The sequence below is a fragment of the Mesorhizobium sp. WSM4312 genome, assembly GCF_002294875.1.
GTDB lineage: Bacteria > Pseudomonadota > Alphaproteobacteria > Rhizobiales > Rhizobiaceae > Mesorhizobium.
Genome location: NZ_NSFU01000025.1, coordinates 1 through 57,346 on the forward strand (window position 1 = coordinate 1; position 57,346 = coordinate 57,346).

General features: G+C 62.6%; 51 protein-coding genes, 2 tRNA genes and 3 pseudogenes (1 of these 56 cut by a window edge). 27 read left to right on the top strand and 29 right to left on the bottom strand.

Annotation, left to right across the window (positions count from 1 at the left end; translation table 11 throughout):
* Window positions 1-15: 15 nt before the first annotated feature.
* The 3 genes from CK228_RS30320 to CK228_RS30330 all read left to right on the top strand — a co-directional run bounded on the left by CK228_RS30320 (window position 16) and on the right by CK228_RS30330 (window position 2,429).
* On the top strand, window positions 16-909 hold the full coding sequence (locus CK228_RS30320) for a D-alanyl-D-alanine carboxypeptidase family protein (protein ID WP_095773180.1): 894 nt from the start codon (window positions 16-18) through the stop codon (window positions 907-909).
* A gap of 263 nt (window positions 910-1,172) precedes the next feature.
* Complete coding sequence (locus CK228_RS30325) at window positions 1,173-2,090, top strand: DUF1003 domain-containing protein (protein ID WP_095790212.1); 918 nt, start codon at window positions 1,173-1,175, stop codon at window positions 2,088-2,090.
* Between the two features lie 262 nt (window positions 2,091-2,352).
* Window positions 2,353-2,429, top strand: a tRNA-Arg gene (locus CK228_RS30330).
* 767 nt (window positions 2,430-3,196) lie between these two features.
* On the opposite strand, the gene CK228_RS30335 is transcribed toward CK228_RS30330, so the two are convergent.
* The 4 genes and pseudogenes from CK228_RS30335 to CK228_RS30355 form a co-directional block, all read right to left on the bottom strand.
* On the bottom strand, window positions 3,197-4,336 hold the full coding sequence (locus CK228_RS30335; RefSeq protein WP_095790213.1) for an epoxide hydrolase family protein: 1,140 nt from the start codon (window positions 4,334-4,336) through the stop codon (window positions 3,197-3,199).
* Window positions 4,337-4,615: 279 nt separating this feature from the next.
* The gene (locus CK228_RS30340) at window positions 4,616-6,046 is read right to left on the bottom strand and encodes a pyridoxal-dependent decarboxylase (RefSeq protein ID WP_095790214.1); all 1,431 of its coding nucleotides are present in this window, start codon (window positions 6,044-6,046) and stop codon (window positions 4,616-4,618) included.
* Between the two features lie 137 nt (window positions 6,047-6,183).
* Window positions 6,184-6,393: pseudogene (locus CK228_RS30345) on the bottom strand (NrsF family protein); the annotation flags it as partial.
* A gap of 362 nt (window positions 6,394-6,755) precedes the next feature.
* The gene (locus tag CK228_RS30355) at window positions 6,756-7,712 is read right to left on the bottom strand and encodes an NmrA/HSCARG family protein (RefSeq protein WP_095790249.1); all 957 of its coding nucleotides are present in this window, start codon (window positions 7,710-7,712) and stop codon (window positions 6,756-6,758) included.
* Window positions 7,713-7,830: 118 nt separating this feature from the next.
* On the opposite strand from CK228_RS30355, the gene CK228_RS30360 reads away from it, so the two are divergent.
* A complete protein-coding gene (locus tag CK228_RS30360) occupies window positions 7,831-8,721 on the top strand; it encodes a LysR family transcriptional regulator (RefSeq protein WP_095773425.1) in 891 nt (296 codons plus the stop codon).
* A gap of 43 nt (window positions 8,722-8,764) precedes the next feature.
* Here the strand turns inward: CK228_RS30360 and CK228_RS30365 are convergent, their stop codons facing one another.
* On the bottom strand, window positions 8,765-9,022 hold the full coding sequence (locus CK228_RS30365) for a hypothetical protein (protein WP_095773424.1): 258 nt from the start codon (window positions 9,020-9,022) through the stop codon (window positions 8,765-8,767).
* Window positions 9,023-9,648: 626 nt separating this feature from the next.
* Between CK228_RS30365 and CK228_RS30375 the strand changes: the two are divergent.
* Window positions 9,649-10,146: pseudogene (locus CK228_RS30375) on the top strand (SOS response-associated peptidase family protein); the annotation flags it as partial.
* Between the two features lie 154 nt (window positions 10,147-10,300).
* Here the strand turns inward: CK228_RS30375 and CK228_RS30380 are convergent.
* From CK228_RS30380 to CK228_RS30420, 9 genes are all read right to left on the bottom strand, one after another.
* Entirely contained in the window at window positions 10,301-10,573 is a 273-nt protein-coding gene (locus tag CK228_RS30380) for a helix-turn-helix transcriptional regulator (RefSeq protein ID WP_095773171.1), read from the bottom strand.
* 95 nt (window positions 10,574-10,668) lie between these two features.
* Window positions 10,669-10,959, bottom strand: a complete 291-nt coding sequence (locus tag CK228_RS35515) for a DUF983 domain-containing protein (protein ID WP_179296092.1) — start codon at window positions 10,957-10,959, stop codon at window positions 10,669-10,671.
* Window positions 10,960-11,574: 615 nt separating this feature from the next.
* Window positions 11,575-12,114 (bottom strand): NADH-quinone oxidoreductase subunit B family protein, encoded by a 540-nt coding sequence (locus CK228_RS30390; RefSeq protein WP_095773169.1) that lies wholly within the window; start codon window positions 12,112-12,114, stop codon window positions 11,575-11,577.
* A 19-nt stretch (window positions 12,115-12,133) separates the two neighbouring features.
* Window positions 12,134-13,651, bottom strand: coding sequence for an NADH-quinone oxidoreductase subunit C (locus CK228_RS30395; protein WP_095790216.1), 1,518 nt, complete (start codon window positions 13,649-13,651; stop codon window positions 12,134-12,136).
* 19 nt (window positions 13,652-13,670) lie between these two features.
* Window positions 13,671-15,122, bottom strand: a complete 1,452-nt coding sequence (locus tag CK228_RS30400; protein WP_095790217.1) for a hydrogenase 4 subunit F — start codon at window positions 15,120-15,122, stop codon at window positions 13,671-13,673.
* Complete coding sequence (locus tag CK228_RS30405) at window positions 15,119-15,781, bottom strand: hydrogenase-4 component E (protein WP_095773166.1); 663 nt, start codon at window positions 15,779-15,781, stop codon at window positions 15,119-15,121. Before CK228_RS30405 ends, CK228_RS30400 begins: the two co-directional genes overlap by 4 nt.
* Window positions 15,781-16,737: an NADH-quinone oxidoreductase subunit H gene (locus CK228_RS30410; protein WP_095790218.1), complete on the bottom strand. Its 957-nt coding sequence runs from the start codon at window positions 16,735-16,737 to the stop codon at window positions 15,781-15,783. The genes CK228_RS30405 and CK228_RS30410 overlap by 1 nt, the downstream gene beginning before the upstream one ends.
* The gene (gene hyfB / locus CK228_RS30415) at window positions 16,728-18,746 is read right to left on the bottom strand and encodes a hydrogenase 4 subunit B (RefSeq protein WP_095790250.1); all 2,019 of its coding nucleotides are present in this window, start codon (window positions 18,744-18,746) and stop codon (window positions 16,728-16,730) included. The genes CK228_RS30410 and hyfB overlap by 10 nt, the downstream gene beginning before the upstream one ends.
* Window positions 18,746-19,060 carry a helix-turn-helix transcriptional regulator gene (locus CK228_RS30420; RefSeq protein WP_095773164.1) on the bottom strand — a complete coding sequence of 105 codons (315 nt, stop codon included), beginning with the start codon at window positions 19,058-19,060 and terminating at the stop codon, window positions 18,746-18,748. Before CK228_RS30420 ends, hyfB begins: the two co-directional genes overlap by 1 nt.
* A gap of 289 nt (window positions 19,061-19,349) precedes the next feature.
* Here CK228_RS30420 and CK228_RS30425 point away from each other — a divergent pair, with 289 nt between their 5' ends.
* Complete coding sequence (locus CK228_RS30425; protein WP_095790219.1) at window positions 19,350-20,096, top strand: fused MFS/spermidine synthase; 747 nt, start codon at window positions 19,350-19,352, stop codon at window positions 20,094-20,096.
* A 236-nt stretch (window positions 20,097-20,332) separates the two neighbouring features.
* On the opposite strand, the pseudogene CK228_RS30430 reads toward CK228_RS30425, so the two are convergent.
* Both CK228_RS30430 and CK228_RS30435 read right to left on the bottom strand, forming a co-directional pair.
* Window positions 20,333-21,094 (bottom strand): annotated as a pseudogene (locus CK228_RS30430) (YoaK family protein); the annotation flags it as partial.
* Between the two features lie 103 nt (window positions 21,095-21,197).
* On the bottom strand, window positions 21,198-21,473 hold the full coding sequence (locus tag CK228_RS30435) for a helix-turn-helix transcriptional regulator (RefSeq protein ID WP_095790220.1): 276 nt from the start codon (window positions 21,471-21,473) through the stop codon (window positions 21,198-21,200).
* A gap of 308 nt (window positions 21,474-21,781) precedes the next feature.
* Between CK228_RS30435 and CK228_RS30445 the strand changes: the two genes are divergently transcribed.
* The gene (locus tag CK228_RS30445; RefSeq protein WP_095790222.1) at window positions 21,782-21,994 is read left to right on the top strand and encodes an alkylphosphonate utilization protein; all 213 of its coding nucleotides are present in this window, start codon (window positions 21,782-21,784) and stop codon (window positions 21,992-21,994) included.
* A gap of 256 nt (window positions 21,995-22,250) precedes the next feature.
* A tRNA-Arg gene (locus CK228_RS35520) sits at window positions 22,251-22,327 on the top strand.
* Window positions 22,328-22,343: 16 nt separating this feature from the next.
* Here the strand turns inward: CK228_RS35520 and CK228_RS30450 are convergent.
* Entirely contained in the window at window positions 22,344-23,444 is a 1,101-nt protein-coding gene (locus CK228_RS30450; protein WP_179296093.1) for a LacI family DNA-binding transcriptional regulator, read from the bottom strand.
* 603 nt (window positions 23,445-24,047) lie between these two features.
* Here CK228_RS30450 and CK228_RS30455 point away from each other — a divergent pair.
* The 6 genes from CK228_RS30455 to CK228_RS30480 all read left to right on the top strand — a co-directional run bounded on the left by CK228_RS30455 (window position 24,048) and on the right by CK228_RS30480 (window position 30,060).
* The gene (locus CK228_RS30455) at window positions 24,048-25,010 is read left to right on the top strand and encodes a sugar-binding protein (protein WP_095773159.1); all 963 of its coding nucleotides are present in this window, start codon (window positions 24,048-24,050) and stop codon (window positions 25,008-25,010) included.
* 115 nt (window positions 25,011-25,125) lie between these two features.
* Window positions 25,126-26,664 carry a sugar ABC transporter ATP-binding protein gene (locus tag CK228_RS30460; RefSeq protein ID WP_095790251.1) on the top strand — a complete coding sequence of 513 codons (1,539 nt, stop codon included), beginning with the start codon at window positions 25,126-25,128 and terminating at the stop codon, window positions 26,662-26,664.
* A 60-nt stretch (window positions 26,665-26,724) separates the two neighbouring features.
* A complete protein-coding gene (locus CK228_RS30465) occupies window positions 26,725-27,720 on the top strand; it encodes an ABC transporter permease (RefSeq protein WP_095773158.1) in 996 nt (331 codons plus the stop codon).
* A gap of 84 nt (window positions 27,721-27,804) precedes the next feature.
* Entirely contained in the window at window positions 27,805-28,584 is a 780-nt protein-coding gene (locus tag CK228_RS30470; protein ID WP_095773157.1) for an SDR family NAD(P)-dependent oxidoreductase, read from the top strand.
* Window positions 28,585-28,592: 8 nt separating this feature from the next.
* On the top strand, window positions 28,593-29,171 hold the full coding sequence (locus CK228_RS30475) for an SDR family oxidoreductase (RefSeq protein WP_095790223.1): 579 nt from the start codon (window positions 28,593-28,595) through the stop codon (window positions 29,169-29,171).
* Window positions 29,155-30,060: an aldose 1-epimerase gene (locus CK228_RS30480; protein ID WP_095790224.1), complete on the top strand. Its 906-nt coding sequence runs from the start codon at window positions 29,155-29,157 to the stop codon at window positions 30,058-30,060. Before CK228_RS30475 ends, CK228_RS30480 begins: the two co-directional genes overlap by 17 nt.
* A gap of 29 nt (window positions 30,061-30,089) precedes the next feature.
* Here CK228_RS30480 and CK228_RS30485 read toward each other — a convergent pair whose 3' ends face one another.
* Both CK228_RS30485 and CK228_RS36115 read right to left on the bottom strand, forming a co-directional pair.
* Window positions 30,090-31,064 carry a rhamnan synthesis F family protein gene (locus tag CK228_RS30485; RefSeq protein WP_280951051.1) on the bottom strand — a complete coding sequence of 325 codons (975 nt, stop codon included), beginning with the start codon at window positions 31,062-31,064 and terminating at the stop codon, window positions 30,090-30,092.
* Between the two features lie 18 nt (window positions 31,065-31,082).
* Window positions 31,083-31,367 (bottom strand): hypothetical protein, encoded by a 285-nt coding sequence (locus CK228_RS36115; RefSeq protein WP_245438142.1) that lies wholly within the window; start codon window positions 31,365-31,367, stop codon window positions 31,083-31,085.
* 97 nt (window positions 31,368-31,464) lie between these two features.
* Between CK228_RS36115 and CK228_RS30490 the strand changes: the two genes are divergently transcribed.
* Window positions 31,465-33,123, top strand: coding sequence for a methyltransferase domain-containing protein (locus CK228_RS30490; RefSeq protein WP_245438143.1), 1,659 nt, complete (start codon window positions 31,465-31,467; stop codon window positions 33,121-33,123).
* Here the strand turns inward: CK228_RS30490 and CK228_RS30495 are convergent.
* The 5 genes from CK228_RS30495 to CK228_RS30515 form a co-directional block, all read right to left on the bottom strand.
* Entirely contained in the window at window positions 33,109-34,098 is a 990-nt protein-coding gene (locus CK228_RS30495) for a methyltransferase domain-containing protein (RefSeq protein ID WP_245438144.1), read from the bottom strand. The genes CK228_RS30490 and CK228_RS30495 overlap by 15 nt on opposite strands.
* Before the next feature lie 126 nt (window positions 34,099-34,224).
* Entirely contained in the window at window positions 34,225-34,986 is a 762-nt protein-coding gene (locus tag CK228_RS30500; protein ID WP_095790225.1) for an SDR family NAD(P)-dependent oxidoreductase, read from the bottom strand.
* On the bottom strand, window positions 34,983-36,545 hold the full coding sequence (locus CK228_RS30505) for a sugar ABC transporter ATP-binding protein (RefSeq protein ID WP_095790226.1): 1,563 nt from the start codon (window positions 36,543-36,545) through the stop codon (window positions 34,983-34,985). Before CK228_RS30505 ends, CK228_RS30500 begins: the two co-directional genes overlap by 4 nt.
* Before the next feature lie 55 nt (window positions 36,546-36,600).
* Window positions 36,601-37,575, bottom strand: a complete 975-nt coding sequence (locus CK228_RS30510) for a substrate-binding domain-containing protein (RefSeq protein ID WP_095790227.1) — start codon at window positions 37,573-37,575, stop codon at window positions 36,601-36,603.
* Between the two features lie 54 nt (window positions 37,576-37,629).
* A complete protein-coding gene (locus CK228_RS30515) occupies window positions 37,630-38,640 on the bottom strand; it encodes an ABC transporter permease (RefSeq protein ID WP_095790228.1) in 1,011 nt (336 codons plus the stop codon).
* Between the two features lie 245 nt (window positions 38,641-38,885).
* Between CK228_RS30515 and CK228_RS30520 the strand changes: the two genes are divergently transcribed.
* Entirely contained in the window at window positions 38,886-39,917 is a 1,032-nt protein-coding gene (locus tag CK228_RS30520) for a LacI family DNA-binding transcriptional regulator (protein WP_179296094.1), read from the top strand.
* 4 nt (window positions 39,918-39,921) lie between these two features.
* Here CK228_RS30520 and CK228_RS30525 read toward each other — a convergent pair whose 3' ends face one another.
* Genes CK228_RS30525 through CK228_RS30540 form a run of 4 tightly spaced genes read right to left on the bottom strand, consistent with a single transcriptional unit; the run spans window position 39,922 to window position 43,746 of the window.
* Window positions 39,922-41,103: a mandelate racemase/muconate lactonizing enzyme family protein gene (locus tag CK228_RS30525; RefSeq protein WP_095790229.1), complete on the bottom strand. Its 1,182-nt coding sequence runs from the start codon at window positions 41,101-41,103 to the stop codon at window positions 39,922-39,924.
* A 9-nt stretch (window positions 41,104-41,112) separates the two neighbouring features.
* Window positions 41,113-42,102: a transketolase C-terminal domain-containing protein gene (locus CK228_RS30530; protein WP_095790230.1), complete on the bottom strand. Its 990-nt coding sequence runs from the start codon at window positions 42,100-42,102 to the stop codon at window positions 41,113-41,115.
* Window positions 42,099-42,947 (bottom strand): transketolase, encoded by an 849-nt coding sequence (locus tag CK228_RS30535; RefSeq protein ID WP_095790231.1) that lies wholly within the window; start codon window positions 42,945-42,947, stop codon window positions 42,099-42,101. Before CK228_RS30535 ends, CK228_RS30530 begins: the two co-directional genes overlap by 4 nt.
* A gap of 4 nt (window positions 42,948-42,951) precedes the next feature.
* On the bottom strand, window positions 42,952-43,746 hold the full coding sequence (locus CK228_RS30540) for an SDR family oxidoreductase (RefSeq protein ID WP_095773145.1): 795 nt from the start codon (window positions 43,744-43,746) through the stop codon (window positions 42,952-42,954).
* A 116-nt stretch (window positions 43,747-43,862) separates the two neighbouring features.
* Between CK228_RS30540 and CK228_RS30545 the strand changes: the two genes are divergently transcribed.
* The 11 genes from CK228_RS30545 (at window position 43,863) to CK228_RS30595 (ending at window position 57,123) form a co-directional block, all read left to right on the top strand.
* Window positions 43,863-45,083, top strand: coding sequence for a mandelate racemase/muconate lactonizing enzyme family protein (locus CK228_RS30545; protein ID WP_179296095.1), 1,221 nt, complete (start codon window positions 43,863-43,865; stop codon window positions 45,081-45,083).
* Window positions 45,084-45,221: 138 nt separating this feature from the next.
* Entirely contained in the window at window positions 45,222-47,606 is a 2,385-nt protein-coding gene (locus CK228_RS30550) for a thiamine pyrophosphate-dependent enzyme (RefSeq protein ID WP_245438147.1), read from the top strand.
* Window positions 47,607-47,640: 34 nt separating this feature from the next.
* A complete protein-coding gene (locus CK228_RS30555) occupies window positions 47,641-48,651 on the top strand; it encodes a C-terminal binding protein (protein WP_095790233.1) in 1,011 nt (336 codons plus the stop codon).
* Entirely contained in the window at window positions 48,648-49,373 is a 726-nt protein-coding gene (locus CK228_RS30560) for an E3 binding domain-containing protein (RefSeq protein ID WP_095773142.1), read from the top strand. The genes CK228_RS30555 and CK228_RS30560 overlap by 4 nt, the downstream gene beginning before the upstream one ends.
* A gap of 82 nt (window positions 49,374-49,455) precedes the next feature.
* The gene (locus CK228_RS30565) at window positions 49,456-50,220 is read left to right on the top strand and encodes a GntR family transcriptional regulator (RefSeq protein WP_095790234.1); all 765 of its coding nucleotides are present in this window, start codon (window positions 49,456-49,458) and stop codon (window positions 50,218-50,220) included.
* 262 nt (window positions 50,221-50,482) lie between these two features.
* Window positions 50,483-51,547, top strand: a complete 1,065-nt coding sequence (locus CK228_RS30570) for a substrate-binding domain-containing protein (protein WP_245318131.1) — start codon at window positions 50,483-50,485, stop codon at window positions 51,545-51,547.
* A 57-nt stretch (window positions 51,548-51,604) separates the two neighbouring features.
* On the top strand, window positions 51,605-52,672 hold the full coding sequence (locus CK228_RS30575) for a sugar ABC transporter substrate-binding protein (protein WP_095790235.1): 1,068 nt from the start codon (window positions 51,605-51,607) through the stop codon (window positions 52,670-52,672).
* 67 nt (window positions 52,673-52,739) lie between these two features.
* Window positions 52,740-54,242, top strand: a complete 1,503-nt coding sequence (locus tag CK228_RS30580) for a sugar ABC transporter ATP-binding protein (protein WP_245438145.1) — start codon at window positions 52,740-52,742, stop codon at window positions 54,240-54,242.
* 3 nt (window positions 54,243-54,245) lie between these two features.
* Entirely contained in the window at window positions 54,246-55,274 is a 1,029-nt protein-coding gene (locus tag CK228_RS30585; RefSeq protein ID WP_095790237.1) for an ABC transporter permease, read from the top strand.
* Window positions 55,271-56,239, top strand: coding sequence for an ABC transporter permease (locus tag CK228_RS30590; RefSeq protein ID WP_095773137.1), 969 nt, complete (start codon window positions 55,271-55,273; stop codon window positions 56,237-56,239). The genes CK228_RS30585 and CK228_RS30590 overlap by 4 nt, the downstream gene beginning before the upstream one ends.
* Before the next feature lie 2 nt (window positions 56,240-56,241).
* Complete coding sequence (locus tag CK228_RS30595) at window positions 56,242-57,123, top strand: SMP-30/gluconolactonase/LRE family protein (protein WP_095790238.1); 882 nt, start codon at window positions 56,242-56,244, stop codon at window positions 57,121-57,123.
* 65 nt (window positions 57,124-57,188) lie between these two features.
* Here CK228_RS30595 and CK228_RS30600 read toward each other — a convergent pair whose 3' ends face one another.
* Window positions 57,189-57,346, bottom strand: partial view of a hypothetical protein gene (locus CK228_RS30600; RefSeq protein ID WP_095773135.1) — the 3' portion only. The gene runs 58 nt beyond the window's last position; only the last 158 of its 216 coding nucleotides appear in the window; the start codon falls outside the window, past its right edge; it ends in the stop codon at window positions 57,189-57,191.

Genomic DNA, 57,346 nt, shown 5'->3' on the forward strand with positions numbered 1-57,346 from the left:
TTGTCCAACCCGCCCTTGTCCAAATTGCGTCCCTTCCCGCTTCTCCAGAGAGTTTTCATCGCCCTTGGCCTGTTGCTGATGGTCGCCGGCTGCTCGACCACGACCCCGCCGGACCAGGTGCTGGCCGTGCCTGCACCGCCGCAGAAATATGCCGCCATCGTCGTCGACGTCAGGACCGGCAAGCAGATGTTCGAGGTCAACTCGACGGCGCAGCGCTATCCGGCCTCGCTGACCAAGATGATGACGCTCTACCTCCTGTTCGAGGCGATGGAGTCCGGCCGCGTGACCAAGCAAACGCAGATCCCCGTCTCCGACCACGCCGCCTCGCAGCCGCCGACCAAGATGCGCTTCCGGCGCGGCGAAACGATCGACGTCGATTCCGCCATCCGCGCCATCGTCGTCAAATCCGCCAATGACGTAGCGGTGGCGGTCGGCGAATATCTCGGCGGGACGGAGGACCAGTTCGCCGCCATGATGACATCAAAGGCGCGCGCGCTCGGCATGACCAGCACCACCTTCCGCAACGCGTCCGGCCTGCCCGACGACGGCCAGATGACGACAGCCCGCGACATGGCGGTGCTCGGCATGGCGCTGCGCCAGCGCTTCCCCCAGCATTTCCACTATTTCTCCGAAAGCGATTTCATGTTCCGCGGCAGGCTGGTGCGCGGCCACAACGACATGCTCGGCCGCGTGCGCGGCGTCGACGGCATCAAGACCGGTTACATCAGGGCCTCCGGCTTCAACATCGTCACCTCCTACAATGCCGATGGCCGCCAGCTGATCGTGGTGGTGATGGGCGCCGACTCAGCCCGCCAGCGCAACGACCATGTCGAGGCGCTGATCCAGCGCAGCCTGTCGCCGACCACGGCCGACAGCAAGACCAGGCTGATGTTCGCCGAACAGCAATAACAAGAGCGCAGCCTCCCCCTCACTTCGTCATCCTCGGGTCTTCGCGACGCCGCTGCCGCCCCTCGCTCCGCCCGCGGATGACGACGTTGGAGGAGACCTCGCCCAACCCCCAACAGTCAAAAAACCCGCAGCCGGCTATTGTTATCCGATTGTCACGCAATCGTCTGGAAGCCATGGCATAGGCAGCGCAATCCGACAGTGGATATGCCCCGTCGCCTCGGCGTATCCTCAGATACAGCAGCGCCACAGCAGGAGCCCGCACCATGAGCACCGTTCCCAAGGCACCCGAGCAGCAGGCGGCGGACACCGAGAACGACAGCGGCGGCGAATATTTCGAGGCGCCGATCACGCCGGAAGACCTGCACGAGGGCTCGGAAGAGCATTTCGACACGCCCGAAGTGCCGGATTCCGAACCGACCGGCCTGGGTGCGTCGCGCATAAAGGCGAAAAAGAAGCCGTCGGCGATCTCGGGCCGCAAATTCCACAAGCGCGACCTGGTGCGCATCGACACGCTGCGCCCGAGCCTGGCCGACCGCATCCGCTCCGACCATCCGGACCTGCCCAGGGGCGCCCGCATCAGCCGCGAGGAGCTTGGCCGCTACCGCATGCGCTACATGGAGGAGCTGCTGCAGCAGGAGCACGGCGAATTTTCCGAACTCGACCGCCAGGTGGTGGAATCGATCGCCCGGCAGGACACGATTTCCGAAAACTCGGAAGAAGAGTTCGAGGAGCACCGCACCTTCCCCGACCGCGTTTCCGACAACATGGCCGCCTTCGGCGGCAGCTGGTGGTTCCTGATCTCGTTTGCCGCCGTGCTCTTGGTCTGGATCGGCGTCAATCTGTTCGAGGGCATCGGCGGCGCCTTCGACCCCTATCCCTTCATCCTGCTCAACCTCTTGCTCTCCTGCATCGCCGCCATCCAGGCGCCGGTCATCATGATGAGCCAGAAGCGCCAGGAGGTGAAAGACCGCCTGCGCTCCTTCAATGAATACCGCGTCAACCTCAAGGCCGAGCTCGAAGTGCGCCATCTGCACGAAAAACTCGACTACCTCATCTCCCGCCAATGGACGCGCCTGGCCGAGATGCAGCAGATGCAGCTCGACGCGATGAACGAGCTTGCCGGTACGAAGAAGGTGAAGCGGGCGGTGCGCGGCAGGCGGGTGGTGAAGGCGGGGGAGTGAGGCGTGATCCGCGAAGCGGACGAAAAGCCAATTGCTTGGCTTTTCGAATCCCGAACGGTGAAGACCCGGTCCGCCGTTGGGCGGATCAAAAGGTCCAGTGAACCTTTTGAAGGGGCTGAACGCCCCATAAGGGCACGGAGCCTGCGAAGGGCCGGCCGCGCGCGCACAATCGCCAATTGCCCGTTGAAGCCCGCGCCGGCTTCCGCTAAGAAGCCGTGACTTGCCGGTTCACCGGCTGGTTCGTTTTCCGGCCCGCCGGGAAGCACCCGTAGCTCAGCTGGATAGAGCGCTGCCCTCCGAAGGCAGAGGTCACAGGTTCGAATCCTGTCGGGTGCGCCAGTTTCAACATAAATATCAAATAGTTACCCGATCATGATTTTCGCAAGTGCCCTCGCGTTTTTTGCGCGGAAGAACTACGGAAGCACAAGAGATCGGACCAATTTCGACGCACCCTCCTGTGGAAAAAATGCCATGGAACTCTGCTCGACGATGACGCGGTGACCGAAGGCTGCCCATTTCGGGGGGATAGGATCTATCGGCTCATGAGATTGGCTTGCTTGATTATGGCAGCGCGAGAGTGCTGCCGCCTTTCCCCACATTCGGAGACCCCGCGATATTTTCCGTGACGAATCTGGGTCAGTGCTGCAAAGACCGGTGGGAACGGAAAGTCTGACCCGAAGCCGACGTACGTTTTCCAGACGCGAACGACGGCTTCGCGCCTCATCTCGGTCGCGAAGGCCGGCGTTGCGATTTCCCGAAAGCGGACATGGCGGCGATTGCGTTATAGGTCGCGATTGCGCCAAAAAGCGGTATTCAAGAGAGTTTGCTTTCTACAGGACGAATGCGAGTAAGAACTCGACCAAGAGCCCTTTGCAGCGCCACAGTTCCACCATAACCTGTCGCATGCGCCACGCCTGCCGTCGCGGCGTATAGATGGCGTTACGGGTTAGTTAACGCAGGTCTTGGCGCTGTAGATTGGTAGCAGGCCAAGACGGTCGATCGCCCTTCACAGCTGGCCTGCGCCGATGCGGTCTTGACGACGCAGGGCATTGAAGCCCTGCGCCGACAGCGCCCGCCCCCCGCTTCGGAAACGGAGATCTCCACCTTTAGGAGCGCGCTGCCGACACCGTCGCGATAAAGGCGCGCAGGTCGGCCAGCATCAGTTCCGGCTCTTCCAGCGCGGCGAAATGCCCGCCCCGCGGCATGTCGGTCCAATGCACGATATTGTAGGTCTTCTCCGCGAACGAGCGCGGCGGCGGCAAGAACACCGGATCGGGAAAGGCCGCAACGCCGGTCGGCACCTGGATGCGGGTGCCGGCCGGAAGCATCCGCGACTCCTCAAGCCGGCTGCTGTAGTAGATCCAGGTTGCAGTCACGAACGATGCGGGCGCGATGTAGAGCATGATGTTAGTGAGGAGTTCCTCCTCGGAAAACTTGCTCCAGATGTCGGGGTCGCCATCGGCGGTTGTCGGAAGATCGGCCCACTTGCCGAACTTTTCGAGTATCCAGCCCGCCGCTCCGACCGGGCTGTCGGCCATCGCGACGCCGAGCGTTTGCGGACGGGTTGCTTGCTCGTGAAAGTAGGCGCTCTCCCGATCGGCAATCGCGGCCCGCTTGGCGGCGAAGGACTTCTCCTCGTCGGTCGTCGGAGCGGCATCCTCCGCATGCACGGTCATCATGTTGATATGGATGCCGAGCAGAGCGTCCGGTCGATCATGCGCTGCCCAGACCGCGAGGGCGTGGCCCCAATCGCCCCCTTGAATGAAATACCGCGCGTCGCCGAACAGTTGGATCATCAGCCCATGCACGAGCGCAGCAGCCCGCCGCGGGCCGATCGGGCCCGTGATCGGGTTGGAGAACGCGAAGCCAGGAAGCGAGGGGACGACAACATCGTGCCCGTCCGCGGCGAGCGGCTCCAAGAGCCGCTCGAATTCGAGATACGAGCCCGGCCAGCCGTGGAGAAGCAGGATGGGCGGCTTGGAGCCGTCGCCCTTCACATGAACGAAGTGGAGGTGCTCGCCTTCCACGTCGGCCGTGAAGTTGGGGAGTGCGTTGAGCCGCCGTTCGACCGCACGCCAGTCGTAGCTGTCCCGCCAATAAGCGGCGAGCCGCTTGAGGTCATCAACCCTGACCCCCGCCGACCAGCCTCCCGCATCCGGCAGCTGGCTCCAGTCATAAGCCTCGACCTTGGCTCTGATCGTGGCGAGCCGTTCGTCAGGGATGTTGATCGTGTAGGGTGAAATCATGATGTTCTCCGCTTAAGCTGGGATGCGGTTCGATGGAAAGGGCGTCCACCGATCTGCTTCGAGAATTGGTATCCAGGCATGGCAAACGACAATCACGAGCCCAGCAACAATTCCGCAGCGGCCTGATTGCCACACAATTCCTCATGCTCTCCACTTCAGGGAGACAGACGGAGGAGACGGACGCACCTCCGCAGCTTCGCGATCATATGGTAATTTCAATCAGCCCATCGAACGTCGCTCGTCCGGTAGACAACGGCCATGGCGAGCCTCGTCGGCCCTTCACGAAAATTCCGGAACGAGCGCGGCTGCCGCTTTTTGCATCGCGCCCCAGACCGCCTCGGTATCGTGTGCATCCGTCGATATCGTGCCGACCGATACACGAACCATCCAATGCCCGGCCGCGGTGGCGGGGGTGACATAGGCTTGGCCCGACGCATTCACCGCATTCGCCCATGCGCGCGTGAAATCATCGAGACGATGGGACGGCACAGACTTCGGACGATACACAAGACATACGGTTTGCAGAACGACGGGTGCGACGACCTCCCAATCCGGTGTTGCTTCGACTTTCGAGCGGAGATCTTGGGCCAGGCCGATGTCTCGCCGCAACCTGGCTTGTAGCCCGGAGACCCCCTGCTCCCGTATGGCGAACCACAGTTTCAACGCCCTGAATCTTCGCCCGAGGGGAATACCGGTGTTGCGCAGATTGCGCACCTTCTCGTCGGCCTGGGATTGGAGGAAGCTTGGATCAGCAGACATAACCCGAAGCAGGTGAGGCTCATCACGCACGAAATAGAGCGAGCAGTCAAAAGGCACGCCGAGCCATTTGTGCGCGTTGATGACTACGCTGTCTGCCTCTTCGATGCCTTCCCACATCCATCGCAGCTCCGGCAGGATCATCGCATTTCCGGCCATGGCAGCGTCGATGTGGAGCCACAGACCGTGTCTGCGCGCTATGTCGGCGATCTTGGATACCGGATCAATGGACACGGTAGCGGTCCCGCCCACGGCCGCGACGATCGCACAAGGGGTGAATCCGGAGCGGATATCCGCATCGATGGCATCCTGGAGCGCCGCTGGATGCATTGCAAAATTGACGTCGACATCGACCATGCGGACATTCTCACGACCGAAGCCTGCCAGCAGCGCCGCTTTTTCCACCGACGAGTGAGCGCTTGTCGATGTGTAGATCGTCAATGGCTTAAGTTCCGCTTGCAGGCCTTGGCGAGCAAGCGAAAACCCCGTTGTTTTCTCCCGGGCACACAGCAGGGCGACCAAGGTGCTTGTCGATGCCGTGTCGTTGATAACGCCGAACCAGGCGGAAGACAGGCCAACCATTTGCCGGAACCAGTCTAACGTGACCTCCTCAATCTCCGTTACAGCGGGCGATGACTGCCAGGACAGACCCAGCACCCCCAGTCCGCCGCTCACCAGGTCGCCCAGGATACCTGAGCCAAGCGAGTTTGAGGGAAAGTAGCCGAAAAAGCGCGGGTGCTGCCAATGCGAGATATTCGGAAGAACGACCGAATCGAGATCGGCGATGATCTGATCGAAACCCTCAGCTTCCACCGGCGGGACGGCCGGAAGCATCGCTTTCACGTCGCCCGGCCGTGTCGCAGGTTGGACCGGGTAGTCGGATATCTTCGCATGATAGTCCGCGAGCCAGTCGATGATTTCGTGACCTCGTTGTCGGAATTCCTCGGGCGTCATTTAGACCTCTATGGTTGTTTACTTCGGAGTTGGCTAGATGTTCCAAGCTATGGGAGAACGTGTCTCGGATGGCAATCAGTGAAACGAGGCCGCGCCGGATAGGGGGCAGAACACTGTGATGCCACCAATTCAAAGATCTACCACCGCAGTAGTTTATGGCCGGCCAGAGCGCCAATTCCTGTAACAACGGATATGGCGATCGGATACCAGAGGAGGACGAAGAGCGGGCTGTCGTCGTTGCAATTTGCGGCATAGAACGTCGCCGCTATCCCGGCTGACGCTAGGCCCGCTGCGGCCCCCGCAATTCCCGGCCGAGCCGGCGCTCCATGCCGAAGGGCCACAAGAAACGCTTGCTGATGACGGCGTTCACAGTGGCTTCGACGAAGGCCGAAGGTATACGACTGCCCGAAGCCCGGTAGGTCCGGGCAGATTACGGTGAGCGACGGAGCCAGCCGATCTGCCACCTGCCCCCATGGCATGTGTGTCCGCGGATAACCGTGGAGGAGAAGGACGGGCGGCCCCTCCCCTCCCTTCCCTTCCTCAGCCGGATCTGACCGCGTGATGTTTGGATGGTTGTGAGCTCGAAGCCTGTGAACATCGAGTACGTTTTTCGGGATTTTCAGATGGATCTGTGTTCGAAATCCCTCTTGCCGATAATGGTTCCGGCGCTCGACGTGCGAGTAAACGAGCGGCGAGCGACCGAGGTTCACTAGCTGAGACCGAACGCCCTTTTTTCGCCGTCCCAACCGGTCTTGATCAGGAACTGCTCCCAGGTGAGACTGGAGGGATTGATCCGCCTGCTCCACGAGAGATCCCGGTCTTTCCGGAAATATCCGTATTCGACCGCGTATTCCGCCATGCCGATGTTTTCTCGAACGAGCTCGGGATTTTCCCCGAACTCCGGAAAATGACGAACCAGCTCATCAGGGGTGTAGGCTGATGCATACACAGCCTTCCGGCCCGTGACGCGCTTGAAGGTCTCGATCATCTCGGCCGGTGATAGAACGTCCCCGATGATCGGTAGCGTTTGCCCGGCATAGATGTCGGGATGGTCGAAGATTTCCAGAACGGCTGGCCCTGTCGCCGTCAGCGGATCGACGAAGGGTGCTCGGAAATGCTCCGGCAGATAGATCGGAAAGACGAGCGTGTCGCCCTCCTTACGCGGCGTATAATATTCGAGAAGGTTCGTGTAGAAGAACGCGAGCTCGACGAATGAGCTGCGAACAGGAAGACCCTGGATATAAGTCCCGACGCGCGCCTTGTCCGTGAAATGCGGCGCGAACTTCGAACCTCCGGTGATCTCATCGACGTTTTCCAGGGTGCTGAAGACGATGTGCTCGACACCTGCCTCGACCGCGGCATCTGCGAGATCCCTACCGATATCGAACTCGTAGGTTTCCGGCGGGGCGACGACTGGAGTCATCAGGAAGGCGCCCTGCGCTCCCCGAAACGCTTTCACAAAATCGCTCCTGTGGTTGATCGCAAGCGGCACGGCGATGAGCTCAGCGCCCTGCTCGGCCAGCTTGAGGGCCGCAGGCGAGTCTGGACGACTTGTCAGCGCACGAACGTGATACCGTCCACTCCCCAACAACGACTCCGTCACGCTCCGGCCCTGCTTGCTCAGGCTGCCTGCGACGACAATGGTAGGCTTTTGATCGATCGACATGTGTATCTCCATCACTTTCCTGGAGCAGCGCAGCACGGCACTCCCTGGAGATTAAATCGCACCCTGTAGACCATATGTGAAATCGATTGATTTATGCGCTAGTATCCATGCCATGGATATGAAGCGTATCGACCTCAACCTACTCGTCAGTCTCGAAGCTCTGCTTGTCGAGCGCAACGTCACAAGGGCCGCAGCCCGGCTACATATGAGCCAGCCGGCGCTCAGCGCCCAACTGAACCGCCTTCGCGACCTGTTCAAGGATCCCCTGCTCGTGCCGGCGCATCGTGGCATGGTGCCGACCGCCAAGGCCCTGGAGCTGATCAGACCGCTCAGAGCTTCCCTGGATCAGCTCCGCGGAACCCTCCAGGGCCATGACAGCTTTTCCCCCGCGACAGCCGAGCTAACCATCTCGATCGCCTGCACCGACTACGTCGAGGCTGTGGTGGTGGCGCCTCTGATCGTGGCGCTGCGCGACAAGGCGCCCAAAATACGGGTTGCGGTGCACCGCTTGGCCCCGGCAAAGTTAACGCAGCAACTGGCGGATGGCGATGTCGACCTGGCCATCGCCACGCCAGACACCGGGAAAGCTTACCTGAGGACCTGGCACCTGTTTGAGGAGAGCTATATCCTTATCGGCCGTCCCGGCCACCCACGTATCAATGAAGGGGCGACCGCAGCGGGGTTTGCCGCGCTTGAACAGGTGATAGTCTCGCCTTCTGGAGGCGGATTTACGACCCCCGTCGACGCCACCCTGGAGGCCCTCGGTCACTCCCGCGCCATTGTCGCGTCCGCTGCCTCATTCCTTGTTGTTCCGAGCATTGTCGCCAGCAGCGAGCTCGTTGCACTGGTGCCGCGCCGCCTGATGCGCGACCGTTTAGCTGAAGTCGCGTGGATAGACGTCCCTTGGCTTTCGGAGCGGTTTCAAGTGGAGCTCATTTGGCACGAGCGCACTCACGCGCATCAGGGACAGCAATGGATCCGCGAGCAGATCCATCTCGCCTCCCGCTGACCCACGCCATTTCGAGCGAAAGACAGATGTCTCGGGTATTCGTTCAACGGCACTCCCTGACTGGAAACATGTCTTCACCGTAGTGATGGAGCCGGGTGTGATGGCGGCGGCACAACCATCGGACCGTCAACGGCTCCTCGTATTGATCGTGATGGGCGTCGACGGCTTCGACACCGCAAACTTCACAAGTTTGCCTATCAATCTCGCCTGCCTTTAGGGCTCGCTGAACCGCGAGATGGGCTTCGTATTTGCCGGGATTGGCCCGTCGCCAGTTGGCCTGGCGGGTGTCCGTCTTCAGCATGTTTCGCTCCGCTTGATAGGCTGTGATCGTTAGATAGCACGCTTTCAGCACGTGCGGCCAAGAGCGGGTTTATTATTCGATTCTACGGCGCCGCGCATAGTCGGAGTGCGCCAGGTCCATTCGTGCCGAGTTCCTTACGAAGGGGTGCCGATGTCGTTTAGCGGTCGGGTTCCAGCCCGGAACACCCTCTACGCAGACTGACGGCAATGCCAAACGGCGGAGCACCTCTAACGGGCACGCAGCGTTCTACAGGCAAGCCAAACGGCAGCTAATCGTCAAATCCGAACAGAAGCGGACGGTCTGGAAACGGCCCCAAACACGCTATTCGATCGTCGCCTCAGCGGGGGGGCGCTCGATGACACGGGAGGTTTTTTGCAGCACCAGCGGTTTTGAGAAGCCGGTGCGAGTGGCGCTCGGTCGGTCGTGGAACACCGTCTAAACCGTGGACCGGGTAGCTCAGGCAGCGGATCAAACAGACCCGCGCCGCTCGGAAGGCCTTTGTTGCGGCTGCAAAGGAGGCGGATATTCTGGTTGAGCGAGACCCGTGGGGTTGATCACCCGCCGCTTTCCATGGCGCCTTCGCTTGCCCTAATATCAACAGAGGTCGCCCAAGTCTGGAGCCGTCCATGTGCAACGATTACGAGCAGCATATTATTTTATTTGGGCTGAGTATTGCCGGATGATGGCGTCGCTGGCGCTCAAAGTCCCCCACCCACCAAACCGAACTCGATTTGCCTCAGGTGGACGACGTCCGCATTAATGACCCGGCACCAATAATGCGCGCCGCTGATGACACGATCGAGCTTGCATCGATGACGTTCGGATTCGCGCCGGCCGGACCAAAAGGCGGGCCTGTGTTCAACTTCCGCTCCGAAGGGCGGCAATTCGGGAACAGCAAACGCTGCCTCGTTCCTGCGTCCGCGTTCTTCGAATTCACAGGGACGAAGTATCCGAAGGCGAAACATCGCTTCACGCTCAACGGCTGTCCATTCATGGCCGTCGCTGGGCTTTGGCGCGAAGCTGTCGGCAACAAGCCGGCCACCTTTACCATGCTGACGACCGATCCCGGGCCGGACGTCGCGCCGTACCACAATCGACAGGTCGTGGTGCTTCAGCCTGAGAATTGAGTATCTAAAACCGACCAGCTACCAGTTGGCTCCTGATGTTCTGTATATCGTCGCTTCATCGGTCCAATGGATGATACGTGTTCATCTTTCCTGCTTCACGGTTGAAACCCGCCGATTGATCGGTACCGGCTTTCCGACGCCGTCGAGGCAATCAATGTGTCCGGCCTGCCAGGCCGACAGGATGCGCCAGGCGCACGCCTCGGCCTCCGCCGCCACTGCGCTCATGATCGCCAATCAGCTCGATCCCTGCTGCTCTGAGGGCGATTACGACGTTCTTCTGCATGTCGAACGCGCCTGGTAGATCGCTCTCGCCGGCCTCCATTCGTTGGATGGCTGACAGCGAGATGCCGGCACGCTCAGCCAGGCTTTTCTGGTCAATTCCAAGCAATGCCCGGGCTGCGCGAATCTGCGAAGCGCTAATCACATTTTGGTCTCCAGACTACGGCTGCTTCGTATTGAAACAGTCATCGACCAACGCGACGGCGTATGGAAAAACGGCGTTTGTGATCAGTAGAGTGTTCATCCCGGCTCGTCGTTTTTAAGCCGCGAAAACCAGAACGCGCTGATCAAAGCGCCTTTTACGCAAGGTAACAAAAGCAGTATCAGCGCCACAATAATAAGAGAGATCAATACCATTGTGACGGCGAAGTATGACAGAAGAAGCCCTTGGAACAAGAAATACAGGGGGGCTGCAAAGACGCCCGCAATGAGGATAGTGAACCAAGGCGCCGCGTCATCAGATTCTATGTCACCAAAGCGTTCTCCACAAACTGCGCAACGCTCCACCTGCTTCAGGTAGGTGCGATACAATTTCCCCTGACCACAATTAGGGCATCGGCCCACCAAGCCTCGTGAAAGGGCGGCTGGCAGGGTCGGTCGTGCAAATCTACCGCTTCCTTTGTCCATTAATGATAATGTATAATACATGACACTCAATGTTTCAACACCTATATATCCACTGTCTGACATGATGCTGCATGGGTCCAGCGTCAGCTTGCGGCTGCTGCGCCATCAGATGGACACGGTCTGACCATGCACGCCTGTTGCGGACTGTCATTTCAGATGATCGGCCAACTCATAAGGCCCACTTGGACGCCTGAGCGTTCGCACTGAAGCCTGCCGCCGCTATCTCGTCGACGATTCACGGCGGAGGGCATGGGTTCCGTGAGGAACAGCGGAAGCTATCTGCCGGCGGGTGATGGTTCCTGGCCGCTTGGCTGACCCGGTCCAGCGCGCTCAACACTTCCGGATCTCGGCCTGCTCCCTTGCAATTTGCGGCAGCCCTTCGACCAAGTCGCCCTGCTTCTGCTTCACGCTACGATCGTTCAAGGCTCCGTTTTCACATCGAAACCTGGGCAGTCGGGATGCCTTTTAGGTCTGGGGGCTTTTGCTACCTAGTGGCGGAAAACCCCTCCACATCGATAGTCAATTTCGGGCAACACCGGCCTTTGAATTCACTCCCTCAAGCAAGGCGAGCAGGCCTTTCAGAATTTCGATGGGCGGTGGCGGGCAGCCTGGAATGTGCAGATCGACAGGCAACGCCTCCGACACGCCGCGCACCACGGCGTAACTGCCGGCGAAACAGCCGCCATTCTGGGCGCAATCGCCGAGCGCGACCACCCATTTGGGGTTGGGAGTTGCGTCGTAGGTCCGCTTCAATGCCTCACGCATGTTTCTGGTCACCGGCCCAGTGACAAGCAGGACATCGGCATGGCGCGGCGATGCGACGAACCGGATCCCAAAACGCTCGATATCGTAGAAAGCGTTGTTGAGCGCGTGCATCTCGAGTTCGCAACCGTTGCAGGAACCGGCATCGACTGCCCGGATCGACAGACTTCGCCCCAATCTTCTATGAGCAACCCCATTGAGGGCGCGTGCGAGCTCGTCAACCGCCGCGTCGCTCACTCGCGGCGGACGCTCGGTCAGCGGCGGGCGTATCAGGCTTTCGAAGAGGAGCTTGCGCATGATGGCTTGCCTTGGACCCTTAGAGGTCGTGTCCTGAATACGAGCAGTTGAACGATTTGTTGCATAGTGGGAAGTCGGCGACGATGTTGCCTTCGATGGCCGCTTCCAGCAGCGGCCATTGAAACCATGACGGATCACGCAGGTGACAGCGCTCGACCAGGCCGCTTTTACCAATGCGCAGCCAGGCCAGAATGTCGCCCCGGAAACCCTCGACGAGCGCCATGCCTTCATGCGGGCCGCCTGTCTGTGCCAAGTCGACGCGGATCGGTCCACCCGGCAGCTGTCGCAGGATTTGCTCGACCAGGGACAAGCTCTGCTCGACCTCGTGAATGCGAATCCAGACACGGGCGTTCACGTCGCCTTCCTGGAGGAGAGGCACATTGAAGTTGAGCGCGTCATAGGGAGGATAGGCCAGACTGCGTCGCGCATCAAAGTCCCGACCGGAGGCCCGGCCGACATACCCTCCGGCACGATATTGTCGAGCGAGTTCCACCTTCAGCCGCCCAGTTGCGACTGTCCGATCCTGTAGCGACGCGGTGTTGTCGTAGAGTTCCACAAGCGCCGGAAACCGCTGCCTGATCTCTGCGATCAGAGACCAGATCGCTGTCGTCCCCTCGTCGTTCAGGTAGGTCGCCACTCCTCCAGGCACGACGCGGTCGCGCATCAAACGATGGCCGAAGGCAGCATCGCTTGCCCGCAATACGCGCTCGCGCAGGACGCCGCAGTGGGCATGCATGAGTGCGAAGGCGGCGTCGTTGCAGATGGCGCCGATGTCGCCCAGATGGTTGGCCAGACGCTCCAACTCGGCCATGAGCGCTCGCAGCCAGACCGCGCGCGCAGGAACCTCGATAACAAGGGCCGCTTCGACCGCGCGGGAAAAAGCAAGGGAGTATGCCACGGTACTGTCGCCAGAGGTTCTGGCCGCCAGCTTGGCAGCATGGTCGATATCGGACCCCGCCATCAAGCCTTCTATGCCCTTGTGCGTGTACCCTAGGCGTTCCTCCAGCCGGACGACCGTTTCGCCGCTGGCTGTAAATCGAAAATGCCCTGGCTCGATGATGCCGGCATGCACGGGCCCGACTGGGATCTGATGCAGGCTTTCCCCCTCGGCAGGCAGGAATTGGTAGGGGGGCGCCGTCGCAACAGAGGTCCGGACGTGGGCACTCAACGGAAAGCTGATGCCCCAGTAGCCATGATCAAGCCACCGTCGCGTATCGGGCGCGCCTTGTGGCAAGAGCCCGAACAGGTCCGCGGCCGCACGTTCAAGGCGCAATGCGGGCGGATGCAGCAGGCCGACCGATGGGTAGCGTCCATCCGGACATAGCAGGCTGACAACGCCGATGTTCCCGGCAGCCTCGTCGAGTAGCGCCATGTGGACGGTGCCTGGTTCGCCCCAAAGACCGAGCAAGCTCAAGTGACCCTCAGCCAGTTGCTCGACGGCAAAGCTCCATTTTTTCGAAGTCACCACTGCGCGCGACCACGGGAAATGGTTGTCGACACCCTTGCCAGCAAGGATGAGGTCGGTCAGTGCGGGCATGTCATTTCTCCCATCCGCTTCATCCTAGAAGGTTGGCGACATGCTGGAACCATATGACCAGCGGTGGTGGCAGATAGATGCCGGCGGCAAACACAAGCGTCAGGTGGGAATACATCGGAACGTAGGACGCCTCGGCGGGCGCGGTGCTGCCTCGCGGTTCGCCGAAAGCGACGCCGGTCAACCGAAGCAGCAGGGCGCCGAAAGCGAGCAGAATCCCGAATACCAACGGCATCGCCAAAAGGGGGTGCCTTGCAAATGTCGAACTCACGACCAGGAACTCGCTCATGAAGATGCCGAGCGGAGGGAGGCCGGCAATGGCAACGACGCCGATGACGAGCGCCCAGCCAAGCCCCGGATGCGTTTCCGTAAGCCCCCGGATCTCGGCGATGTTCTGTGTCCCCTTGATCTGGGCGATGTGGCCGACCGTGAAAAAGATCGCCGACTTGGTCAGGCTGTGCATGACCATGTGCAGCAGTCCGGCAAAATTGGCGAGCGGGCCACCCATGCCGAAAGCGAACACGATGATGCCCATGTGCTCGATGGAGGAGTACGCGAACAGACGTTTGATGTCGCGGCGGCGGTAGAGCATGAAGGCCGCGAAGATGAGGGAGGTGAGCCCCATCGTGATCATCAGTGGTCCAGGCGCGATCGCGTCCGGGCTAGCCGCGAGCAGCAGCTTGAAGCGCAGTACCGCATAGAGCGCGACGTTGAGGAGCAGTCCTGACAACACCGCCGAAATCGGCGTCGGGCCTTCCGCGTGGGCGTCGGGCAGCCAGGCATGCAAAGGCGCAAGACCAACCTTCGTCCCATAGCCGAGCAGCAGGAAGACGAAGGCGACGTTCAGCAGCGCCGGGTCGAAGCGCGCTGCGTGCTCGATAAGCACTGTCCAGACCATGGCATTCGTGCCTTCGCCAACAATCGGCTGCGCGGCCATGTAGACGAGGATGGTGCCGAAGAGGGCAAGCGCAATGCCGACACTGCCGAGTATGAAATACTTCCAAGCCGCCTCCAGCGCCTCATGCGTGCGATAGATGCCGACCATCAGCACGGTAGTCAGCGTAGCAAGTTCCACCGCCACCCACATTAAGCCGATATTGTTCGACACGAACGCCAGATTCATGCCGAACATCATGATCTGGTACATTGCGTGATAAAATCGCAAATTCGTCGCCGTCAGCCGTCCGGTATCCAGTTCGTGCGCAATGTAGGAGGCGCTGAACACACTGGTCGTGAAGCCGACGAACGTGTTGAGCACGATGAAAACGATATTGAGATCGTCGACGAGCAAATACTGACCGGGCTGCGGCCGATCCGTGATGAGAAGCGACACCGCAGCGAGCAAGGTCAGCAAGCTCGCGGCGACATTGAGGCCAGCCGTTATCCGATAGTTCGGCAGGGTCGCCAGGAGTGCGGCCGCGCCGACCGGTATCAGCAAGATGGCGGCCACCGCATCGAGGGAAAACGCGGTCAACGATGTTCCCCCCTGTAGTCGTCGAGCGCGCCGACATCGACCGAGTCGAATCTCTCGCGTATGCGAAACAGGAAGACGCCGATGACAATGAAGGCGATCAGAATCGAGAAGGCGACACTGATCTCGACAACCAGCGGCATGCCCTTGGCGCCCGTGGCGGCCAGCACCAGGCCATTCTCGAGCGACATGAATCCGACAACCTGGCTGACGGCGTTCCGGCGGGTGACCATCACCAGGAGTCCAAGCAGTATGATGGACAGCGCAAAGGCAAGATCCTCGCGGGCGAGGGGGTCGGCGTCGGGAGTGACCCGCAGCATCAGCACCATGGACAGGGTCACCAGACCTATTCCGGCAAGCATGGTTGGACCGATCCCGACGGCGGTCTCGATGTCGCGATGGATGCCGAGCCGCTGGATGATGCGGTGCAGGCCAACAGGAATGATGATCGCCTTGAAGATGAGGGCGATCGCCGCCGTGACATAGAGGTGATGGGCGTCCTGGATGTAGGCCTGCCAGGCCACGGACAGGGCGAGCACGATTGCATGAAGTGCAAAAACGTTGATCAGGGCGAAGAGGCGATCCTGGTACAGCATCATGAAGCTGACCAGCACCAGGCCGCCGGCGAGCAGATGAGCGATGTCGAAGGTGAGGCCGTTCATCAGAGGCTCCGTGAGACGAACAGCAAGAGCGTGCCGAGCAACGCCAGCATGAGTGCTGCGCCCAAAAAATCCGGGACGCGGAAAACGCGCATCTTGGCGATCGCAGTCTCAAACACGGCGAGGAGAATGCCGCACAAGGCAAGTTTGCCAAGATAGGCCACGGCACCCAGAGCAAATGATTTCGGCCCAGCCTCGACACCAGCCAGCCCCCAGGGGAGGAAGACGCAGGAAATCAGCGACACATAAAGCAGGAGTTTGAGGAAGGCTGCGAACTCGATCATCGCCAGATGACGACCGGAATATTCCAAGATCATCGCCTCGTGGACCATGGTGAGCTCCAGATGGGTCGATGGATTGTCCACTGGTATGCGGGCGTTTTCGGCGACCGCCACCATCACGAGAGCGATGAGCGACATTCCGAGCGATACCCGCAGGCCGACCTGCGGCGAGCCCATGAAGGCGGCGACCGTGGACAACTGTGTCGCTCCGGCGACCAGCGCCAGGCTGAACACAATGAGCAGCATGGCGGGCTCGGCCAGCGAAGCGATCATCACCTCGCGGCTTGAGCCTATGCCGCCGAAGCTCGTGCCGACATCCATCCCTGCGAGCGCCAGGAAGAATCGGGCGCTTCCCAGCAGCGCGACAATAGCTATGAGATCCGCGGTCCAACTGAAAGTGAGCCCGGTTGCGAATGTCGGGATAAGCGCGGCCGCGACCCAGGTGGCGGCAAAGATCAGATAAGGTGTCACGCGAAACAGCCAGGATGCGTTGTCCGCCAGAACGACTTCCTTTCGCATTAGCCGCAGGAGATCGCGATAGGGTTGGATCAGGGATGGACCTTGGCGGCGCAAGAGTCGTGCCTTCACTTTGCGCACGAACCCGGTCAGGAGTGGCGCCAGCAAAAGCACCAGCATCATCTGTGCGCCCTGAACGGCCAACTCAAGGATCAGGGCCATAGTGCGAGTACCAAAAGCAGGACAATGAGAAAGAGAAATACAAGAGTCAGGTAGCGCCTGATCGTCAGGAACTGCAGATGGTTCAGGTGGTCGGTCGCAAAGTCGATAGCCCTGCCGATAGGCAGGTAAAACGTTTCCCAGATCACATCGTGGATTTCGACCGTCAAACGAGCCGGGCCAGTTTCGCCAGGCGCCGGCACTTCGACTTTTTCCCGCGCGCGGAATGCGAACGCGCCGAAGACGCGTCGAATGGGCTGTGCAAAGCTTATCGATGTATACTGCGCGGCGGGTGTTACGTCCGGGAAGCCGCAACCCCAGGCCGGGCCGCGGCGGAGCGCATGTGAGGCGAAGCGGTGAATGACGAATGCCGCGAACGATCCGGAGACAGCAATGAACAGGAACACCAGCAGGCCATTGTAAGAACTGCGGCTCGCTGCGATTGGCACGATCGACAGCCATGGCTCAGCCATCTGCACAGGCATCCGGCTGCCAAGCAGCGGAAGTGTCACCGCTGAGAGACCGTCAATGACGAGACCCGGCACAATGCCAGCCAGGAGACAAAGAGCCGCCAGGGTGAACATTGCCGCTAGCGAATAGCGGTCGACCTCGTGCGCCAGTTCCACCGCGGCCGAGCGTGGCCGGCCGAGGAATGTAATCCCGAACGCTTTCACGAAGCAGGCAGCCGCCAAGGCCGCCGAGAGCGCCAGTAAACCGCCAACGGCGGGCACCATGACCTTCAGGCCCCATTGCGGCAGATCTGGGCTCTGCAGGACGGCCTGGAAGGCCAGCCATTCGGAGACGAAGCCGTTGAAGGGCGGAAGCGCCGAGATCGCCACGCAGCCGACGAGAAAGGCAAAACTGGTCAACGGCATACGGTGGATGAGACCGCCCAGTTTCTCCATGTCCCGCTCTCCGGTTGCCGTCAGTACGGCGCCCGCGCCGAAAAACAGCAGGCTCTTGAAAAAGGAATGGTTGAGGACGTGAAACAGCGCGGCGGTGAGCGCCAGCGCCGCGGCCGATGGCATGGCGTTCGCCTTGAAGGCCAGAGCAAGGCCAAGGCTGACGAAAATGACGCCGACGTTTTCGATGGTGCTATAGGCAAGAAGCCGCTTCAGGTCCTTTTCCATCAAGGCGTAAAGAATGCCGAGAACCGCCGTCAGGCCGCCCAGGAAAAGCACCACAACGCCCGACCACCATGCCGGCTCACCGAGCAGGTCGAAAATGACGCGTATGAAGCCGTAGATGGCGACCTTGGTCATGACGCCGCTCATCAGAGCCGAGACGTGGCTTGGCGCGGCCGGGTGAGCGAGTGGCAGCCATATGTGCAGCGGTACCAGGCCAGCCTTGGAGCCGGCGCCAAGCAGCATCAGAGCCAGAACGAAAGCAGCGACGAGCGGGGCGGAAGCGGCGGCACGCATCGCTTCGAACGTGTAGTTTCCGCTCGGGCCGGCCAGCAGGCCGAACGCAAGCAGCAGCGCGAGCGTGCCGAAGCTCGCCATCACGAGATAGATGTAGCCCGCTCTCGCATTGTCCTGCTCGCGATGGTGCGCCATGACGAGCGCCCAGGAAGCGAGCGACATGAATTCCCAGGAAAGCAGGAAAGTGAAGGCGTCGTCCGCCAGCACGACCAGATTCATCCCGGCGAGGAAGGCAGGGAAGAACGGCAGCACCCGATGCGGCGCAGACTCATGCCTGCCGTAGCCGAGGCCGTAAAGACTGGCCATGCCGCCGCCAAAATTGACGACGACGAGGAAAAAGGTCGAGAGCGCATCCAGACGGAAATGGGCGCCAATCCATGGCAGCCCAAGCGGCAGCTCGGCAGTCGACGGGGTTACGGGATCATCGGCGACACGGCTCGCGAGAACCAGGAGCACGGCCGCCGATATGCCTAGCGTCAGGCCGTAGATCAGGCGTGTTCCCGAACCCGATCCGTGGCTTGACGCAATCGCAAGCACCGCAGTTCCCAGGAGCGCGGCAACGCCCCACAGGAGGACTGCAGCCCCCGAAATCACGCCACACTCCTCACAGGGACTTTGGCGTCCGTATCAACCCCGCCCATAATTTTGGCGGGATCAAAATCTGCTTTCAGCCGCACGCCGCGCCCGCCGATTTGGCTGGAGGCGCCTTCAGAAATCAATTCGACGCCGGCGAGGTCAAGCGCCCCGATCAGCTTCATTAGGGAATCTACATTGCCCCGGATAATCGACTCACTGGCTTCCATACGTTGAATTGTCGGCACCGAAAGGCTGGACAATTCGGCAAGCCTGCGCTGGTCGATGCCAAGGAGCGCCCTCGCGGCACGCAACTGTGGAGCAGTTATCACGGTCGCATCCCCTTTTTGATCAGCTTTGACGTATTATCTCTAAGCGCTGCAGCATATATTAAAATGCGGCGCATTCAAATAATGATGCGTGACGCATCTGTCTCGAAGCTGTAGAAAACTGGGAGATACGAGTTGGGAGGCGCCGAGCCTCGCCGATTGGTGCCCTGCAATTGCGAAGAGCTGCCCGCTGCAAAATGACGGGCGAACCCCCTCGGCTCCGCATGAAGGGGCCAACGAACGGAAACCCAGCCGAGCGGCGGATTTAGGAATTGGCTGTGATGACAAGGTCATGATCCGGGTTGCGAAATATCATACCGATTTCGGCAACATCGAGGTTCTGCGGGCCAAGGACTCCGGTTCGTTCATTTATCGCCAAGGTGGCTGCTATCAAAGCGAGTGCGATCCGAATGGCGTCAGCGTCGTGCCCTATATACACGCCATCTTTGGTCTCCTCGCACAAGCGCGAGTGTCCGATGTCCTGATGATCGGTTGTGGCGGTGGCAGCCTGGGCACGATGCTGGATAGGGTTGGTGTGCGTGTTACGATCGTCGACATCAATCCAAAGGCTTTCCAGATCGCCCGAAAATACTTTGGGTTACCTCGTGGAGTTCACTCCTTCATCTCCGACGGGCGGGATTTTTTGCGCGCCGGCCGTCACCGCTACGACGCTATCGTTCTGGACGCATATTCCGGGCGGCGCATCCCAGATCATTTGTGCGCCGAGACATTCTTCGGCTTGGCGCAGACGCGTCTCAAGAATTCTTCCGGTATTCTGATCGGTAACGTTCATGCTCGTCACGACCTCGACATCATGCCGGATTGCGTTGCTGTAAAGCTCGCCAATATCTGGGCGGATGTGAGACTGCTCGATATCCGCGGCGCTTCGGATCGCAACGCACTCGTCATGGCAGGCAAGGTACGAGATCTCGTCCAGCCAGTGCTGCTGATGCCGCCGTCCGTCGGAGCCGAGGAGATCGAACAGGAGCTTGGCCTCCTGGCGTTCAGGCCTTGGCATGTACCACGACGAGCTGCCTAAGGTGCGGCGCCACTGACAAAGCATGAGCCGAACGCCAAGTCATACTGGGTTCTCGATTGCTTCTCTCGCCAGCCAGTTGCGAAGGTGGCACACTGCGGGCCGCTGCAACGCTTCGGAGGTGGCAACGGCATAACAGGCGAACCGTGTTGGCCACCAATCTTGTCGCCAGCCATCGCGAATGTGCCGCCAAATCCGGCATGTGGCAAAGCCCTGTCGCGCTACTGCCAGAGCCGCTTCATGCGGATGGACACATCCTCCAGGACTGGCATGGAGGCCAGCACAAGGAGAATGGCGGCAAGAAACAATGTCGCTGCAAAGCCGATGTGTTTGAAACCCACAGCGCCGATGACGCCGCCGATAAAGAACAATGCTACGAGCGACGCAAGCAGTCTCAGCTTTCTCCGATCTGCTTTCACGAACAGTCTGTCCGAGTCATTGCCTGAGATGTTCCAGTAAAGCAGCTTGCCGAGTTCGATGCCCATATCCGTCACCAGGCCCGTGACATGCGTCGTCCGGATTCTGGCTTCCGATAGCTTGGTGATGATGGCGTTCTGCAACCCCATGATGAAACAAAGCAGCATCACCGTCATTGGCACAAACAGCGCTTCATGACGCGCAAGATGGCCGCCGAGCAGACCGAAACAGATCAGCAGGATCGCTTCCAGGACAAGCGGGAATGCGTACTCGCCCTGTAGGCCTTGCCGCCGTCCCCAGTTGACCAAGACTGCCGAACAGGCCGCGCCTGTGACAAACGACAACAACGCCCCCAACCCGGAAAGCGCCAGCCCGACATCGCCGAGTGCCAGATGGTCCGCCATCGACGAAACGATGCCGGACATGTGGGACGTGTACTGCTGAACCGCCAGGAAGCCGCCAGCGTTGGCGGCTCCTGCGATGAACGTCAGGAAACGGGCGAGGTGCCGATCGGTTCTTTCGCTTCGTTCCTTTCCGGTCAACCGACGCAGATACACGATCATGAGCGAACCGTGTCTTTCCATGCGGAAAAGCAGGACCGCAAGCTGATGTGCCGGGAAAGGCTCATTGAGTGTTTCTGGAGATGGGGGCGGTGAATGCGTGGCGTCGATGCTGTGCTTTGTAGGCCTAGTTTGGCTTGCCCGCCGGCAGCGTGTCTGGATGGCGGAACCTGACACCACGGCCGCCATCGTCGCTACGCACATGTTCGCTGAGAAGCTCGACGCCGGCGCGGTTCAGGGCGTTGATCACTTTCATCAAGCTATCGACAACGCCTCGCACATTGCCCTGGCTGGCCTCCATTCGTTGGATCGTCGGGAGCGAGACGCTCGCCATTTCCGCCAGGGTTTTCTGGTCGATGTTGAGAAGGGCGCGGGCAGCACGAAGCTGGGAAGCAGTGATCATTGGGTATCAGCGTCTGAATATGAGAAATGATATCCACCATGGTATCATTGACGTATGAAACATCAATACAAAGCGAGAAAATATTGATCGGCCCTTGGCACGACGGGGCTCGGCAATTATCGTCTCCGCATGACTCAACGCTACGAACCTTTTCAGGAGCCGACCGGCACCTGGACCGTCAACGATGCTTGGACCGGACGGCCCGCCGAGATGGGCAGCCGAACCATCGTTGGAATGAACCGGCACGACGCCGAGGAACTTGCCGATCTCCTCAACGGATTGAATGCACAAAGGCAGGAAGCGAAATCATGAAGGCCACGGACAGCAACGGCACTCCGCTGAGCGAAGGAGATTCCGTCACGCTCATCAAGGATCTCAAAGTCAAGGGCACGTCCGTCACCCTGAAACGCGGAACGCTGATCAAAAACATCCACCTCACGGGCAATGAAGATGAGGTCGAGGGTCGAGCCGAGAAGGTCAAGAACCTGGTTCTGCGGACAGAGTTCCTGAAAAAGGCGTAGGTGAGCGGATTTCCTCACAATTTGGCAGACCGTATTGAAGACGCATTCGTGCGTTGCAGGGTGCAGGTCCGGAGTGAGGAAGGTCCATCCTAAAGGGCTCATTACCGGCCGCCATCTCGTATTCGATGCATTAGGCGTTCGGCTTGACTGAACTTTGGCGAGATTTACTTCGACATCCTCTCGACCAGAGCAAGTGGCTGATTTGCATTGCCCAGCACAGCCGCGAGAAAGGCCGAAAGCCGGAGCTGCAGCCTAAAGAGCAATCTTTTGGTAAGCTCCGGATTTCTACTCCGTAGGCAGAGGTCACAGGTTCCAATCCTGTCGGGTGCGCCAACTGCCTCAATTTGCCTTAACCCGCCACCGCCCGCACGCTCTCCCGCTCCACCAGCGGGCACTCCAGCTTGGTAATGGGATAGCGCCCGTGTCCGGGCGCCGTTGGTGCCTCGAGCTGTTCGATCGCCCATTGGCCCATCGCCATATGCGGCAGGATCGAGGTGGTCAGCGGCGGGAACAGATGCCGGGCGATTTCCTCGTCGTCATAGCCGACGACGGAGATGTCCTGGGGAATGTGCAGGCCGGCTTCCTTCAGCGCCTCGTAGCAGCCGATCGCGGTGCGGTCGTTCTGGCAGAAGATGGCGGTCGGGCGGTCTTTGAGCGCCAGCAGCTTCACCGTCGCGGCATAGCCCGCACTTGCCGACCAGTCGCCCTCGACCACCAGCTCCGGGTCAAAAGGGATGTCGGCGGTGGCGAGCGCGCGCCGGTAGCCTTTGAGCCGATCCTGCGCGGCCTGCATCCACGGCTCGCCAGTGATGGTGGCGATGCGGCGGTGGCCGTGGCTGATCAAATGCCGGGTCGAGCTCTGGCCGCCGGCGATCTCGGAGGGCACCACGGCGGGAAAGGCGTAGTCGGCCGTGTAGCAATTGAGCAGGATCACCGGAATGTCGAGGCTGTAGAGGAAGTCGGGCGCGGTGATCTCGCGGGTGAAGATGGTCATGTAGATCAGCGCCGAAATACCCCGCCGGGTCAGTGCCTGGATGGCGCGGGGCTCCATCACGGCGTCGCCCATGGTCTGCGCCACCAGAAGCACGTTGCCGGCATTCCACGAGGCCTGGCGCGCGCCTTCGATCGCCACCACCGCCTCAGGGCTGGTCGCCAGCTGGTCGACGGCAAAGCCGATCACTCCGTCCAGCCCGTCGAAGGCGGCAACCGGCTTGCGCAGCGCCGAGAAGGCGGGCGCGCTGTAACCCAGCGCCCGCGCGGCTTCGATCACCCGCTCGCGGGTCTGCTGCGACAGCTTGATCCCTGGCGAATTGTTGAGCACGAAGGAAACCGTCGCCTGCGAGCAGCCGGCCGCTCGGGCGATGTCTGTCATGGTGACCCGCCCCTTGGGCTTGGCCGGCGCCTTGCGGCGCTTGATCGTCTCGATGGCCGGATCCGTCGTTTCGCTCATGGCAGTCTTGTCCCCAATCCCGGCCTGTCTAGCGGCAGCCTGCCGGCCCGACAAGATGGCGCGGCGGCGCCAGCTTATAGAAACCGCCGCTTCGTTTATATCTATTAGTGGCCATGCGGTCCATCGATCATCAGGCTCCTTATGTGGGAGGAAAGCAACGACTGCGCGGCTTTGTATGCCGAGCGGCCAAGGCATGGGCTCGCCAGCGCTTCGTTCACTGTGGTGCCACGATGTGCCCGGATATTGGCTGAAAACTAATAGTGTTTACTAATACAAAAATGCGCTGTAACGTCAATCCGTCGCGTCCGGCCTTGTAGGGTTCGGGGCGGCGGGAAAGCGAACGCGATGACCCGATGGCGAGCGGATTGCCTCCGCAAGCTCTGTCTCGGATAAGTGATATGTCAGACAAATCGGACTATTTACGAACGCAGAATGAGTCTCTAAAGTCCGTGGCCGTGGCTGGAACGAGGCCATTCTTGTGAGTGCCGGGAAACCCTGAGGAGGAGGGGTATCCAAGCCGCAAACGGCAAATTCAGGTGAGCACGCAATTCTAGTGAGCAAGACGGTCCAGCCCGACGGCTGGACCCAAACGGGAGGTTGAACATGAAGTCCTTGATACGCAATGCATCCGTGGCCGCCGCGGCCCTGGTTGTCGGCCTGACGGCGACGGCCATCGCGCGCGCCGACGACAAGCCGACACTGGCTTTCGTCGTCAACGGCGCTTCCGATTTCTGGAAAGCGGCCGAAGCTGGCGTCAAGAAGGCGCAGGGCGAACTGCCCGACTACAATCTCGAACTCAAATATCCCGAGCAATCCTCGGTCGCCATCCAGCAGCGGCTGATGGACGATCTGGTGACGGCCGGCGTCAAGGGCATCATGGTCTCGGCCGTCGACCCGAAGACCTCGACCGATGGCCTGAACAAGATCGCGTCTGAAACCGCGCTGTTCACCACCGACAGCGACGCACCGCAGACCAAGCGCGTCGCCTATATCGGCTCGTCCAATGTCGACGCCGGCAAGCAGGCGGCCGAAATCGCCAAGAAGGCGATGCCCAATGGCGGCAAGTGCCTCGGCTTCGTCGGCCTGCTCGGCGCCGACAACGCCAAGGAGCGCATCCAGGGCATGAAAGATGGCCTGGCCGGCACCAAGATCGAGCTCGTCGACGTGCGCGGCGACGATATCGACCAGGCGCGTGCCAAGAAGAATGTCGAGGACGCGCTGGTCGCCAGCCCCGACGTCACCTGCATGGTCGGCTTCTATTCCTACAACACGCCGCGCATCTATGAAGCGCTGCGCGATGCCGGCAAGCTCGGCTCCATCACGGTCGTCGGTTTCGATGACGATCCGATCACGCTGGGCGGCGTCAAGGAAGGCACCGTTGCCGCCACCGTCGTGCAGCAGCCCTTCGAATGGGCCTATCAGGGCATGAAGCTGATGGCTGCCTATCTCAAGGGCGACAAGTCGGGCATCCCGGCCGGCAACCTCATCATCATCCCGACCAAGATCATCGGTAAGGATGATGTCGACGCCTACGCCGCCAACCTGAAGGCGATGGCAGGAAACTAAGACCACAGGCAGTTCAGCCGGCTCAACTTGCTTGAGCCGGCTGTTCGCATTGACGAACACCGCGAGGAGCGTCAGTCTGCCTTAAAAGTCGGCCCGCCAATCCCTGTCAGGCATGATGAATTATTCAGATACATCCATCGCGGCAATCACCCCGTTTCTCAGCCTCGAGAACGTGCGCAAGACCTATCCGGGCGTCGTCGCGCTCGACGGGTTTTCGATGGAGGTCAGGCCGGGCGAGGTCATCGGCCTCGTCGGCGAGAACGGCGCCGGCAAGTCGACCCTGATGAAGATCCTCGGAGGCGTCACCACGCCGGACACCGGCACGATCACGGTCGACGGCACCGCTCACAACAGCTTGACCGTCGAAGGCAGCCTGGGCTCGGGCATCGCCTTCGTCCACCAGGAACTCAACCTGTTCGAAAATCTCGATGTCGCCGCCAACATCTTCTTCGGCCGCGAGCCGCTGCGCGCCGGGCCGCTGAAACTCGTCGACCGCTCGAAGCTGCGCGAGATGGTGGCGCCGCTCTTGAAGCGCGTCGGCGCCAATTTCTCCGCCGATGCGCAGGTCGCCGACCTGTCGCTGGCGCAGCAGCAGATGGTCGAGATCGCCAAGGCGCTGTCGATCAAGGCAAGGCTGGTCATCCTCGACGAGCCGACATCGAGCCTGCCGCTCGCCGAGACCGACAAACTGCTCGACGTCATCAAGGCGCTGAAGGCCGACGGCATCAGCGTCATCTTCATTTCGCACCGCCTGCACGAGGTCGAGCGCGTCGCAGATCGCGTCGTCGTGCTGCGCGACGGCATGCTGGCCGGCACGCTGGGCAAGCGCGACATCAATCACGACCAGATGGTCAAGCTGATGATCGGCCGCATGCTGAAGGAACGCGAAAAGGCCTCCGAGGCCGCGCGGGCGCCCGGCGCCACGGCACTTGCGGCCAAGGCCATCCGCACCCCCACCTATCCCAGCCGGCCGGTCGACCTCGATATCCGGCGTGGCGAGATCCTCGGCCTTGCCGGCCTTGTCGGCTCCGGCCGCACCGAGCTGGCCCGCGTGTTCTTCGGCATCGACGGCAGCCTTGGCGGCACGCTCGAGCTCGACGGCAAGACGCTTGTGCTGGGGTCGGCGGCCGATGCCGTCGCGCACGGCATTTTCCTGGTGCCGGAAGACCGCAAGCTGACCGGCATCCTGCTCGACCTGTCGATCGCGCAGAATATTTCGCTGCCCAATCTGCCGGCGCATGCGAGGCGCTCACTGGTGTCGGCAAGCGCCGAGACGGCAACCGCCGAGAAACAGAAGAAAAATCTCGGTATCAAGGCGCCGTCGGTGCAGACGCGGACCGGCACGCTGTCGGGCGGCAACCAGCAGAAGGTCGTGCTCGGCAAATGGCTGGCCATGAACCCGAAGGTGATGATCCTCGATGAGCCGACGCGCGGCATCGACATCGGCGCCAAGGCGGAAATCTACGGGCTGATGCGCGCGCTGGCCGATGCCGGCGTCGCCGTGCTGATGATCTCCAGCGACATGGAGGAGGTGATCGGCGTGTCCGACCGCATCGCCGTCATGCATGAGGGCCAGATATCGGGCATTCTCGACAAGGACCAGTTCAGCCAGGAAAACGTGCTGCTGCTGGCGGTGGGCAAGCAGCCGAAATAGTTTTTGCGCCGGGGTCGCGAGACCGCGCAACCTGCTCAGGCAGGCATTGGGGAGAAGACGATGAGCAAGAAAGATCTCGGCCTGCTGATCCTGATCCTGGTGGTCGGCGCAATCGTGGCCATCATCAATCCGCGCTTCCTCTTGCCGATCAACCTTGCCAACACCTCGAACCTGATCGGCCTGTTCGGGATCCTGTCGATCGGCCAGGCCTTCGTCATTATCACCGGCGGCATCGAACTGTCGGTCGGCTCGGTGGTGGCGCTGCTGGGAACGCTGTTCATCGACTTCATCGCCGTGCGCGAACTGGACTGGCCTCTGGCCTTCGTGCTGATCATCGCGCTTGGCGCCATCATCGGCCTGGTGCATGGCTGGCTGATCACCAGGCTGAAGCTGCAGCCCTTCGTCGTCACCTTGTGCGGCCTCTTGATCTATCGCGGCGTCGCCCGCTTCTACACCGCCGACGGCACCGCCGGCTTCGCCTTCGGCCAGAATTTTCCCGAGCTCGAATTCCTCACCGCGGGCCGCTCCTGGGGCGTGCCGAACAGCTTCATCGCGCTGATCGTCATCGCCATCGTCATGTGGGTGGTGCTGCACCGTTCGGTGTTCGGCCGCTATCTCTACGCCATCGGCAAGAATGAGGAGGCGGCGAAATATTCCGGCATCCGCACCGGCCGCATCGTCATGGCCGCCTATGTCATCTGCGGCGTGCTGACGGCGCTGTCGGCGATCTATTTCGCCATGTACACACGCTCGATCTCGCCGGCCAGCCACGGCCAGTTCTATGAACTCTACGCCATTGCCGCCGCCGTGCTCGGCGGCTTCTCGCTGCGCGGCGGCGAAGGCTCGCTGATCGGCGTCATCCTCGGGACCGTGCTGCTGCAGGAACTGCAGAACCTCGTCAATCTGCTCGGCATCCCGTCCTCCCTCAACTTCGCGGTCATGGGCGGCGTCATTCTCATCGGCGTCCTCGTCGACCAGCAATGGGGCGTGTTCCGCGCACGGCGGCTGATGGTCGATGCCGCCCGCAAGAACGTTGCCGGCGCGCCGGCGGAATAATCGCGCCGGCAACGCTGCCGCTTGCCCGACTCCAGTAGATATTATAATAGCATAACCCGGTATTGCTCGGGGGGTGTGCGGGACATGCGCTGCGATTTGCGAGGCAAGGTGGCGCTGGTCACGGGAGCGGGGGGCGCCATAGGCAGTTCCATTGCCAGGCGCCTGTCCGACAATGGCGCCGCGGTCGTCGTCGCCGACATCGACGGCGAGGGCGCAAGACAGGTCGCGGCCGGCTTGACCGATGCCATGGCCTGCGTCACCGACATCCGTGATGGCGCATCGGTCGACAGCGCGATCGCCGCGATCATGCGGCGTTACGGCCGCCTCGACATCCTCATCAACAATGCCGGCGTCAACACGCTGGCGCATCGTGTCACAATCGACGAATTCCCGGCCGAGGAATGGGACCGCATCACCGGCATCGATCTCGACGGCCTCTACATTATGAGCCGCGCGGCACTCGGTCCCATGCTCGCCGCCGGCAGGGGCGGGCGCATCGTCAACATCGCCTCGGTCGTCGGCCTTGCCGCCATGCGCCTGCAGAGCCCGTTCGTCGCCGCCAAGGCCGGCATCATCCATCTGACGCGGTCGATGGCGATCGAACTCGGCGCCAAGGGCATCCTGACCAACGCGGTCGCTCCAGGTTCGGTGATGACGGCGCTGACCGCCAAGCTGTTTTACGGCGATGACGGCAAGTTCGCCGGCCGCACGCAGGAATTCCTGGCCCATGTGCCGCTCGGCCGTCCGGCCGAGCCGCGGGAGATCGCCGAGGCGGTGCTGTTCCTGGCCTCGCCGGCCGCCAGCTACGTCAACGGCCAGGTGCTGGCCGTCGATGGCGGCTGGACGGCGGGATACATGATGTGAGTGGCGCGATGGAAATCGATCTCAACGGCGCCGCGGTGGCCCTCGATGGCGAGACCAACCCGATCGTCGACGCCGTGCTTGCCGCGCTGCGTGCCAATGGCGGCACGGTCGTCGAAGCAGGGGATGCCGCCGACATCCTGCTGATGTCCAATCCGCTGCGCCCGGGAACGACGATGCAGGATCCACGCTGCCAGCATGCCGATGCGCGCAGGGCAGCCGTGGCCATGGCCGAGCGCGGCGGCGGGCGCATCGTCTTCCTGGTCTCGGCCACGGCCGGCATGCCGATGCGCCGCCATCCGCGCTTTTCCATGGAGAACGCGGCGATTCTGGCCGGCATGCGTGCGTTGGCCATGGAGTTCGGGCCGAGGGTGTTGGTCAATGCCGTCGGCTTCGGCGCGGTCGAGGACGAAACCATGGTCTCGGGCGACAGGGCGATGCTCAGCCACACGCCGGTCGGCCGCGCCGGCTGCATCGAGGAAGCGGTCGCGGCCGTGTTGTTCTTCTGCGATCCGCTCAACACCTACACCACGGGCCAGATGCTGGCCGTCGACGGTGGATGGACGGCAGGCTATGGCCGCAATTTCTGAATTGCTGAGCATCGGATCGGGAGCGCTCGAAGTTGCCCTGGTGCCGCAAATCGGCGGCAGCGTGAGCGCGTTGCGCTGGCGCGGCATCGATCTCATGCGCCGGCTCTCGGATGATGATCGCAAATCCGGCAATGTGCTTGGCGTCGCCATGTTTCCGATGACGCCCTATGCCAACCGCATCGCCGGCAACGCCTTCGACTTCGGGGCAAGACGCTGGCGGGTCCTGCCCAACAATCCGCCCGAAAAATTCAACGTCCATGGCAGCGGTTGGCAACACGCCTGGACGGTCACCGGGTCAGGTCCCGCCAACGCAACCCTGTCGCTGGTCATCGCCGCCGGAGCCGAGCCCTATTCCTACCGCGCGACACAGGCTTTCGCGGTTTCGGACGAGGGACTGAGCGTGACCATGACGCTGACCAATACCGGTCCGGTCGCCCTGCCGTTCGGTTTTGGTTTGCATCCCTGGTTCGATCGCGATCCGGACGTAACAGTGCAGTTCAAGGCCGAGCGCTTCTATCTCGAAGAGCCCGATGGCATTTCGGGCGATCCCGTCACCTTGCCGCCCGAACTCGACTTTGCCGAAGGCAGACCCCTGCCGGGCGGCTGGCGCAACAACGACTATGGCGGCTGGGGCGGCAAAGCGACGCTGCGCTTCCCGGCACGGGGCGCGGGACTGCGCATGAGGGCCGACCCGATCTTCAAGCACCTGATGCTTTACGCCGATCCGACCAAGCCATATTTCTGCGTCGAGCCGCAGACCAACGCCTCCGGCGCTTTCAGCCGCGGCCGATGGGATGATCCGGATGAGGGCGCCATCGTCCTCGCCCAGGGTGAAAGTGCCGCCGGCACCGTCTGTTTCACGCCCTTTGCGCTTGAGGGCGGGGCATAAGGCGGGTGCGCCTGACGAAGACGAATCGTCTAAATAAGCCCATTCCTGAGTTTGAAGCGGCGCATGCCACGCACGTTGACGGCCCGCCCACGGTTCAACAACTCGCGCATGATCGGCTCCCGCCGTGGCGGCGTCAGATGTTCGAGGATACGAGCACAGTCATGTTCAAGCAAAATCCCTCGAATAAGTAGGTCGCGCTTCACCAAAGGACTATCCATCACCCGATGAAAGAGCCCGAAGCCGAAGTGTATCTGGCTGCCATTGATGATGGTCCCAATCATATGATTGACCAGCGTCTCTTGTCTAATCTGAATGGCCACGGACGCATTTTTCTCGGCTTCCTCAAGCCGGGCCTTTGTTTCGGCCGAAAACCTGCCAAATTCGGATATTGTGGGCGTTCGCGATTCCTGGTCGAGAATGGCAGGGTCTTTTCCGCGTTTTTGTCTACGCCTTTTTGATTTGGGATTGCCCGCCAGCATTTGTCCGGTTCTTTGAGCGCCTTTCAGAAGCGGGCCAAGATCGTAGCCGCGAAGCGCGCCATAAGGGACGTAACGAAGTGTTGCTACCAGCTCCGAGATCGACATCTTGTCGAGCCTAAGCGCGAGCTTGTCGGCGGAATAGACAATATCAACCTGGTAGCCACAACGCTCTAGGCATTGCGAAAAGCCGAGTTCTCCCTTCCGTATCGCGTGGGGGCGAATGTCGTAGGGCCTGTACCTTTGCCAAAACCGCCGAATCTGCACATCGGTGAATACTTTGCCGGCTACACTAAATGCGTAGCTGCCCATATGATGGGCAAACTCATGGTTCTCGTAGGTGCCAACGGCGTCATAGTCGCTCTGAACCAGAGCTTTGATCATTGAGTCCAAGCCAGGTCCGGCAATATAAATGACACTGTCGTTCAGATAAATCATACGTTCGGGTCGGAGTTCCTCCAGCGCCAGATGCAAGGTCGCGGCACGGTAGGCTCCGAAGTCACGCCCAATGTTGTTACGGACAAGGATGCGGTGCGCAAATGTCCTTCAGGTCGCGAGTTCATCCGGACGAAGATCGCCATTGCAGACAACAATGGCGTTGACGTGCTGGCGACGAAGCGTCGCCAGGAGGTCGAGAAAGTCGCTTGTAATCCCGATGAGGTGATATTTGACGACGATCGCATAACAATTGCCAATTGCCGGCGTCACGGTCTCATCGGAAGCAAATCGCGGCTCGCGTTCGGCCAGAATGCCTGGGAACTGAATTGTCTTGGCGGCCAGAACATACGCTCCTGCGGCCGCCCAGTTCGCAATTTGCCCGATCTTTTTCATGGCCGCGCCCCCTCCCGGCCCCGACAGATAACACTTCAGTCGAAGCTGTGAAATGGTTTACTCATGACGTGCAACGCTCGGTGCTGGGGGTGCGAACTTGGACTTCCGAAAGACTATCCGGACTGCAATCGGCAAGAATGGACGCGGCATCGAGATTGGCGCTTCATACTCGCCGATATTGCCCAAGGCCGAAGGTTACAAAACGCTCGTTGTCGATCATGCCGATGCCGACGGATTGCGTTCGAAATACGCTGCGATCGGCGTCGACGTTTCACGGCTTGAAACGGTGGACGCCATCGACGATGGCGGCGAATTCAGACAACTCGACCTGACTGGCGAGGGCTTCGACTTCATAGTGGCCAGTCACGTCTTCGAGCATCTCACGGACCCTGTTCATTTCCTCCAACGCTGCGAACGGGCACTCAAACCGGGTGGGCGGGTGTATCTCTTGATTCCGGATCGTCGATACACCTTCGATTATCTGCGCCCCAGTTGTACCGCGGGCCATCTGTTGGCCGCCTATATGGCAGGGCAAAAAAGGCATGGCACGGCGGCCATGTTTGATCACCACGCATCGCATGGAACGCGCGGAGGCGTGCAGGTCTGGCTGGAAGGGTTCAAGGGAGAGTATGCTTTCGCCGGAACGCCTCAAGCAGGTTACGCGATGGCAACCAGGCATGGAGACGACTATGTCGACTGTCACGCCTGGGTCTTCACGCCATCCAGTTTCCGCCTGGCCATGGCGGATTTGCACGCAGCAGGAGTCCTGGGACTTCGTGAAGAGCAATTTTACCCGACTGTAGGGTGCGAGTTCTTTGCGGTAATGTCCGCCAAGCCGGCGACGCATGGTCCCGACAGACTGGCCCTGGCGCTCGACGCGATCAACGAAGCCGGGCCTGAACACATCGCCGCGGCCGTCGTCGATCCTCCCGTGTACATCGGATCAGCGCCGTCAGCTCAAAATGCGATCGATGCATTCAAGGGCCAATGGGTCACCGCGTTCCCGGCAGCGCAAGGCTTGCAGGCGGGCACATCCCATTTGCACGAGGACCCACGCATACTTTGGCTCGCGGAGAAACTGGATGGCTGGCTCAACGGGAAGCAAGTCCTCGAACTGGGTCCCCTGGAGGCGGCGCATACCGCAACTCTGTTGTCGCAAGGTGCAGGGTCGGTCGTGGCCATCGAGGCCAATCGCGATGCCTTTCTTCGTTGTCTGGTCGCGAAGGAAATTCTTGGCTTGCGCGACGCGACCTTTCGGCTCGGTAATTTTGTTCCGTTCCTGGAGAGCGAAACAAAGCATTGGCCGCTGATCGTTGCCAGCGGTGTTCTCTATCATATGACGGACCCGCTGCACGTGCTGGACTTGTTGGCGGACCGAACCGATCGCCTGTTTTTATGGACTCACGTCGTCGACGACAATGCGATGCCGACCGACGACCGGCGGCGCGCGGCGCTTGGAGCGCCAGAGCAACGCGACTGGCACGGCCGAACGGTGACGCTTTATCCGCGCCCCTACGGACCGCTTGGCGCATCGACATTTTGCGGAGGCATGGACCGCGTACCGTGCTGGATACATCGCGACGATCTGCTGTGGGGCCTGGCCAAACTGGGGTTCGACGATCTGGCGATCGCACACGAGACGCCGGACAACGAGCATGGTCCGTCGCTGTCGATCCTGGCGAGGCGCAGCCCCAAGGCTACGCATGAAAAACCACGGCCCCTGCCAACCGCAAAAAAGGGTCTAAAAAGGGTATAGATCTTCGGCAACGTCGGAAAGCGAAACCGGCCAATCCAATTTTGTTTCACCTGTCTTGCGAAACAGGACGGCCGACATCAACGCTCCGGTGTGCATCTCGCCAAAATGCGTCGATATGTTGTGCACTCGGGCCACGATGTATGCCCGCACACCATCGATGGCTTCGATGATTTCAAACCCGGTCGATCTGTTGAGCAAGGCCTTCCAGGAGTGACTCGAAAACCGAAAATAGTCGCACGGCTCTTCGTGCAGAGCCCATGTCTGTGGCGCCAGGATAATCCCCAGAGCGCCTGTCTTGAGAACCCGGTTCATTTCAATCGCGGCCTTCCAGGGCATCAGGAGGTGCTCGAACACCGCAAATGACATGACGGCGTCATAGGTCTTGCGAGGCAGAAAGCGGCTCGCCTCATGAGCGTCTCCAACGATGTCGACGTTCTCGCCGTCAAGAATATCGAAACCGGTGTAGACCCAGTCCGGCGGCAGGCTGTTGCGCCACATTGCACCAGTCCGGTTGCGCGAACCGATCTCCAGCAAATGCCCGCCGGAACGTGACCGCAACTCGGCAAAGAATCTGTTTACCAGGGGCAGTACCGAATCGTTTGGATCTGCCGCCGCGAGCGGGCGCACTTCCTTCGACCCGTCCGCCAATCTTATTTCGAGTTTCACATCCAGCATCTGAGCGTTGTCCAGCCCTGTAAAGACCCGCTCATCAAACCGGCACGACGCCGCAAGCCGCCCATAGAGTCGACTCAAATCCGCACTGGGAAGGCCAGTTTGCGACAGGACGACTGTGCGGCCATCCGGCAGAAGCAAGGCGAGCCCAACGACAGGGGATTTTGCGGAAAAAGTGAATCCTGAAACGTGAATCGCGCCGTGGAAACACGAACTGCGATCGACGATGCAAACAAGCTCGCTACCGATGGCGGGGGCGGTCAAATGTGATGTCGGACCAGCAATGGTCGAGTCCATGTTCATGGTGGCCTGCCCCCCCGCTAGCCATGGCTGCGGAATTCTGTGCCCGGTAGGGTAGCGCCTGTGCGCGGCAAACTGAAGAGGCAGTATAATCGGATCTTCAGTCAACCAGCCGATTGCGCCTGAACCCTAGAGAAGCCGCGCCAGCAGGCCGCCATCCACTTGCATGGCGCTGCCGGTGACGAAGGATGCGGCGTCGGAAATCAGGAAGCCGATTGCGCTGGCGATCTCCGAAGGGTTGGCGATGCGGGCGATTCTGTTGGGCTCGAAGGACAGGCCCAGCGCGTCGGCGCCGCCGGCCGCTTCCAGCCCGTCCAGCGTCATGCGGGTGGCGACCGAGCCGACCAGCACGGCGTTGACGCGGATGCGGTCGACGGCATAGTCGAGCGCCATCTGCCGCGACAGGCCGACGACCGCCGCCTTCGTCGCGGCATAGGCGGGCACGCCGGGAACCGTGGCATCGGCGTGCACGGACGCGATGTTGACGATCGAGCCGCCGCCGGCCGCGCGCAGCAGCGGCAAGGTCGCGCGGCAGACGCGGAAAATGGCTGTGAGGTTGACGGCGATGGTCTTTTCCCACTCCGCGTCGGAAACGTCTTCAAGCCGCTTGCCGGTTGGGTAGATGCCGGCGCAGTTGACGACGGCGTCGAGCCCGCCAAGCCGTTCGGTGGCTGCCGTCACCGCCGACTGAACCTCTTCTTCACGGGTGAGATCGCTCTCGCGGAAGATCAACTGGCTTTCGTCATAGCGGCCGGCAAGGGCCTTGCCCTCTTCGCCGTCCAGTCCGGCGCCGAGAACCCTGGCGCCCGCGCCGGCGAGGTACTCCGCCGTCGCCCGGCCAATGCCGGTGGCAGCCCCCGTGACGAAAATGCGTTTGTCGGCGAACATCATGCTGAGGCCTGTGAAGCGATGGCGTGGCGTTCCGCTTGCGCCGCCGTCACCGAGCGCAGCACCCGATCCTCGCCACCGTCGCCGCGGCCAAATTCGTCGACGATGCGCCCGTCGGCGACCACGACGCAGCGATCGCAAAGTCCGATCAGCTCTTCCAATTCGGAAGCCACGATCAGCAAGCCTACGCCTTTCTCGGCGAGTTCAACCACAAGCCGGTAGATTTCATGACGGGTCGCCGCGTCGACGCCCTTGGTCGGCTCGTCGAGCAGCAGCACTTTCGGTGCCCGCATCAGCACACGGGCGAACAGCAGCTTCTGCTGGTTGCCGCCCGACAGATGGGTGACCGAAGCCTGCGGCGAGGACGCCTTGACGTTAAGCGCGCGCATGGCGGTGAGGATGGAGCTTCGCTCCAGTCCGCCGCGCACCATGCCATGCCGCGACAGAGGCGCGAGATTGCCGATGGTGATGTTGGCGCCGACAGGCAGGTTGAACAGCAGGCCGTCGCGCTTGCGATCCTCGGTCAGCAGCGCAATGCCGGCTGCGCGGGCATCCCTGGGCGATTTGATCGACACGCTCTGGCCGGCGACGCGGATTTCGCCGTCGGCCGGAACGCGGCCATAGATGCCGTGCAGGACCTCGCTGCGGCCGGAGCCCAGCAGCCCGGCCAGCCCGACGATTTCGCCCGCCGCCACGCGGAGATTGATATCCCTGGCGCCATGGACCGCGCCGCTGTGGCCGGCGACCGTGAGATGGCGAACCTCCAGCGCCGTCGGCCGGCCGACGGGTGCCGCGTGTTCGGGAAACAGCCGCTGTAGCCTTTGACCCGACATCGAGAAGATGAAGGTCTCGGCATCGAAATCCTCGCGCGCGATCCGTACCGCCACCTGCCCGTCGCGCAGCACCGTGGCGCGGTCGCAGATGGCCAGCACCTCGGGCAGGCGGTGGGTGATGTAGATCATCGCCACGCCTTGCGCCTTCAGGCGACGCAGCACGGCGAACAGCGCATCGACCTCGGTGCCGGAGAGCGAGGCCGTCGGCTCGTCCAGCATCAGCACGCGTGGCTTCAGCACGATGGCACGCGCAATCATCACCAGATGACGCTGCGCCGAGGTCAGCGACGCGACATAGGCCCTGGGGTTGATGTCGATGCCGAGGTCGGCAAAGATTTCGCCGGCCCGCTGCTCGAGCTTGCGCTGGTGGACCAGCATGCCTGTGCCCAGCCCGGTGCGGCCGGCAAAGACATTCTCGGCGACCGACAGCTGTTCGAGCACCTCGATTTCCTGCGGCACGTAACCGACGCCGTTCGATCGTGCATCGGCCGGCGAAGCGAAGCTGACGGGCCGGCCGTCGAGCTGGATCGTGCCGGTGTAGGAACCGGCCGGATGCACGCCGTTGAGGATCTTGACCAGCGTCGACTTGCCGGCGCCGTTCTGGCCGAGCAAGGCGTGGATCTCGCCGGCCACGACATCGAAATCGACGCCGCGCAGCGCCTGCACGCCGCCGAAATTCTTGGCGATAGCGGTGGCCGAAAACAGCGGCGCTGGGGTGGTGATGGACAAGACGCATCCCTTCGGAAAGCGCCGGGCCTGCAAGGCGCGGGCCCGGCGGCAGGTGTTACTGGCCGGCGCTGTCCAGCATCTTGTAATAGGGATCGAGATCAGCTGCGGTGATCACCTTTGCCGGCAGCGGATTGCTGTAGGGCACGGTCTTGCCCTGGGCGAGATCACCGAGAAGTTCGGCGACCTTGGCGCTCTCTTCATAGAGCGGCTGCGCGACGATGCCGTAGGCGGCGCCGGATTTCACCAGATCGAGATTCTGCCTGATATAGTCCATGCCGACGATGACGACATCGCGTCCGGCCTTGCGGGCGGCGCCCGACCAGGTCTGGATGCTGTTGCCGGTGGTGCCGAAGGCGGCGGTCACATCGGGATTGCCCTGCAGGATCGCCACCGCTTTTGCCTCGGCCGCCGACGGTTCAAAGCCTTCCATCTGCGTGTCGAGCACCTTGATGCCGGGATATTTCGCCGCGATGGTCTTGCGGAAGGCATCCGACATGGCGTTTTCGGTGTCGTTGGAAGCGCCTTGCGTCAACGCCACGGTGCCCTTGCCGCCGAGCTTGTCGCCGATCGCGATCGCGGCATTGGTTCCCGCTTCGGCGATGTTCTCTCCCGTCGCCGCTTTCAGGCCGTTGACCGTCCCTTCGGGCGGCAGGACGTGCCAGGTGACGATCGGGAAGCCTTCCTTGGCCAGCTTGGAGATGTAGGAATAGATGGCCGGATCGGGACCGTATACCCCGATCGCGTCGTATTTGGTGCGGGCAAGGGCGGCCTCGGCAAGCGGCAAGGTCGCCGGAATATCCCAGTTGGTGGCGCTCGGGTCGCCGACCACCTCGCAGGTGTAGCCGAGTTCCTTGCATTTGTTGAGGAAGCCCGCCTGCATCAGCCGATGCACCGGGTGATCCTTCATCGCCTGCACCCAGAGCAGGTGAATGTCCGCCGCCCGGGCCAGGCTCGCCGAGCCGAGCGAGGTGGCGAGTGCCGCCGCCACCAATGCGGTTCGGATCAGCCGCTTTTTCAAATGGGTCTTCATGCCTTACCTCCCTTGGTTCGCCGGCATTTTTGCCGGCGCAATATAAGCGGCCTCTCAGGCGCCGGCGATGAAGTAGCGGCGGCGCACTATGTCGAGGCCGACAGCCATGACCATGATCGCGCCGACCGCGATCTGCTGCCAGTTGGAGTTGACGCCAATGACGACGAGGCCGCTCTGCACCACCTTCAGCATCAGGATGCCGACGACGCCGCCGGCCACCGTGCCGGCGCCGCCGAACAGGCTGACGCCACCGACCACGACGCCGGCGATGACGGTCAGTTCCCAGCCGCTGCCGATCGAAGTGCCGCCGCTGCCGAGATCGGCCATTACGAACATGCCGGCGATCGCCGACAGCGCGCCGACGGTGATGAAGGCGCCGATCTTGTAGGCGCTGGTGTTGATACCGACGAGATGCGCCACTTCCTTGTTGCCGCCGGTGGCATACATGTTGCGCCCGAGCACGGTGCGCCGCAGCACGAAGTCGGCAAGGAGGGCGACGACGATGAAGAAGGCAAAGCTCCAGCCGAGGCCGAAGGCGAGATCGGTGCCGCCAATGGTGTTGATCGCCTCGGGCAGCGGATAGACCGGATAGCCGCCCGTCACCACCTGGATCAGGCCCTGGCCGATGAACAGCATGCCGAGCGTCTGGATGAAGGCAGGGATACCCAGCCTGACGACGATCAGGCCGTTGAGGAGGCCGATCAGCGCGCCGACGCCTATGCCGCCGAGAATGCCGACGCTCACCGGCAGGGCGGCCGCGGTCATCAGCTTGGCGGCGACCACGGCGGAGAGACCAGCCACCGAGCCGACCGACAGGTCGAACTCGCCGGCGACCAGCAGAATGGTCTGGCCGATGGCGATGATGCCGACAAAGGAGACGACGTTGAGAATGGCGCGGATGTTGCGCTCCGACAGGAAGGCCGGCTCGAGCAGCCAGAAGAAGGCGATCAGCAAAGCCATGGCCGCCAGCACGCCGACCTCGCCGACGGCAATCAAGCCGATCAGTCGCCGCCGGAACGAACGCGCGTCCCTGGGCGACGCGCTCACCTCAGCCGCGCTGTTCATCCCGACCTCCCTGGCAGCGACCGTCGCCGGCTCTTGCGGCCGGCCCCATGCGCCCGCGCCGATCCTGGCGCGCTCCTCTCAACCATTAAGATTATAATATTATAACTTGTCAACGATGAAATTATCTGGCGGTGCATAGCTGGGTCCATCGCTGGCAAGCACTCGCGGCAACCGCTATGAATGGACGTTTCGGCGTGATCCGCAGGACATTGCCTTGGCGGATGGCGCTTTCTTGGAGCATGGTGATGGTCGATAAGCCGCCGGCGGACGAGAAGAAGCCGCAACGCCTCGGCGTCCGCGAGATCGCCAAGCGGGTCGGCGTGGCGCCGATGACGGTGTCGCGCGCGCTGTCCAATCCCGACATGGTCTCGCCGGAGACGCGCGCCAAGGTGCTGGAGGCGATCGAACAGGCCGGCTTCGTACCCAACCGGCTTGCGTCCAGCATGCGCGGCAACGGCCGCATGATCGGCACGGTGGTGCCACCGCTGATCAATTCGGGCATTGCCGAACAGGTGCAAGGCATGTCCGACGAATGCCATGAGAGCGGCTATTCGATGCTCCTGGTGCAGGGCGAGTTCACGCAGGAGGCCGAGGAGAAGTCGATCCGCAACCTGCTCGGCTGGCGCCCGGTCGGCATGATCCTGCAGAGCTTCGTGCAAAGCGAAGCGGCGCGTGCCTTGCTGAAGAGCAGCGGCGCCCCGGTGGTCGAAATTTCCGAAATCAAGGGCCGCAAGCCGATCGACATGGTGGTCGGCGTCTCCAACTTCGAGACCGCCTATGCCATGACCATGCATCTGGCGGCCAAGGGCTACAAGCGCATCGGCTTCGTCTCGACGCCGATCCACGGCAATGACCGCCTGCGGCAGCGCCGCACCGGTTACCATGCCGCCCTGACGGAGCTCGGCATCAAGAACCATGCCGATATGGAGGTCGAAGTGCCAATCACCGCGCAGGGCGGTGCCGAGGCGCTGGTGACGCTGACCACCCGCCACCGGGATATCGATGCCATCTTCTTTTCCAGCGACACGCTCGCGGTCGGCGCCGTGCAGGAATGCCACCGCCGGCGCTGGGCCGTGCCGGGCAGGATCGCCATCGCCGGCTATGGCGACATGGATCTCGCCGCGCAGCTCTATCCGCCGCTGACCACGGTGAAGGTCAACCGCTACGAAATGGGCCGCCGTGCGGTGCGGCAATTGCTGGCAAGGCTCGGCGGCGACACCAAGGTGCCGACCATCACCAGCCTCGGCTTCGAGATCGTCGATCGCGAAAGCGCGTGACGGACTAGAGGCCACGCCGCCCCGTCTCTTCCCGCCGCCCGAGGCGCTTTTCCCAGCCCTCCGCGTGGACGTTGAGATAGGCGTTGGGATCGTAAGGGTGGTTCTTGATCGCCTCGATGTTGAGATCGATGCCGAGCCCTGGCGCGTCGGGCAGCGACAGATGGCCATTGGCCGGGTTGACGGTCGGGTGCCAGGTCACGAGGTCGCGCGTCCATGGGTCGTTGAAAGCGTCGAAGTGCTCCTGGATGAGGAAGTTCGGCACCGCGGCCGCCAGCTGCAGGCACACCGCCGTCGCCACCGGTCCGCCGCTCTGGTGCGGGGCGATGTGGCTGCCATGCGCAAGCGCGAGGTTGGCCACCTGCATGGACGGCGCAATGCCACCGAGCGACATCGGTTCGGGTTGGAAGATGTTGACGCCCCCACCGGAGGCCAGCGTGTAGAATTGCCCGACCGTGTCGTACATTTCGCCGGTCGCCACCGGGATCGGTGAGCGATGCGCCACTTCGTGCACCGCCTCTTGCCGGTCGCGCGAGGTCGGCTCCTCCCACCAGAAGATGTCGAGATCGGCGAATTTCTGCGCGGCCTGCAGGGCGGCGATCTCGGTGAAGCGCGCATGCACGTCGATCAGGATCAGCGTATCGCGAGGCAGTTCATCACGCAATTTTCGGCAGATCGCGTAGGAAAGCTCCAATTCCTCGCGCGAGATAAAACCTTGCGCGGTGCCGAACGGGTCGAGCTTGAACGCCTTGAAACCTTTCGCCAGCACCGCCTTGGCGGCTTCGAGGAAGGCCTCCGGCGTGCGCTCGATGCGGTACCAGCCATTGGCGTAGCCGAGCACGCTGTCGCGCACCTGGCCGCCGAGCAACTGGTGGATCGGCACGCCGAGGCTCTTGCCCAGAATGTCCCAGCAGGCAACCTCGACCGCCGCGATCACCGTGCGGTGGATGTGGCCGCCGTCGAGCGAGACGCTGTCCAGCATGCGCTTGGCCAGCGCATTGATGCGGCGCGGGTCTTGGCCGATGGCGAGATGCTTGAGCTCGTGCACGCCGGCTTCGGTGGTCTTGATGAAGCCGTTCAGCGTGCCTTCGCCAATCCCATGGATGCCGTTGTCGGTATGGACTTTGACGAACAGCCAGTTCTTCCAGCCGGCACCGACGGCGAAGGTCTCGATTTCGGTGATTTTCATGCGGTCGTCCTAAGCCAGGGCTATGATCGCGGCGATGACGGCTTCTGATGTCAGGCCGTATTTCGCTTGCAGGGTCGGCACCGCGCCGCATTCGATGTAGCGGTCGGGCAAGCCGATGCGGCTGACTTTCTTCGCAATGCCGGCGTCGAACAAGGTCTCGACAACGAGGCTGGCCAGGCCGCCGACGACAACATGGTTTTCCGTGGTGACGATGTGGCTGACGCCAGCCGCGAACGCGGCCACCGCCTCGGTGTCGAACGGTTTGATGGTCGGCACGTGCAGCACGCCGGCGGAGATGCCTTGTTTTCGCAACGCGTCCGCCGCATCCAGTGCCCGCTCGGTCATGAAGCCGGTCGAGATGATGCCGACATCGGAACCGCCACGAAGCTTGCGTGCCTTGCCGATTTCGAAACGATAGCCGGCTTCAAATACCACGGGCACTGAACCGCGCAGCAGCCGCATGTAGACCGGCCCGTGACGCTCTGCGATCGCCTTGGTCGCCGCTTCGATCTCGGTCGCGTCGCAGGGGTCGATGATGGTCAGCCCGGGGATCATGCGCATCAGCGCCAGATCCTCGATCGCCTGGTGCGTGCCGCCATAGCCGGTCGTCAATCCCGGCAGGCCGGCGACGATCTTGACGTTAAGGTTGGAGTGGGCGAGCGCGATGGCGACGAAATCATAGGCCCGCCTTGTCGCGAACACGCCATAGGTGGTGGCGAACGGCACCTTGCCGGTACGCGCCAGCCCGGCGGCGACAGCGACCAGGTTCTGCTCGGCCATGCCGACATTGAAGAAGCGGTCGGGGAAAGCGTCACGGAACGGCAGGATGTCGGTGTATTTGCCGAGGTCGGCGGTCAGCCCAACAATGTCGGGACGGCTGTGGCCGAGCCGCGTCAGCGCCTTGCCAAACGGCGCTTCCACGCTTTGCCGGCCGCCGCGGACCGCTTCGTGCTGACCCATGGCCAGCGTGCGGCCCGCCTCCGTCGCCGTGCCGCTCATTGGCTTGCTCCCACGGTCTTTTCGAACTCGGCGATGATGCCGTCCCATTGCGCCACGTCGATGCGGAAGAAATGCGATTTCTCGGCGGTTTCGATACGCGGCACGCCCTTGCCAGGCAGCGTGCGCAGCACGATCGCCTTCGGCTTGCCGTTGCGCTCGCGCGCATCGGCCAGCGCGCCGATCACCGCCTTCATGTCGTTGCCGTCGATCTCCGATGTCTGCCAGCCGAAGGCGCGCCATTTGTCGGCCACCGGCTCCATGTCGAGCACGACAGGCCCGTCGGCCTGGATGCCGTTGCAGTCGACCAGTGCCACCAGCCCATCGAGCTTGAAATGGCTGGCCGACATCGCCGCTTCCCAGGTCGAGCCTTCCTGCATTTCGCCATCGGACAGTTCGACGAAGACGCGCGCCTCGGATTTGTCGATGCGCAGGCCCATCGCCTGGCCGACGCCTTGCCCCAGGCCATGGCCGAGCGAGCCGCCGATGACTTCGACACCTGGCGTCGTGTCGAGCGTCGACATCTCCAGCCGGCTGTTGTCGGCGCCATAGGTGGCAAGTTCCTCGACCGGGATGATGCCGGCCTCGGCCAGCGCTGCCCACAGCGCGATCGAATAATGCCCGGTCGAGAGCAGGAAGCGGTCGCGGTCGGCCCACGCCAGATTGTGTGGATCGTAACGCAGTTCGTGGAAGTAGAGCGCGGCCAGCACATCGGCGATGCCGAGGCCCTGGCCGATATAACCCTGGCCCTGGCCGCGCGCCATGGTCAGCATGTGACGGCGCAATTGTATCGCCTTGCGTTCGAGCGCGCCGATATCGGCGCTGCCGGGTGGGGAGTTTCGCTGCATCTGATCAGTCCTTGTCGAGCCCGCCCGACATGTTGAGCCGCTCGGCGGTCATGTATTTGGGCGCATCGAGACAGAGCCAGACGACGGCTTCCGCGACTTCCGCAATCTCGGCCCGGCGGCCGAGCGGGATGCGGCGGGTGCGCTCGTCGAGGAAGGCCTGCAGGTCGCTTCGGCCATTGGCGCGGGCCAGGTCGACCTCGGTCGAGCGCTGCATTTCGGTGTCCATCATGCCCGGTGCCAGGCTGTTGACCAGCACACCATAGGGCGCCAGCGCTACCGCTGCGGCGCGGGTAATGGAATCGACCCCAGCCTTGCTCGCCGTGTAGGCGGTGTAGTCGGGCAGCGCCATGCGCGAACCCGGCGAGGTGATGTTGATGATGCGCCCCGAACGCTGCTCGCGCATCACTCGGCCCGCCGCTTTGCAGGCCATGGCAAGCGCCGTGACATTGAGCGCCAGCGTGCGCGTCCAGGCCTTGAAGGTGGCGTCGAGGAAGGGCTCGATCACGCCATAGCCGGCATTGTTGACGAGGATGTCGATGCCGCCCCAGCGCGCCACCACTTTCTCCACCGCCGCCTCCGGCGCGCCTTCCCCGGTGAAGTCGCTGACGATGCTTTCGCTTTCCGCGCCGGTTTCGCCGACCAGCGTGGCGGTCTCGGCCAGTCCCTCGCCATTGATGTCGGTGACCGCGACGACACAGCCGCGCCGCGCCAGCTGGATCGCCACCTCGCGACCGAGGCCGCCGGCGGCACCGGTGACAAGTGCCCTTCGTGGCGGCGTGTTGTGATTCTCGGCTGGCAAGAAAACCCTCCCGGTGGCCATCTTGACGCGATTGATACCGGTACCATAAATGGCTGTCAACGGCGATGTGCTATTGTCCCGCCGACCGCATGGTTCGCTGCAATGGGGAGAAAACAATGAAAGTCGTCGCGCTCGAGACGCTGCAGCTGGCGGAATTCCCCTTCCTGTTCTGGCTGCGCGTCCACACCGATGCCGGCCTGATCGGCACCGGCGAGACGTTCTGGGCGCCGGGGCCGGTCGCCGCCTACATCCACGACAATGTCGCGTCCTATCTCCTCGGCAAGGATCCGCGCGACATCGAACTGCACGACCGCATGCTGGGCAGCGTCTATGTCGGCGCCCGCGATTCCGGCGCCGAGCTGCGCGGCAATTCCGCCGTCAACATCGCGCTATGGGATATCTATGGCCAGGCGCTCGGCGAGCCGATCTGGCGGCTGCTTGGCGGGCGCACCCACAAGAGCGTGCCGGTCTACAACACCTGCGCCGGCTACAAGCACGTCCGGGCCACCAAGAGGAACGCCCTGTTCGAGCGCGGCGAGGACTGGTCGCTCAAGCCTGGCGATTCCAACGAAGGCCCGTACGAGGACCTGCTCGCCTGGCGCTACAATGCCGGCGATCTCGCCAGGAGCCTGAAGTCGGAAGGCATCGGCGCGATGAAGATCTGGCCGTTCGACATCGCCGCCGAGGCATCGAATGGCACGCGCATTTCGCTGACCGATCTGGACAAGGCATTGGAGCCTTTCCAGAAAATCCGCGACGCTGTAGGCCGCGACATGGAAATCATGGTCGAACTGCACGGGCTGTGGACCTTGCCGCCGGTGCTGCGCATCGCCGAGGCGCTGAAAGCCCATGACGTCGCCTGGCTGGAGGAGCCGATCCGCTACAACGAGCTTGACGCCATGGCCGAGCTTGCCCGCCATACATCAATACCGATCGCCGCCAGCGAGCGGCTCGCCTCGCGGCAGATGTTCAAGCAACTGATCGACAAGCGCGCGGCCAGCGTGATCATGATTGATCTCGCCTGGTGCGGCGGCCTCTCCGAAGCGCGCAAGATCGCCAACATGGCCGAGGCCAGCGAACTGCCTGTCACCTTGCACGATTGCACTGGGCCGATCGTCTATGCCGCCAGTTGCGCGCTGTCGGCGACCTTGCCGAACGTCAACTACCAGGAGGCGGTGCGCGCGTATTTCACCGGCTGGTACACCGAGATCGTCGCCGACATTCCGCCGGTCAAGGACGGCCACGTTGCGCCGCTCGAAGGGCCGGGGCTGGGTCTCAGCCTGCGGCCGGAGCTGTTTCAGCGGCCCGACGCGACCGTTCGGATCACCAGACTCTAGCCATCGCACGGCTCGGTTCGAAGTCAGTAGACATTATGCTATTATAATCTATGATGCGCCAAAGCGAGCGGCCAACAAGCTCGCCGCCGGCGCTCTGCCGCCCGGCGTCGGACGCATTTCAGGGAGGCTCTGGTGGCAATGTCTGCGGCGCGCGCACGCGACGATTTCAAGGGCGCTCCAAACCTGCCTGATCCAAAAATCCTGCTCGATCTGTTCGAACGCATGGTGCTTTTGCGCCGTTTCGAAAGCATCGCCCAGATCGCCTGCCGCAAGGGCGAAACACCCGGCTTCCTGCATCTCTATATCGGCGAGGAGGCGACGGGCGTCGGCGTCTGCGCGCATCTGCGGCCAACCGACTGGGTGACATCGACCCATCGCGGCCACGGCCACGCGCTGGCCAAGGGCGCCAATCCCGGCCGGGTGATGGCCGAGCTGTTCGGCAAGGTTGACGGCATTTGCGGCGGCCGCGGCGGCACCATGCATCTCTACGACCGCTCGGTCGGCCTGTTCGGCACCAACGGCATCGTCGCCGCCGGCATCGGCCATGCCGTCGGCATCGGCATGGGCGCCCGCCAGCAGGGCCGCGACGACATCGGCGTCGCCTTCTTCGGCGACGGCGCCGCCAACCATGGCGGCTTCCACGAGGCGCTCAACTTCGCCGCCGTGCAGCGGGCGCCGGCGGTCTTCATCTGCGAGAACAACCTCTACGCCACGGCGACGCCGCTGAAGTCGATCACGCTGAACCCAGAGATCGCCACCAAGGCCGCCTCCTACGGCATGCCTGGGGTTGCGGTCGACGGCAACGACGTCTTCGCCGTCTGGCTGGCGATGAAGGAGGCCGCCGAGCGCGCCCGTTCCGGCAAGGGCCCGACGCTGATCGAGGCCAAGACCTACCGCACCGTCGGTCACCATGAGGGCGATCCGGTCATCGGCACTTATCGCACGCAGGAGGAACTCGACGCCTGGATCAAGCGCGACCCCATCGACATGTTCCGCAAGCGGCTGATCGAGGACTATGGCATCGCCGATGCCGAGGCGCTCGCGGCAATAGAAGCGAGGATCGAGAAGGTGGTCGAGGAGGCTCTGACCTTTGCCCGCAACTCGCCCGAGCCCGATCCGGCGACGGTGCTTCTGCATGTCTTTGCCGATCCGATCAATCCGCCCGCCGCCTTGGCTTGGCGAGCCGTCGGCGAGACCCGCACGCAGGGATGGCTCGAGGCCGTACGTGACGGCATCGCCGAGGAAATGCGCGCCAATCCGGCGATCCTCTATTTCGGCGAGGGCACCGGCGAGCGCGGCGGCAGTTTCGCTCACACCAAAAACCTCTGGCAGGAATTCGGCGCCGAGCGCATGGTCGACACGCCGATCTCCGAGCAGGGCTTCACCGCCGCCGCCGTCGGCGCCTCGGCCACCGGTGCGCGCACCGTCTCGGACCTGATGTTCGCCGACTTTGCCTTCGAAACCGCCGGCCAGATCTTCCTGCAGGCGGCCAAGCTGCGCTACATGACCAGCGGCCTGATGAGCGCGCCAATGGTGGTGCGCGTCGGCGCCGGCGCGCTGCGCAGCTCCGGGCCGCATCACAGCGGCATCTATCATCCGGTCTTCGCCCATATGCCGGGCCTTATCGTTTGCGTGCCGTCGACCCCTGCCGATGCCAAGGGCCTGATGAAGACCGCGCTCAGGGCCGGCGATCCGGTCATCATGCTTGAGCCCAAGGCGCTGTTCGCCTCCAAGGGCGAGGTGCCGGTCGGCGAGCATTTTGTGCCTTTCGGCGTCGCGCGCATTGCGCGGGCAGGCACCGACATCACCATCGTTGCCGCCGGCCAGATGGTGCAGCGCGCGCTGGAGGCAGCCGAGGCGCTCGCCGCCGAAGGAATCGAGGCGGAGGTGATCGATCCCCGCACCATCATGCCGCTCGACATTGACACCATCGTCGCCAGCGTCCGAAAGACCCATCGCCTGCTCATCGTCGACGAAGCCTGGGCGATGTGCGGCCTTGGCGGCGAGATCGCCCAGGCCATCAACGAGTTCGCCTTCGACGAGCTCGACGCCCCACCGGGAAGGCTGCACACCGCGCCGACCTCGCATCCCTTCGCGCCGGTGCTGGAGCGCGCCATGCTGGTCGATACGGCGCGCATCGCCCATGGCGTGCGCGACGTCATGTCGGGCCAGCCGCCAGTGCCGGACCATTGGTACACGGTCGGCCTGAAAAGTGCTGCGTCGGCTAAGCCAGCGCCTGCTCCAGCCAGATCTTTGCCCGCCGCTTCAGCGGCTGCCGCTCCCGGCGACGACGAGCCGATCACAATGCCGTTCGGCGATCTCACCGTCAGCGAAGGCACCGTGGTCAAATGGCTGAAGACGGTCGGTGATCAGGTCAAGGAAGGCGAACTGATCGCCGAGATCGAGACCGACAAGGCCGTGGTCGAGATCGAGGCACCGGCCAGCGGGACACTCAACGCCATCGATCAGCCGGTCGGCGCCGTGGTGCCGATGGGCGGCCGCATCGGCGGCATCAAGAAATAACCCATCACCGAACTTGAAATCCGAAGGGGCTGGCATGAAGATCCTGTGCGCCAACTGGCAAGCCGCCGATGAGGCCGAACTCGAGCGGCAGCATTATCCCGATATGGAGTTCATCCTCGCACGCTCGACCAACGACAAGGCAGCCGCACTCGATCCTGCCGTCTGCGAGGTGGTCGACGCCGTCATCAACTATTCGCCCACCCACAATGTCGCCGCCGCGTCATCGGCCTTTCCCAAGGCGCGCATAGCGGTGCGTTCCGGCGTCGGCTTCGACAACATCGATACGGCGGGCTGGGGTGCGCGGAAGATTCCGGCTTGCAACGTGCCGGACTATGGCACCACCGAGGTCGCCGATCACGCCATCGGCCTCATGCTGGCGCTGACGCGCGGCACATCGGCCTATGGCGCCGAGCTTTCCAGCTATGGCGCCGAAGGCTGGCATTTCTCCAAGGCGCCGCTGGTCCGCCGGCACAAGGGCGCCACCTTCGGCATTGTCGGTCTCGGCCGCATCGGACTTGCGACCGCCCGTCGCGCCGCCGCCTTCGATATGAAGGTGGTGTTTTACGACCCGCACCTTCTGTCCGGTGTCGACCTGTCGACCGGCTACGAACGCGTCCATTCGCTTCGTGAATTGATGGAGCGGGCGGATGTGGTGAGCGTCCACACGCCGCTCAGCGAGGAGACCCGCAAGCTGCTTGGCGCGTCCGCCTTCGCCGCCGCCAGGCCAGGCCTTGTCCTCATCAACACCGCGCGTGGTCCGATCGTCGATCTCGACGCGCTGGAAGCGGCGATTCGCGAGGGCATCGTCGCCGGCGCCGGCCTCGACGTCTTGCCGAGCGAGCCCGGCGATCTCGATCATCCGCTGCTCGCCGCCTGGCGCGCCCGCGAGCCTTGGATCGCCAATCGGCTGATCGTCACACCGCATGCCGCCTTCTACAGCCCGGCGTCGATGCGCGACCTCCGGCTGAAATCGATCGAGGTGGTCCACGCCTATCTCACCGAGGGACGGGTGACCAACTGCGTGAATTCGGAGTATCTGAAATGAACATCGCGACGGCGCAGGTCCGGGTGGCGGTTTCGCCCTATGCCCGCCGCCTGGCGCGCGAGCGTTCCCTGCCGCTCGAAACACTTCGCGGCAGCGGTCCTGGCGGGCGCATCCTGGCCGCCGATGTGCAAGGCTTCGTTCCGGTTGCCGCACCGCTCGCCTCGCCCAATGCCGTCGCCCCGGCAGCGGCCCTATCCCCGACCGCGCACCGGATCGCCGCCTTTGCCACCGCCGTTGCCCTCGGCGCGCTGCAAGACCTGCTGGCGGCGCTTGAGAGCTCGGGCCATGTGTTCGCCATCGACGACGTGCTGCTGCGTGCCGCCGGTCGAGCATTTGTCGAGATGCCGCAGGCAGCCAGGTTCGGTGGCGCTTCCGTGGCGCTGGAACTGGCAGGCCGGCAAACCGTATTCGCCATGATCCCCGAAATGGCCCTGACATCGCTGCGCGCCTTGCGGCTTGCGGCATTGGCCGACAGCCGGGATGAGACGGAAACTCCAGCGACCCTATCCCTGCGGCTGCTGCCGGCCAGCGACATCAGGCCGATGATGACGCCGCTTCTGCCGGGCCGCACCATGCGCCTGACCGTTTCGTCCGACACGCCGGGCGATCATGCCGAATGCCTGCTGACGACAGACGCGGCGAGCGTTGACGAGGCTACCGCTGCCGCATGGCTCGCGACCCTGAAATCGGCGATCGAACAGCCGCTTCGGCTCTTTGTCTGAGACGGTTGATCGTCAACAGCCTTGCCTAGCCTCGGGCGTGGGAAGCTATTATAAAAGCTTCGACACAGGCGCGACGAGGCACATGGACCACCCGACCATAGACAGTCTTCCCAGGCGCACGCTCGGCCGCGCCAACGGGCCGCTTTACCGCCAGCTCGCCGACATTTTGCGCGAGCCGATCGGCAACGGCACCTTCCCCGTCGGCGGCGAACTGCCGAAGGAAGCGACCATCGCCGAGCATTTCGGCGTCAGCCTGATCACGGTTCGCCAGGCGCTGCGCGATCTCGAGGCCGACGGGCTGATCCGCAAGCGTTCGGCCAAGCCTGCCGTGGTCGCGGCGCGCAGCCCCTCGGTCAATCTGAGCTGGAAGTTCAAGAATTTCGCCGACATGGCGGCCTTCACCAAGGATGCCGAGCTGACGGTGAAATCCTACCGCAAGGAGGTTTCGCCCGTGCTCCAGCGCCATTTCGGCATGGGCAAGGACGAGGCCGGCTATTGCCTGCGCAGCGTGCTGTCGATCGGCGAACAGCGCAAGGCGCAGATCACCACCTATTTCCCGCCCGACATCGGCGCGCGCCTGAAGCGGGAGGATTTTTCCGACGTGCTGATCTTCCGTTCGGTGCAGAAACATCTCGGCCTGCGGCTCGACGTGGCGCATGTCACGGTGCGCGCCGAGATCGCCGACCAGGCGGTTGCCGCCGACCTCGGCATAACGCTCGGCAGTCCGGTGCTGACGGTAGAGATGCTCTACCAGTCGGCGGACCAGCGCAGCATCGAATTCTCGGTCGCCCGCCACCCCGCCGATATCTTCAGCATCACTTACGACGCGCCGAACGACCTGTCCTGAAGCGCGCCGGAGGCGGGATTTTCTGCTGACATCGCATAGACAGGCTCATAAAATTATAATAGCATGATAGCTAGGCTGGAGGGTCGGCCACGGGAGACGTCGCAAGAGGGGAACTCCGGCGAATTCGGCTCGTGGACGCAGCCTTTGGCAAGTCTGGGCAAATTGACAAAGGTGATTGGTACCGGTATCAATTTAGCGTCTTCATCCGACTAAGATGGCGCAGTCCATCACCGGCTGGGCAGGAAATACAGGGAGGAAGACCATGAGACTAAGGAGCTTGAGCGCCTGCTTCGTGGCGCTTGCCGGGTTCGCGGCTTCGATGGCTGCGATGCCGGGCCATACATCGACCCCGAAACCGTACACCATCTATCTCTCGAACAATTTCGTCGGCAATGACTGGCGCCAGCAGATGGAACGCGTCGCCAATGTCGCCGTCAACAAGGGGCCGCTGAAGGGCCGCGTCGACCTCAAGATCGAAAATGCCGAGAACACCGTTCAGGCTCAGATCAATTCGCTGAACAACATCATCCGTCAGAAACCGGCTGCCATCCTCATCGATGCGTCGTCGGCCGAGGCGCTCAATCCCACCATCAAGAAGGCCTGCGACGCCGGCATCATCGTCGTCAGCTTCGACCAGACCGTGTCGGCCGAATGCGCCTACAAGCTGCATTCCGACTTCGACATCATGGCCAACAACCAGGCCGAATGGATGGCCTCCATCCTTGGCGGCAAGGGCAAGGTTTTCATGGATCGCGGCCTCGCCGGCGCGCCGATCTCGGAACAGTTCGAGAAGAACTTTGGTGCCGTGCTGAAGAAATATCCCGGCATCGAGATCGTCGGCTATTTCAACGGCAATTATGCCGCCGGACCCGAGCAGGAAGGCGTGGCCAGCCTGCTTGCCGCGCATCCGGAAGTCGACGGCATCTTCTCGCAGGGCTACGGCACCGGCGCCATCAAGGCGCTGCAGAATGCCGACCGGCCGATGGTGCCGATCGTCGCCGCCGCTTTCAACGGCACCGGTGTCACCTGCGCCGAGACCAAGGGCGCCAAATGCTGGCTCGGCGCCAATCCGCCGTCGCTGTCGGCCGAAGCCATCAAGCTCGCGGTCGACATACTGGACACTGGCAAGAAGCCCGCCGACACCACCGTGCTGTTCAATTCACCCGGCCTGACCACGGATATGGTCGACGCCAAATACGCGCCGAATTCCTCGGCGGTGAAGATCGAGCTCGGCAAGACCGTATTTCCGGATCTCGCGCCAGGGCTTTCCCTGCCGGTGTCGCCGAGCTGGGTGGAGATCACCCCCAAGGAGGCCTCGGGAACCTGATTTGGTGATTGCGATGCGCCACATCAGGCGCGAAACGAAAAACGGGAGGAGAAAATCATGAAATCATTGAGCCGTAACATCGGCCTAGCAGCTTTTGCCGCCACCATGATGGCTGCCGGCATGCAGACTGGCCACGCCGAGGACAAGAAGCCCTACACCATCTATCTCTCGAACAATTTCGTGGGCAATGACTGGCGCCAGCAGATGGAGCGCGTCGCCACCGTCTCGGTCAACAAGGGACCGCTGAAGGGCCGTGTCGACCTCAAGATCGAGAATGTCGAGAACACCGTCCAGGCGCAGATCAACTCGCTGAACAACATCATCCGCCAGAAGCCGGACGCCATCCTCGTCGATGCCGGTTCGGACTCGGCCTTGAACCCGACCATCAAGAAAGCCTGCGACGCTGGCATCGTCGTCATCTCGTTCGACCAGGTGGTGACCGAACCCTGCGCTTATGCCGTTGCTTCAGACTGGGACCGCATCCCCTCCGTCATGGCCGAGTGGATGGCCACGCAGCTCGGCGGCAAGGGCAACATCATCCTCGACCGCGGCCTCGCCGGCGCGCCGATCTCGGCGCAGCTGCAGGGGGGCTATGAGAAGGTGTTGGCCAAATATCCCGACATCAAGGTCGTCGGCTACTACAACGGCAACTATGCCCTCGGACCGGAACAGTCGGGTGTCGCGGCACTGCTTGCCGCCAATCCGAAGATCGACGGCATCATGACGCAAGGCTATGGCTCGGGCGCCATCCAGGCGCTGAAGGATGCCGGCCGGCCGATCGTCCCGGTCGTCGGCTTCTCCTACAATGTCGCCGCCGTCACCTGCGCGCAGACGCAAGGCGCCAAGTGCATCCTGGGATCCAACCCGGCCTATCTCTCCTCGGAAGCGATCAAGCTGGCGGTCGACATTCTCGACACCGGCAAGAAGCCGGCCGAGCGTTCCGTCTCGGTCAAGGGCGATTTCGTCACCACCGATCCCTTCGAGTCCAAGCTCTACCCGGGCACCAAGATGATCAAGATCGCCATTGGCGAAAATGCCTTCCCGGACCAGGCGCCCGGCCTGACGCTGCCGATCACGCCCGATTGGGTCGAGATCACCGCTGCGGAAGCCGCCGGCAGCAGGTAACATCCGTGACCACGACCCTGTCTCCCGGCATCGCAAGATGTCGGGAGAACTTTTCGAAGGCGCATGCATGGACCTTGTCACCGTCAACGGCCTGTCCAAACGCTATGGCGGCATTGTCGCGCTGAGCGAGGCGACGTTCAGCGCCCGCGCCGGCGAGGTGCATGCCCTGCTTGGCGAGAACGGTGCGGGCAAGAGCACCTTCATCCAGATCCTGTCGGGCGCCGTGCAGCATGATGGCGGCTCGATCCTGGTTGATGGCCAGGACTATCGCCCGGCAAATCCGGATGCGGCGCAGGCACGCGGCATCGCCGCCGTCTTCCAGGAATTGTCGCTGATCCCTGATCTCAGCGTCGAACAGAACATCTGGTTTCGCCATGAGCCGCGCACGTGGCTCGGCACCGTCAATCGCACGGAGATGCGCCGCAAGACGCTGGCGCTGCTGGAAAAATACAACTTTCCGGCGCTTCGCCCGGATCAGGAGTTGCGGCGGCTGACCCTGGCCGAGCGGCAGATCGTCGAGATCGCCAAGGGCCTGGCCAAGGACCCGCGTATCCTGATCCTCGATGAGGCGACCTCGGCGCTGCCGGCACGGGAAGCCGAATGGCTGCTCAACCTTACCCGGCAGCTCGCCGCCGAGGGCAGGTTGGTCATCTTCATCTCGCACCGCATGGCCGAAGTGCGCGCCATCGCCGACCGGCTGACCATCTTCCGCAATGGCAGCACCGTCGCCGCGCATGCGGCCGATGCCGTGTCCGACAATGAGATCGTCACCCAGATGATCGGCCGCCATCTCGACCGGCTCTATCCCGAGCGTGTGTCCACCGCGACCGATCGCATCGCTCTTGGGGTAAAGGGGTTTTCGAGCGGCAGCCGGCTTTCCGGCGTCGACTTCGCGCTGCGCGAGGGCGAGGTGCTCGGCGTCGGCGGTTTGCAGGGCCATGGCCAGCGCGAACTGTTTCAGGCGCTGTTCGGCGCCACCAAGGCGAGCGGCTCGATCGAACTGTGGGGCAAGCCGGTCTCGATCGGCAATCCGCGCCAGGCGCTGACCGGCGAGGACGGCATCGCGCTGGTGCCGGAGGACCGGCGCGGCCAGGGCCTGCTTTTGACCAAGAGCGTGCGCGAGAATTTGACGCTGTCGGTCATCAAGCGCTTCACCGAAAACGGCTTGCTCAGCCGGCAAAAGGAAGCAGCGCTCGTCAAGGAAATGGTCGATTTCCTGCGTATCAAGGCCGGCACGCCGGAACAGCTTGCCGGCACCCTGTCTGGAGGCAACCAGCAGAAAGTCATCTTCGGCAAGATGCTTTTGACGCAGGCGCGCGTGCTGTTGCTCTACGATCCGACGCGCGGCGTCGATGTCGGCACCAAGGGCGAGATCTTCCAGCTGATGCGCGACCTCGCCGCCAAGGGCTATGCGATCCTGTTCCATTCCAGCGACATGCCGGAACTCGTCCATGTCGCCGACCGCGTGCTGGTGATGCGCAACGGCCGCATTGCCGCGACGCTGGAGGGGGGTCACATTTCGGAGGAGGAAATCCTGCGCGCCGCCATGCTTGAAACCAGGGCGGCCTGAATCATGGTGATGTCCGTGCAGCAGACTGTGGAGATGGCGCAGAAGCCGGCCGGGACGAATCCCACCAAGCCGGCCATCGACTGGCGCGGCCGCTTGCTCGACCGGGCGCCGTTCCTGGTCGCCTGCCTGATGCTGGCCTTGATTGTCGGCATCTATGGCAGCCTGCAATCCGGCGTTTTCTCGCTGGACGAGCTCAACCTCGACACGGCGGCGGCGATGACGCTGATGCTGGCGGCGACCGGGCAGACCATCGTGCTGCTGCGCGGCGGCATCGACCTGTCGATCGGCGGCATGATCAGCCTCGGCACGGTGATCGCCGCGACGCGCTTTACCGACGATGCGTCGACCACGGCACTTTGGGCGCTGATAATCCTGGCGCTCGGTTTCCTGATCGGCGCACTCAACGGCCTGCTGATCTCGCTGCTCAAGCTGCAGCCCTTCCTGGTCACGCTCGCCACCTGGTCGATCCTCAACGGCATCGCCATGATCATCCTGCCGACCGATGGCGGCAGCATTCCCTCATGGTGGGTCGGCTTCGCTTCCGCACAGCTCCTCGGCCTGACCAGCCCGGTCTGGATGCTGGTGGCGCTGCTGTTGTTCTGGTGGTGGTTCCGGGCGACGCGGGTCGGCATCGCCATCCAGGCGACAGGCTCCAACGAGAAGTCGGCCTTCCTGTCCGGCGTCTCGATCGCAAGGGTCAACCTCGTCACCTATGGCCTGTCCGGCCTGTTCGCGGCCGGCGCGGCGCTGTTCCTGGTGACGCAGACCGGCGCCGGCTCGCCCACCATCGGCAAGGACTATATCCTGCCTTCGGTGGCGGCGGCGGTCATCGGCGGCGTCAGCCTGTTCGGCGGCCGCGGCCATCTTGCCGGCACGCTGATCGGCGCCTTCGTGCTCACCCTGATCGGCAATCTGGTCTTCGTCCTGCATGTGTCGAGCTATTGGCAGCCGGTCGCCTCCGGCGTCATCCTGCTGCTCTCGGTGCTGGCCAGTTCCGTCGCCGAGAAAGCTGCAAGGAACCGTGCCCAATGAGCGCTTTCCTCGCCCGCAACCGCCTCATCGTGCTCGCCTATGCCGGCATGCTGGCGCTGCTCCTGGTCACGGCGCTGTTCTCGCCGGGTTTCCTGTCGGTCTCCAACATGCGCTCCACCGTCGTGCTGGCCGCCTTCGTCGGCATCGTCGCGCTCGGCCAGACCTTCGTCATCATCGGCGGCGGCATCGACCTGTCGGTGCCTTGGGTGTTGAATTCGGCCGCCATCATCATGGCGCTGCTGTGCGGCGGGCAGGATCTGCCGCTGGTCTGGGTCATGCCGCTGCTGCTTGCCGGCGGCGCCTTCATCGGCCTCATCAACGGCATCGGCGTTGCCCAGTTCGGCGTGCCGCCGATCATCATGACGCTGGCCACGAACGTGATCCTGCAAGGCCTGATCCTGGTGCTGACCGGCGGTTCGCCCACGCCATCGGCGCCGGCCCTGATCCAGTTCCTGTCGGTGGGGCGGCTCAGTGGTTTTCCGGTCATCGCGCTGATCTGGCTGGCGCTGACGCTGGTGGCGACGCTGCTGCTCTCCAAGGCGGCGTTTGGCCGCCATCTCTACGCGCTCGGCACCAGCGCCACGGTCGCCGAATTCTCCGGCGTGCCGACCGCGCGCACCACCATCCTCACCTATGTCATCTCGGGCCTCACAGCCGCTTTCGCCGGCATGCTCTTGACCGGCTATTCCGGCCAGGCCTATCTCGGCATGGGCGACGCCTATCTGTTCACCTCGATCGCGGCGGTGGCCATCGGCGGCGCCTCCATCCTCGGCGGCAGCGGCCATTATCTGGGCACCGTCGCCGGCGCCATGGTGCTCACCATCCTCACTGGTCTTTTGCCGGCGCTGAACCTGTCGAGCGGCGCGCTGCTCATCGTCTACGGCGCGGTGATCCTGCTCACGGTCTCGATCGGCAGCGAGACCTTCGCCGGCCTCGGCGGCAGGCTGCGGAGAAAAGAGGGCTGACCATGGTCGAAATCACTTGCGTCGTCGATGCCAGGGCCGCACTCGGCGAAGGCACGCTCTGGGATCCCAAGGCCGGCGTGCTGTGGTGGATCGACATCTGGAAGAAGCTGATCCATCGCTACGACCCAGCGACCGGCAAGGACGAGACCTTCGAGACACCGGAATATCTCGGCTGCCTCGGCCTGCGCGAGAAGGGCGGCCTTGTGCTGACCATGGCCAATGGCTTTCACTTCTTCGACCCGGCGACCGGCACGTTCGCGGCGATCGTCGACCCGGAATCGCATATGCCGAATACCCGTTTCAACGATGGCAAGCCGGATCGCCAGGGCCGCTTCTGGTCGGGTTCGATGTTCGAGGTGCCGGGTCAGCCGATCGAATTCATCGGCGCGCTCTACCGGCTCGATCCTGATCTGTCGGTGCACAAGATGATCGACGGCATCGGCTGCTCCAACGGGCTCGCCTGGAGCCCGGATTCCAAGACCATGTATTTCTCCGACAGCCATGCCGGCGCGGTGTGGGCCTATGATTTCGATGCCGCCACCGGCGATATCGAGAATCGCCGGACGTTCATCGACATGACGATGACCGGCGGCGTCGCCGACGGCGCCACCGTCGATGCCGAGGGCTGCTACTGGGTGACCATCCCGGTGACCAGCAAGGTCTGCCGATACGATCCTGATGGCGAATTGATGCAGACCGTGGTTCTGCCGACCGACCTGCCGACGTGCTGCGAATTCGGCGGCAAGGATCTCGACATCCTCTATGTCACCTCGGCCGTGCTCAGGCGCCCGGCAAGCCACTTCGTCCGCCAGAGGAATCCGGGCGGATTGTTCGCGCTCGATGTCGGCGTCAAGGGCCTGACCCTGCCGGCGTTCAAGGGATAGCCAGTGTACCTCGAACATCGTTTCGCTATCGAAACGATGTCTGAAGTAGGCCATGCGTGCCGTCTTTATCGTTTGACCGCACGTGCCGCGCGGCGAACGCTTTGCAGCAGGATGGCGAGGCAGCCGACCAGCAGCAGCGCGCCGCCGAGCAGCGGCGGCAGGGCCAGCAGCTTCACCGCCGCCGCGACGGCGGCCACCAGCATCAGTGCCAGCAGCGCCAGAT

Bases quoted from the DNA above. Each gene is read 5' to 3' on its own strand.
- CK228_RS30465 (WP_095773158.1), top strand. From the start codon at position 26,725: ATGAGCAAGAAAGATCTCGGCCTGCTGATCCTGATCCTGGTGGTCGGC.
- CK228_RS30575 (WP_095790235.1), top strand. From the start codon at position 51,605: ATGAAATCATTGAGCCGTAACATCGGCCTAGCAGCTTTTGCCGCCACC.
- CK228_RS30435 (WP_095790220.1), bottom strand. From the start codon at position 21,473: ATGATCACTGCTTCCCAGCTTCGTGCTGCCCGCGCCCTTCTCAACATC.
- CK228_RS30325 (WP_095790212.1), top strand. From the start codon at position 1,173: ATGAGCACCGTTCCCAAGGCACCCGAGCAGCAGGCGGCGGACACCGAG.
- CK228_RS30570 (WP_245318131.1), top strand. From the start codon at position 50,483: ATGAGACTAAGGAGCTTGAGCGCCTGCTTCGTGGCGCTTGCCGGGTTC.
- CK228_RS30460 (WP_095790251.1), top strand. From the start codon at position 25,126: ATGAATTATTCAGATACATCCATCGCGGCAATCACCCCGTTTCTCAGC.
- CK228_RS30365 (WP_095773424.1), bottom strand. From the start codon at position 9,022: ATGCTGAAGACGGACACCCGCCAGGCCAACTGGCGACGGGCCAATCCC.
- CK228_RS30560 (WP_095773142.1), top strand. From the start codon at position 48,648: ATGAACATCGCGACGGCGCAGGTCCGGGTGGCGGTTTCGCCCTATGCC.
- CK228_RS30335 (WP_095790213.1), bottom strand. From the start codon at position 4,336: ATGATTTCACCCTACACGATCAACATCCCTGACGAACGGCTCGCCACG.
- CK228_RS30530 (WP_095790230.1), bottom strand. From the start codon at position 42,102: ATGAGCGGCACGGCGACGGAGGCGGGCCGCACGCTGGCCATGGGTCAG.
- CK228_RS30520 (WP_179296094.1), top strand. From the start codon at position 38,886: ATGGTCGATAAGCCGCCGGCGGACGAGAAGAAGCCGCAACGCCTCGGC.
- CK228_RS30395 (WP_095790216.1), bottom strand. From the start codon at position 13,651: ATGCCCGCACTGACCGACCTCATCCTTGCTGGCAAGGGTGTCGACAAC.
- CK228_RS30515 (WP_095790228.1), bottom strand. From the start codon at position 38,640: ATGAACAGCGCGGCTGAGGTGAGCGCGTCGCCCAGGGACGCGCGTTCG.
- CK228_RS30480 (WP_095790224.1), top strand. From the start codon at position 29,155: ATGGCCGCAATTTCTGAATTGCTGAGCATCGGATCGGGAGCGCTCGAA.
- CK228_RS30535 (WP_095790231.1), bottom strand. From the start codon at position 42,947: ATGCAGCGAAACTCCCCACCCGGCAGCGCCGATATCGGCGCGCTCGAA.
- CK228_RS36115 (WP_245438142.1), bottom strand. From the start codon at position 31,367: ATGAAAAAGATCGGGCAAATTGCGAACTGGGCGGCCGCAGGAGCGTAT.
- CK228_RS30555 (WP_095790233.1), top strand. From the start codon at position 47,641: ATGAAGATCCTGTGCGCCAACTGGCAAGCCGCCGATGAGGCCGAACTC.
- CK228_RS30470 (WP_095773157.1), top strand. From the start codon at position 27,805: ATGCGCTGCGATTTGCGAGGCAAGGTGGCGCTGGTCACGGGAGCGGGG.
- CK228_RS30340 (WP_095790214.1), bottom strand. From the start codon at position 6,046: ATGACGCCCGAGGAATTCCGACAACGAGGTCACGAAATCATCGACTGG.
- CK228_RS30475 (WP_095790223.1), top strand. From the start codon at position 28,593: ATGGAAATCGATCTCAACGGCGCCGCGGTGGCCCTCGATGGCGAGACC.
- CK228_RS30500 (WP_095790225.1), bottom strand. From the start codon at position 34,986: ATGATGTTCGCCGACAAACGCATTTTCGTCACGGGGGCTGCCACCGGC.
- CK228_RS30550 (WP_245438147.1), top strand. From the start codon at position 45,222: ATGTCTGCGGCGCGCGCACGCGACGATTTCAAGGGCGCTCCAAACCTG.
- CK228_RS30590 (WP_095773137.1), top strand. From the start codon at position 55,271: ATGAGCGCTTTCCTCGCCCGCAACCGCCTCATCGTGCTCGCCTATGCC.
- CK228_RS30360 (WP_095773425.1), top strand. From the start codon at position 7,831: ATGAAGCGTATCGACCTCAACCTACTCGTCAGTCTCGAAGCTCTGCTT.
- CK228_RS30405 (WP_095773166.1), bottom strand. From the start codon at position 15,781: ATGAACGGCCTCACCTTCGACATCGCTCATCTGCTCGCCGGCGGCCTG.
- CK228_RS30585 (WP_095790237.1), top strand. From the start codon at position 54,246: ATGGTGATGTCCGTGCAGCAGACTGTGGAGATGGCGCAGAAGCCGGCC.
- CK228_RS30580 (WP_245438145.1), top strand. From the start codon at position 52,740: ATGGACCTTGTCACCGTCAACGGCCTGTCCAAACGCTATGGCGGCATT.
- CK228_RS30410 (WP_095790218.1), bottom strand. From the start codon at position 16,737: ATGGCCCTGATCCTTGAGTTGGCCGTTCAGGGCGCACAGATGATGCTG.
- CK228_RS30565 (WP_095790234.1), top strand. From the start codon at position 49,456: ATGGACCACCCGACCATAGACAGTCTTCCCAGGCGCACGCTCGGCCGC.
- CK228_RS30445 (WP_095790222.1), top strand. From the start codon at position 21,782: ATGAAGGCCACGGACAGCAACGGCACTCCGCTGAGCGAAGGAGATTCC.
- CK228_RS30455 (WP_095773159.1), top strand. From the start codon at position 24,048: ATGAAGTCCTTGATACGCAATGCATCCGTGGCCGCCGCGGCCCTGGTT.
- CK228_RS30390 (WP_095773169.1), bottom strand. From the start codon at position 12,114: ATGCGCAAGCTCCTCTTCGAAAGCCTGATACGCCCGCCGCTGACCGAG.
- CK228_RS30525 (WP_095790229.1), bottom strand. From the start codon at position 41,103: ATGAAAATCACCGAAATCGAGACCTTCGCCGTCGGTGCCGGCTGGAAG.
- CK228_RS30355 (WP_095790249.1), bottom strand. From the start codon at position 7,712: ATGTCGATCGATCAAAAGCCTACCATTGTCGTCGCAGGCAGCCTGAGC.
- CK228_RS30425 (WP_095790219.1), top strand. From the start codon at position 19,350: ATGATCCGGGTTGCGAAATATCATACCGATTTCGGCAACATCGAGGTT.
- CK228_RS30450 (WP_179296093.1), bottom strand. From the start codon at position 23,444: ATGAGCGAAACGACGGATCCGGCCATCGAGACGATCAAGCGCCGCAAG.
- CK228_RS30510 (WP_095790227.1), bottom strand. From the start codon at position 37,575: ATGAAGACCCATTTGAAAAAGCGGCTGATCCGAACCGCATTGGTGGCG.
- CK228_RS30495 (WP_245438144.1), bottom strand. From the start codon at position 34,098: ATGAACATGGACTCGACCATTGCTGGTCCGACATCACATTTGACCGCC.
- CK228_RS30545 (WP_179296095.1), top strand. From the start codon at position 43,863: ATGAAAGTCGTCGCGCTCGAGACGCTGCAGCTGGCGGAATTCCCCTTC.
- CK228_RS30595 (WP_095790238.1), top strand. From the start codon at position 56,242: ATGGTCGAAATCACTTGCGTCGTCGATGCCAGGGCCGCACTCGGCGAA.